Here is a 57671-nt window from a genome sequence, read left to right as displayed (position 1 = left end):
GGTGGGGGTGCCGGGCTGCGGCTGCGGGTGGAAGTCCATCGCCGGGACGTACTGCGCGGGGGTGGTGTCGCTCACGCCGCCGCCTCCTCGTTCTCGGAGCTGTCGTCGTCGTTGCTGTCGTCGGGGGTCGGCTCGTACACCAGCACGGCCCGGTTGTCGGGGCGCAGCCGCGCGGCGGCCACCTCCCGGACCTCCTCCGCGGTGACGTCGAGGACCTTCGCCAGCGCCTCGTTGACCAACTTCGGGTCGCCGAACAGGACGGCGTAGCGGCAGAGTTCGTCCGCCCGGCCGGCCACCGTGGTGAGCCGGTCCAGCCACTCGCGCTCGATCTGGGCCTGGGCGCGCTCGAGTTCCTCGGCGGTCGGGCCCTCGGCGGCGAACCGGGCGAGCTCCTCGTCCACGGCGGCCTCGATCTGCTCGATGGTGGCGCCGGCCCCGGCCTTGACGTCCAGCCAGCCCAGCGAGGGCGCGCCGGACAGCCGCAGCAGGCCGAAGCCGGCGGCGACGGCGGTGCGGTCGCGGCGGACCAGCCGGTTGTACAGCCGGGAGGACTCGCCGCTGCCGAGGATGGTGAGCGCGAGGTCGGCGGCGTCGGCCTGCCGGGTGCCGTCGTGCGGCAGCCGGTAGGCGGCCATCAGCGCGCGGGACGGGACGTCCTCGCGGATCAGTTCGCGGGTCTCGCCGTCCATGGTGGCGGGCAGCGAGCCGTCCCGCGGCGGCTGCTTGCCGTCGTGGCCGGGGATCGAGCCGAAGTACTTCTCCACCCAGGCGATGGTCTGCTCGGGGTCGAGGTCGCCGACGATCGACAGCACCGCGTTGTTGGGCGCGTAGTAGGTGCGGAAGAACGCGCGGGCGTCCTCCAGGGTGGCGGCGTCCAGGTCGGCCATCGAGCCGATCGGGGTGTGGTGGTAGGGGTGGTCGGCGGGGAAGGACAGCGCGGTGAGCTTCTCGAACGCGGTGCCGTAGGGCACGTTGTCGTAGCGCTGGCGGCGCTCGTTCTTCACCACGTCGCGCTGGTTCTCCATGGACGTGTCGTCCAGGGCGGCCAGCAGCGAGCCCATCCGGTCGGCCTCCAGCCAGAGCGCGAGCTCCAGTTGGTGGGCGGGCATGGTCTCGAAGTAGTTGGTGCGCTCGAAGCTGGTGGTGCCGTTGAGCGAGCCGCCGGCGCCCTGGACCAGCTCGAAGTGGCCGTTGTTGGAGACGTTCGCCGAGCCCTGGAACATCAGGTGCTCGAAGAGGTGGGCGAGCCCGGTGCGCCCCTTGACCTCGTGCCGGGAGCCCACGTCGTACCACAGGCACACGGCCGTGACCGGAGTGAGGTGGTCCTCGGAGAGCACCACGCGCAGGCCGTTGGCCAGGCGGTGTTCGGTGATGGCGAGGCCGCTAGCGGGGCCGGGGTTGGCCATGCGGGGGTCCTTCCCGTCGTCGGTTCCGGAGTGTCCGGGCCGGGGGCTTGTGACGTCCCCCATTCTGGTGCAACGCCCGGTACCGCCGTCAGGTGTCCGGCCGCCCGGCGCGTTCGCCAGCGGCGGAAGCGGCCCGGGTGACAGGTGGTGTCCCACCGAGGGTCCACAATGGGGGGCGTTCACGCCCGCGTCCGACCCCAGTACCGCAAGGGAGCCCCGCAGCGATGGCCCGCCGCAGTTCGCCCACCCCGCCGCCCGGTGACTTCGAGGAGCGCATCCTCGACGTCGATGTCGTGGACGAGATGCAGGGCTCGTTCCTGGAGTACGCGTACTCCGTGATCTACTCGCGCGCCCTGCCGGACGCCCGCGACGGCCTGAAGCCGGTGCACCGCCGGATCCTGTACCAGGCCAACGAGATGGGCCTGCGCCCGGAGCGCGGCCACGTCAAGTGCGCCCGGCTGGTGGGCGAGGTGATGGGCCGTCTGCACCCGCACGGCGACGCCTCGATCTACGACGCGGTGGTGCGCATGGCGCAGCCGTTCTCGATGCGGCTGCCGCTGATCGACGGTCACGGCAACTTCGGCTCGCTCGGCAACGACGACCCGCCGGCCGCGATGCGCTACACCGAGTCCCGGCTGACGGCGGCCTCGATGTCGATGGTGGAGTCGATCCACGAGGACACCGTCGACTTCGGCCCGAACTACGACGGCTCCGAGCAGGAGCCCCAGGTGCTCCCCTCGGCGTACCCGAACCTGCTGGTCAACGGCGCCACCGGCATCGCGGTCGGCATGGCCACCAACATGCCGCCGCACAACCTGTCCGAAGTGGTGGCCGCCGCCCGGCACCTGATCAAGCATCCGAACGCGGACCTGGAAACCCTGATGCGGTTCGTGCCGGGTCCGGACCTGCCGACCGGCGGCCGGATCGTCGGCCTGTCCGGCATCCGCGACGCGTACGAGTCCGGCCGCGGCACCTTCAAGATCCGCGCCACCGCCACGATCGAGAACGTCACCGCCCGCCGCAAGGGCATCGTGGTCACCGAACTGCCGTACACGGTGGGCCCGGAGAAGGTGATCGGCAAGATCAAGGACCTGGTCAACGCGAAGAAGCTGCAGGGCATCGCCGACGTCAAGGACCTCACCGACCGCGAGCACGGCCTGCGGCTGGTCATCGAGGTGAAGAACGGCTTCGTCCCCGAGGCGCTGCTGGAGCAGCTGTACAAGCTGACGCCGATGGAGGAGACCTTCGGCATCAACAACGTGGCGCTGGTCGACGGCCAGCCGCTGACGCTGGGCCTGAAGGAACTGCTGGAGGTCTACGTCGACCACCGCTTCACGGTGGTCAAGCGGCGCAGCGACTTCCGCCGCCGCAAGCGCCAGGACCGGCTGCACCTGGTCGAGGGCCTGCTGGTCGCCCTGGTCGACATCGACGAGGTCATCGCGATCATCCGCAGCAGCGACGACGCCGCCCAGGCCAAGGACCGGCTGATGGAGCGCTTCGGCCTGTCCGAGACGCAGACCGCGTACATCCTGGACACCCCGCTGCGCCGGCTCACCCGCTTCGACCGGGTCGAGCTGGAGGCCGAGCAGGCCAAGCTGCTCAAGGAGATCGCCGAGCTGACCGAGATCCTGGAGTCCGACGCCCGGCTGCGGTCCGTGGTGTCCTCCGAACTCGGCGCGGTCGCCAAGCAGTTCGGCACCGAGCGGCGCACCGTGCTGCTGGAGGCCGGGTCGGTGCCGTCGGCGGCGCTGGCCGTCCCGCTGGAGGTCGCGGACGACCCGTGCCGGGTGCTGCTCTCCTCCACCGGCCTGCTCGCCCGCACCTTCGACCTGGAGCCGGTCACCGACGAGCCGTCCCGGGCCCGGCACGACGTGGTGGTCTCGGCCGTCCCCGCCACCGCGCGCGGCGACATCGGCGTGGTCACCACGGCCGGCCGGGTGCTGCGCCTGCCGGTGATCGACCTGCCCGCGCTGCCCCCGGGCACCACGGCGCTGTCCGGCGGCGCCGCGGTCTCCGAGTTCCTCCGCCTGGAGGCCGACGAGAAGGCGCTCGCGCTGACCACCCTGGACGAGTCCTCGCCGGGCCTGGCGCTCGGCACCGTGCAGGGCGTGGTCAAGCGGGTGGTGCCCGAATGGCCCGCCAACAAGGACGAGTTCGAGGTGATCGCGCTCAAGGACGGCGACACCGTGGTCGGCGCGGTCGAACTGCGCACCGGCGAGGAGGACCTGGTCTTCCTCACCTCCGACGCCCAACTGCTGCGCTACCCGGCCGGCCAGGTCCGGCCGCAGGGCCGCCCGGCGGGCGGCATGGCCGGCATCAAGCTGGCCGACGGCGCCCGGGTGCTGTCCTTCACCGCCGTCGACCCGGCGGACGACGCGGTGGTCCTCTCGGTGGCCGCCGCCTCCGGCACGCTGGCCGGCGAGGAGCAGACCAGCTGGAAGCTCACCCCGTTCGACCAGTACCCGCGCAAGGGCCGTGCCACCGGCGGCGTCCGCTGCCAGCGCTTCCTGCGCGGCGAGGACGGCCTCGCGTTCGCCTGGGCCGGCCCCGTGCCCGCGCTCGGCGCCACCGCGAACGGCCAGCCGGTCACCCTCCCGGAGCGCGACCCCCGCCGCGACGGCTCCGGCACCCCGGTGCCCGCGCAGATCGCGGCGGTCGGCCGCCGGATGTGACGCCGGCCTGACGGCGCCTCGGCAGGCCGAGCGGCGGGGACCTCCCGGGTCCCCGCCGCTCCGCGTGCGGCGCCGGGCGGCCCGCCCGCCGCGGCCGGGCAGCGGCGGCGCACTAGTGTGTGGCGGGTGAGCACCTGTACGACGCTGTCGCGCGAACTGACCGAGCCGCTGGCGGCCACCGCGGCCACCGCCACCACCTGGCTGCTCCTCGAACAGCCCGGACCCTGGGGCGCCCGGGCGCTCACCTCCAGCCACCTCGACCCCGAACTCGGGGCCGCGCTCGACCGGGCGGCCGAGGGCACCGGCGTCCGGATCGCACTGATCCGCCGGCCCGGGCGGCACGCCGACACCGACACCGCGGCCCGGCACGAGGTGCTGATCGCCCACACCTCGCCCGCCGACCCGTGGGTGCGCCGCGGCCGGGTCGACTCCCCCGCCGCGCTGCTCGACCTCGACTTCGCCGCCCTCGGCGCGGGCCGGCACGGCGGCTTCGGCGCCGACCACGTCGGCGGCCCGATCGCCCTGGTGTGCACCAACGGCCGGCGCGACCGCTGCTGCGCACTGCTCGGCCGCCCGCTGGCCGCCGACCTCGCGGCCGCCGGGCACAGCGAGGCCTGGGAGGTCACCCACCTCGGCGGGCACCGCTTCTCCCCCACCATGCTGGTGCTGCCGCACGGCTACGCGTACGGCCGGCTCACCGCGGAGTCCGCGAAGGAGGTGCTGGCCGCCACCGCCGCGGGCCGCACCGTCCCCGCCCACTCGCGCGGCCGCTCGTACTGGCCGCGCCCGTCCCAGGCGGCGGAGCAGGCCGTCCGCGAGCTGACCGGGGAGAGCACCGCGGCCGCGCTGACCATGCGTCAGGAGCGGGACGGCGACGGCTGGACGGTGGAGGTGCGGCACACCGACGGGCGCCGCTGGCGGGCGACGGTGGCGGAGTCCGCGAGCGAGCCGCCCCGACCGGAGAGCTGCGGCAAGGCCCCGGGCACCCCGTCCCGGATGGACGTCACCGCCCTCGAAGCGGTCTGACCGCCGGACGGGCACCACCGCCGTCGGAGCGGCCGGAACGCCGGACGGGCCCCGCACCGGTCGGTGCGGGGCCCGTCGTCGACGCTCCGTCAGGCGGCGCCGGCCCCGGTCAGGGCGCGGACCTCCAGCTCGGCGTAGCCGTCCGCGTCGGCGGGCTCCCGGTCCAGCAGGGTGCCCAGCCAGCCGGCCAGGAAGCCGAGCGGGATCGAGACCAGTCCGGGGTTCTCCAGCGGGAACCAGTGGAAGTCCATCCCGGGCAGCACCGAGGTCTTCGTCCCGGAGACGACCGGCGAGAAGAGCACCAGCACCACCGCGGGAACCAGGCCGCCGTACACCGACCAGACCGCGCCCCGGGTGGAGAAGCGCTTCCAGAACAGCGAGTACAGCAGCGTGGGCAGGTTCGCCGACGCGGCCACCGCGAACGCCAGGCCGACCAGGAACGCGACGTTCAGCCGCTGCGCGTACAGGCTGAGCACGATGGCGAGTCCGCCGATCACGACGGCGGAGACCCGGGCCGCGATCACCTCCTCGCGCTCGGACACCTGCCGGCCGTCCTCGCGCCGCAGCGCCCGGGCGTACAGGTCGTGGGCGAAGGCCGCGGAGGACGCCAGGGTGAGTCCGGCGACCACCGCCAGGATGGTGGCGAACGCGATCGCCGAGATCACCGCGAACAGCAGCAGGCCCCAGGTCGAGCCGTCACCGCCGCCCAGGTCCAGGGCGAGCAGCGGAACCGCCGTGTTGCCCGCCGAGTTGGCCGCCCGGAGGTCGTGCCCGCCGACGACCGCGCCCGCCCCGAGCCCGAGCACGATCGCCATCAGGTAGAACGAGCCGATCAGGCCGATCGCCCACATCGTGGAGCGCCGGGCCGCCCGCGCGGTCGGCACCGTGTAGAACCGGCTCAGGATGTGCGGCAGACCGCCGGTGCCGAGCACCAGGGCCAGGCCGAGGCTGACGAAGTCCAGCCGGCTGATCACCCCGGAGCCGTAGTTGAGGCCCGGCTGCAGGTACTTCTCGCCCTCGCCGCTGCGCCGCGCCGCGGTCTCCATCAGCGCGCCCAGGTCGCCGTGGAAGCGGGCCAGCACCAGCACCGTGAGCAGGACCGAACCGCCCACCAGCAGGAAGGCCTTGACGATCTGGATCCAGGTGGTGGCCCGCATCCCGCCGACCGTCACGTAGACGATCATCAGGGCGCCGACCGCGATGATGGTCCACGCCTTGGCGGCCCCGCTGTTGGTGTTCAGCAGCAGCGCGACCAGGCTGCCCGCGCCGACCATCTGCGCGATCAGGTACATCAGCGTGACGACCATCGACGACAGTCCGGCCGCGGCCCGGACCGGCCGCTGCCGCATCCGCAGCGCCAGCACGTCGGCCAGCGTGTACCGGCCCGCGTTGCGGACCAGTTCGGACACCAGCATCAGCACGACCAGCCAGGCGACCAGGAAGCCGATGCTGTAGAGCACGCCGTCGTAGCCGTACAGCGCGATCAGGCCGGTGACGCCGAGGAACGAGGCGGCCGACAGGTAGTCGCCGGAGAGGGCGAAGCCGTTCTGCAGCGGGGAGAAGTCCCGGCCGCCGGCGAAGAAGTCCTCGGCGGCGTGGCCGCGCCGGCCGACCCAGACGGTGATGGTCAGCGTCACGGCGACGACGACGGCGAACAGCGCGACCGCGAGTCCGTGGTTGGGGTGATGGGTCATCGCAGCTGGTCCTGGGTGTCCCAGCGCAGTTCGAGGGCCGCTCGATCGCGCTTGGTGCGGGCATTGCGGGCGTAGAGCCAGGTGAGCAGGAACGTCGACGCGAACTGGCCGAGCCCGAGCGCCCAGGCCACGTTCAGCGGCCCGGCGATCCGGCGGCCCAGCAGGTCCGGCATGAACGCCTGCGCCGTCACGAACAACAGGTACCAGGCCAGGAACCCGGCGCAGGCCGGGAACACGAACGAGCGGTAGCCGCGCCGGATCTCCCGGAACGCCTCGCTGTCCTGGACACTCCGGTAGACCGCGCCACCGACCCGCTCCTCGGACGCCTGCACATCGGCTTCCGCGCTCCGCCGCTGCGCCACCACCCTGGGCCGGGAGGCGGACGCGGCCCACCAGTCGACTCTCTCCTGCTGCGCCACTTGCCCACACCTCATCAATCGGGTCACTACGACCGAACCATGATGGAGCGTCACAAACCACACGGCGAAACCCGTGAAGATACGTTCACCCGAACCAGCGACAGGAAGGTGCGGTCACGAACCGTCCGAAATTCCATGCTTGAAGGCGTACGCCACGGCCTGCGCGCGGTCCCGGACCGCGGTCTTCGCAAAAAGGTTGTTGATATGGGTTTTCACCGTTGCGGGGCTGACGAACAACCTCTCGGCGATCTCCGCGTTGGACAGTCCGGACGCGATCAGCGCCAGCACCTCGGCCTCCCGCTGGGTCAACCCGTCCGGCAGCGCCGGCCGGACGCCGCGCGCGGGCGGCTCCGCGACCGGCGGTCCGACGGCGGGCGGCTCGGCCACGGGCGTACCGGCCGCGGGTGTTCCGGCGGCGGCCGCCGGCGTGCCCGACAGCCGCTCCAGCAGCCGCAGTTGGACCTGCGGGGAGAGCCCGGCCGCGCCCGAGCGGACGTCCGCCACCGCGCGGGCGATCTCCTCCGCGCCCGCGTCCTTGGTCAGGAAGCCCCGCGCACCGGCCTGCAGCGCGGAGAACAGCGAGTCGTCGTCGGCGTAGGTGGTGAGCACCACCACCTCGGTGCCCGGGTGCTCGGCGCGGACCCGGCGGGTCGCCTCCACGCCGTCGCAGCGCGGCATCCGCAGGTCCATCAGCACCACCTCGGGGGCGTGCTCGGCGACCAGCCGCAGCGCCTCCTCGCCGTCCGCCGCCGAGCCGACCACCGTGATGCCCGGCAGCAGGCCGAGCAGCATCACGATGCCCTCCCGCACCACGGTCTGGTCGTCGGCGACCACCACCCGGATCGGCGCTCCGGTCGTTCCCGGACCCGTCACGCCGGCACCCGCAGCTGCACGCGCCACCCTCCCTCCTCGGGGCCCGCCAGCAGTTCGCCGCCGAGCAGTTCCGCGCGTTCGCGCATCCCGAGCAGACCGTACCCGCTCCCGCTGCCGCCCAGCACCGGGTCCGCGCCGCGCGGCGCACCGGAGTTGCGCACCGTCAGCTCCACCGCGTCGTCCAGGTAGCCCAGCCGGACCTCGACCCGGCCGCCCGGGGCGTGCTTGCGGGCGTTGGTCAGCGCCTCCTGCGCGGTGCGGCGCACCGCCAGCCCGGCCTCCGCGGGCAGCGGCCTGGGCACCCCGTCCACCGTCAGTCCGGCACCGGCCTGCGCGGCCAGGCCGGCCACGAACTCGGCGACGGGGGCGAACTCGCCGCGCAGCGCGGACAGCGCCTGCCGGGTCTCGGCCAGCCCGTCCTGCGCCATCCGCCGGGCGGCGACCACCCGTTCGCGGATCTCGGCCCGCTCGGCGCCGCCGTCCAGCATCAGCCGGGCCGCCTCCAGGTGCACCAGCTGCGCGGACAGGCTGTGCGCCAGCACGTCGTGGATCTCCCGGGCGATCCTGGCCCGTTCGGCGAGCGCCGCGGACTCCGCCTGCGCCACCTGCGCGGCCCGCTCCTGGGCGAGCAGCGCGCGCTGCGCGGAACGGGCCTGGCTGTCCAGGCGCAGCAGGTAGCCGAGCAGCCCGAGGCCGCCCGCGACGGCCACCACCATCAGCAGCGAGTCGCCCGAGCCGAGGCTGTAACCGCCCAGCGCCGCACCGGCGGTGACCAGCCCGAAGGCCAGCGGCAGGCGGACCACCGCGAGCACCGCGAGTCCGCACCAGATCACCGAGGCCAGGGTCCTCGCCTCGCCCTCCTGGGCCAGCGCGGCGACCACCAGCAGTCCGCCGGCGCAGGCCAGCGCCTGCCACAGCCGCTGCGTCCGGCAGGCGAAGTACCAGCCGGTGAACAGCCCGGCGGCGGCCAGGATCCAGCCGATCGGGGGCAGCAACCGCCAGCCCTCGTAGTGGTGTTCGGCGAAGGTGCCGAACACCACGGTGGACAGCAGGGCGATCCGGCCGAACAGCGACAGCACCAGCCGGGCCCGCGAGTGCCGCTCCCGGATCGGGACGTCTCCGGCCGGCCAGCGGGTCCAGCGCTCCAGGGTGCTCACCGGACGATCCTCTCTCAATGCCGGTACCGCCGGCGCCCGGTGGCGTCGGCGGTCCGGGGCGGACGGGCCGTCGGTCAGGCGGCCAGGGTGTGCTTGGCGTCGTCCAGCTGCCGGGCCCGCCAGGCCACGGCCGCCGAGCGGACCAGCAGCAGCAGGCCGAGCGACAGCATCAGCACGCTGCTGGACTGGTGGACGTGCAGCGCGGTGCCCACGCCGTACCAGCCGATCCGGATCACGATCGCGCCGACCCAGGCGAACACGGTGGCCGTGGAGCCCCGGGTCCACAGCGCGCCGTCCCGGTCGCGCCAGATCCGCATGGTCCAGCCCCAGGCGCAGCCCATGCCGAGCGTGGTGACCAGCGAGCCGGCCAGGATCAGGGCGGCGGCGGCCTGGTGGTCCGGGTCGATCAGCACCGGGTCGCGCAGCGCCACCGCGGCGAGCACCAATGGCAGCAGCCAGAACCGGCGTTCGGTGTCCAGCCGACGGGCCCGCAGCTGCCGGCCCACCACCAGGACGATCACGGCGACGGCGATCAGGACGTTGGACAGGGCAGTCATTTCGGGTGCCTTCCGGGCGGTTTCCTCTGACAGGAAGAACGCTACGGAGAACGGGCCGCCGGATCCTCGGAGCACGGGTTGAACCACAGCAGGAAGGGCTCTCCACCCGTGGGTGGAGAGCCCTTCGTCAGGCCGTGCTCAGGCGTCGATCCGGGACCGGTCCATGGTGGCCGCCGAGTCCACGATGAACTCCCGCCGCGGCGCGACGTCGTTGCCCATCAGCAGGTCGAAGGTCTTCTCCGCGGCCTCCAGGTCGCCCAGGTTGATCCGGCGAAGGATCCGGTGCCGCGGGTCCACGGTGGTCTCCGCCAGCTGGTCGGCGTCCATCTCGCCGAGGCCCTTGTACCGCTGGATCGGGTCCTTCCAGCGCAGCCCCTTGCCCTGGAACTCCAGCAGGGTGCGGCGCAGTTCGGCGTCCGAGTAGGTGTAGTGGTACTTCTCCTGGCCGCGCTTGGGGTTGGTCAGCTCGATCCGGTGCAGCGGCGGCACCGCGGCGAACACCCGGCCCTGCTCGACCATCGGCCGCATGTACCGGTGGAACAGCGTCAGCAGCAGGGTGCGGATGTGCGAGCCGTCGACGTCGGCGTCGGCCATGAAGATGACCTTGCCGTAGCGGGCCTGGTCGATGTCGAAGGTCCGGCCGGAGCCCGCTCCTATGACCTGGATGATCGCCGCGCACTCGGCGTTCTTGAGCATGTCGCTCACGGACGCCTTCTGGACGTTCAGGATCTTGCCGCGGATCGGCAGCAGCGCCTGGAACTCGGAGTTGCGGGCCAGCTTGGCGGTGCCCAGCGCCGAGTCGCCCTCGACGATGAACAGTTCGCTGCGGTCCACGTCGTCGCTGCGGCAGTCGGCCAGCTTGGCGGGCAGCGAGGAGGTCTCCAGCGCGGTCTTCCGGCGCTGCGCCTCCTTGTGCTGCCGGGCGGCGACCCGGGTCCGGGCGGCGGCCACCACCTTCTCCAGCACGGCCCGGGCCTGGAGCTTCTCGTCCTTCTTGGCGGAGGTGAGGAAGCTCTTCAGCTCCTTGGCCACCACCGCGGCCACGATCCGGTTGGCCGCCGAGGTGCCCAGCACCTCCTTGGTCTGCCCCTCGAACTGCGGCTCGGCCAGCCGGACGGTGACCACCGCGGTCAGGCCCTCCAGCGCGTCGTCCTTGGTGATGTCGTCCTCGGCGACCCGCAGCAGCTTGCTGGAGCGCAGCACCTCGTTGACGGTCTTGGCGAGTTGCCGCTCGAAGCCGTTGACGTGGGTGCCGCCCTTGGGGGTGGCGATGATGTTGACGAAGGAGCGCAGCGTGCTGTCGTAGCCGGCGCCCCAGCGCAGCGCGATGTCCACCCCGAGCTCGCGGGTGACCTCGGTGGGCGTCATGTGCCCGAGCTCGTCGAGCACCGGGACGGTCTCCTTGAAGGTGCCCTCGCCGCGCAGCCGCAGCACGTCGGAGACCGGGCGGTCGGGGGCCAGGAACTCGCAGAACTCGCTGATGCCGCCGTCGAAGCGGAAGGTCTCCTGCTCGACCTTGTCGCTCTCCGTCAGCCGCTCGTCACGCACCACGATGGTCAGGCCGGGCACCAGGAACGCGGTCTGCCGGGCCCGGGCGTGCAGCGATTCCAGGGAGAGCCTGGCGTCCTTGAGGAAGATCTGCCGGTCCGCCCAGTAGCGGATCCTGGTGCCGGTGCGGGTCTTGGCGAACTTGCCCCGCTTGGTCAGCCCGCTGCCGGCCGTGAACTTCCCGTCCGGGCCGTCCTCGGCGAACGTGCCGGGGGTGCCCCGCCGGAAGCTGATCGCATGGGTGGTGCCGGACCGGTCCACCTCCACGTCCAGCCGGGCGGACAGCGCGTTCACCACCGAGGCGCCGACGCCGTGCAGACCGCCGGAGGCCGCGTACGAGCCGCCGCCGAACTTGCCGCCCGCGTGCAGCTTGGTCATCACCACCTCGACGCCGGACAGCCCGGTCTTGGGCTCGACGTCCACCGGGATGCCGCGGCCGTTGTCCCGCACCTCGACCGAGCCGTCCTGGTGCAGCAGTACCTCGATGCGGTCGCAGAAGCCGCCGAGGGCCTCGTCGACCGAGTTGTCGATGATCTCCCACAGGCAGTGCATCAGGCCGCGGCTGTCCGTCGACCCGATGTACATGCCCGGCCGCTTGCGGACCGCCTCCAGCCCCTCGAGGACGAGCAGATGCCGCGCGGTGTAGTCGGACCCGCCCTCACCGGTCACCAGAGAGGACGGGACGGTCTTTTCTCCACTCACGCTCTGCACTCCTCCACGATGTTGACGGTCACCCCGCATGCTCTCAGCAACTGAGACTCCGGCCGCCGAGGCCCGCGCGCCTTGTACGCGCTGCGCGAACACGACTCCCGCCGCGAACGCGGCCCCCACCCTGCCATCTCCTGCCGACACCACGGGTCCTGGCGGACCGGGGCGGCCGGAGAGGGCTGCGGAGCTGCTGTGATGCGGTCAAACGGGGTCCGGGACGGGGCTTATGCTCCAACCCAGCGGAGGATTATGCTACGCGGACCCCGGACCCCGACCCGATCGGGCGTTCGAGGCGATTGGCGCACCACGGGAATCGGTACGCATGAACCACCGGTGCCCGGGGCACGCCCTCATCAACGAGACAGCAGAATCCTCAAAGAGAAAAGCCACGAGCGGGAACGAATTCGACCTGGTTGGATGTTGATCCTGGTACACAGCTCGTCGAGCTAGAGAAGAGGCGACGTGACTACTGTTCTGACCCCTGCGAGCCCGCTCACCGCGGCTGACCGCTGCGACCGTTGCGGCGCTCAGGCTTACCTGCGCGTCGTCCTTTCCAGCGGCGGAGAGCTGCTGTTCTGCGCCCACCACGGGCGCAAGTTCGAGCCCGAGCTCAAGAAGATCGCCGTTGAGATACACGACGAGAGCGACCGCCTCTCGGGTACCTCGGCGACGGCCGTCGAGGGCGAGCGCTGACGCTCCCGCTCGAATCCCGAGCTGCCTGAACGGCCGGGCGGCCCTCCCCTCGGGGCGGGCCGCCCGGCCGTGGCGTTTCCGCGCGGCCGCCGCCGGCTGTCGCGCACCTCACAGCGCGGTGCGCACCGACTCCGCCACCGCCGACACCCGGGTGTACACGCCGGGGTGCTCGGCCTCCGCGCAGCCGGCGCCCCAGGACACCAGCCCGGCCAGCCGCCCGGCCACCAGCAGCGGGCCGCCGCTGTCGCCCTGGCAGGCGTCCTTGCCGCCCTGGTCCGTGCCGGCGCACACCATGGTGCGCGCGTCGAACGCGCTGTCCTGCCCGCCCGGGTAGGCCCGCCCGCAGGCGGCGTCCGAGATGATCGGCACCGTCACCTGCCGCAACGTGTTCGAGTAGCTGCCGTTGCCCCGGGTGTCCCCCCAGCCGAACACCGTGGCCGGCGTCCCCGCCGCGTACGGCGTGCTCTCCCCCGGGCCCACCATCTCCAGCACCGGCCGGTCGTTCTGCGGCTCTGCCAGCGTGAGCACCGCCACGTCCCGGGTGTTGGCGGCGAAGCTGTAGCCCGGCTCGATCCACACCCCGCGCACCGCCACCTCACGCCCCGCGCTGCCCCGCAGGTCGTCCCGGCCGACGATCACCCGCAGCGACGGCCGGTCGGTCGGCCGGCCGCTGGACTCGTCGTAGAAGCAGTGCGCGGCCGTCACCACCTTGGTCGGACTGACCAGTGCCCCGCCGCAGAACTGCCCCGAACGGGACGAGCCGAACTGCGGCCGGCTGGACAGCGCCACCATCCACGGGTGGTCGGCGGTGCTCGCCGCCGTCCCCCCGACGATCCGCCGCTGCGCCGCCGCCGGGGCGGCCGAGCCCAGCGCGATCAGCGGGGCGGGCAGGGCCGCCAGGGCGACGAGCGCGACCGCCCGGCGACGGAGCCGAGGCGCGGACGGATCCAGGAAGGGCACCGGTTCTCCAGAGGTTCGGCGTGCAGACGAGGTGCACTGGTCGAGAGCCGCACCGGTCGGAGTGCGACAACCTGCCCAGCGTAGTCACGCCGTCACCCGCCGTGCCCGGAGTCCGCGCCCCCGCCACCCCATCGGGCGACCCCCGCACATGCGAACGGGCCCCTCCGCCGACGGCGGAGGGGCCCGTCCAAGTGACTCGGACCGACCGGGGATCAGTCCAGGTAGTCGCGCAGCACCTGGGAACGCGACGGGTGGCGCAGCTTCGACATGGTCTTCGACTCGATCTGGCGGATGCGCTCACGCGTCACGCCGTAGACCTTGCCGATCTCGTCCAGCGTCTTCGGCTGACCGTCCGTCAGGCCGAAGCGCATCGAGACCACGCCCGCCTCGCGCTCGGACAGGGTGTCCAGCACCGAGTGCAGCTGCTCCTGGAGCAGGGTGAAGGAGACCGCGTCGGCCGGGACGACCGCCTCGGAGTCCTCGATCAGGTCACCGAACTCGCTGTCGCCGTCCTCACCGAGCGGGGTGTGCAGCGAGATCGGCTCGCGGCCGTACTTCTGGACCTCGATGACCTTCTCCGGGGTCATGTCGAGTTCCTTGGCCAGCTCCTCCGGGGTGGGCTCGCGGCCCAGGTCCTGGAGCATCTGGCGCTGCACGCGGGCGAGCTTGTTGATGACCTCGACCATGTGCACCGGGATGCGGATGGTGCGGGCCTGGTCGGCCATGGCGCGGGTGATCGCCTGCCGGATCCACCAGGTCGCGTAGGTGGAGAACTTGTAGCCCTTGGTGTAGTCGAACTTCTCGACCGCACGGATCAGACCGAGGTTGCCCTCCTGGATCAGGTCCAGGAACAGCATGCCGCGGCCGGTGTAGCGCTTGGCCAGCGAGACCACCAGGCGGAGGTTGGCCTCCAGCAGGTGGTTCTTGGCGCGGCGGCCGTCCTCGGCGATGATCTCCAGCTCGCGCTTGAGCTTCGGGGCGAGCTTGTCGGCCTGGCTCAGCTTGTCCTCGGCGAACAGGCCGGCCTCGATCCGCTTGGCGAGCTCGACCTCCTGCTCGGCGTTGAGCAGCGGGACCTTGCCGATCTGCTTCAGGTAGTCCTTGACCGGGTCGGCGGTGGCGCCGGCCACCGCGACCTGCTGCGCCGGGGCGTCGTCCTCGTCGTCGTCGGAGAGCACGAAGCCCTGGTCCGACTCCTCCTCGGCCTCGCCCTCCTTGCCGTCGCCGGGCAGGGCCACGTCCTCGAGGAGCTCCTCCTCGCCGATCATGTCCTCGTCGCCCTTGCCGGGCTTGCCGGCCGCGGCGGTCTTCTTGGCGGCGGTCTTCTTCGCGGGAGCGGCGGCCTTCTTGGCCACCGCCTTCTTCGCCGGGGCGGCCTTCTTGGCCGCCGGACGGGCCTCGGCGAGACCGATGGTCTCGACGACGGTCACCTCACTGGTCGTCACCGCGGCGGCGACCGCCACCGACGGGGCCGGGGTCGCCGCGGGGGCGATCCGGACCGGGGGCTTGGTCTGGGCGACCGGCGTGCGGGTGGTGACCGCCTTGGTCGCGGTGCGCTTGGTGGTGCTCTTGGCCGCGACGCTCTTGCGCTTGGCGCCGGCCGGCTCGGCCGCGCTGACCATCAGCTCCACCCCCTCCTCAATCAGCACCTGGTTGAGGCTGCGCATGACGTTCTTCCACTTGGTGACCGGGATCTGGTCCGCCTCGAACGCGTGGCGCACGTCGTCACCGGCGATCTGCCCCTGGGCCTTGCCCCGCTCGATGAGCGCCAGCAGTGCCGCGGACTCGGCGATCTCGGGGGGAAGCGAACGGGATGTGCTGGCCGACACGAACAACCTCTCGGACGATGAGTGGACGATCCCGCACCGACCGCCCGAGGAACTCGGGTGGGTGGACGGCGACCGGGGTCTGCAGGACGGCAGCAGCGCCGCGCACCAACACAGCCATCAGGCCTGTGCTGGTATTCCGGAGCTGCTTCCGCTCCGTACACATCGCTGCCGCCCCTCAAGTGTTACGCATGCCCGTCGTGGCGCCCGTCACACCACCCGACGGCCGGTACCGGCTGCCCCGGGCGGCCTATCGACGGCGTCCCGACGAGGGTACGGACCGGACCGGCGCTGCCTTCTCCCGCCTTCTGCCAGCGGGCCGACGGGGCCCGTTCGGGGGTCGTCCGGGCCCCCGCCGGTGTGGGGCGGGCCACCCTGTGGGACGCGACACGCCGATGGCCCCCCGGCTGCGGGTGGAGCAGCTGAAGGGCCATCCGTTCGGGACGGGCGGGGCTGGGCCGCTCAGTGCTCCCGCGGCGCCGGAACGGCGTGCTCGACGTCCGGGTGGACGGTGAGCAGCGCCCGGACGGCCGCCTCGGCGGCGGTGCCGTCACCGGTGCCGAGCGCGTCGACCAGCCGGGTGTGCAGGCTGACCGCCGAGTCGGACGGGCGCTCACAGGTGGTGCCGGAGCCGCCGGACACCTGGAGCGCGCCGGCCACGATCCCGGACAGGTGCTCCAGCATCCGGTTCCCGGCCATCTGCAGCACCAGGCCGTGCAGCTCGGCGTCGGCGCGGGCGTAGCTGACCAGGTCGCCCTGGCCGCCGGCCTGACTCATGATCTCGGTCAGCTCGACCAGCCGGTGCTGGACGTCCTCCCGGCCGTGCCCGGCCGCGAGGCGGGCGGCCAGCGGCTCGATCGCCCAGCGCAGTTCGAACAGCTCGCGGCGCTGCTCGTCGCGCTGCGGCCCGAAGGCGCGCCACTCGATGATGTCCGGGTCCAGCAGGTTCCAGTCGCTGACCGGGCGGACCCGGGTGCCGACGTTCGGCCGGGCCGAGACCAGGCCCTTGGCCTCCAGCACCCGGAGCGACTCGCGCACCACGGTGCGGGAGACCTCGAAGCGCTGGCCGATCTCCTCCGGCACCAGCGGGCGGTCGGCGCCCAGGTCGCCGGAGACGATCATCTGGCCGAGCTGCTGGACCAGCTGGCCGTGCAGGCCGCGGCCGCGGCTGCTGGTGGTCTTCCGTCCGGCCCGGGCGAGTTCGCTCTCCGCGCCCTCCCAGCGGGGAGCGGGCGGCATCGGGCGGTCGGCGTACGGGAAACGGTCCAGCTCGGAGGCGGAGATCGACTCGGCCTGGCGAGCGGCGGTCACGGTGGGGTGCGCAAGGGTACTCACGCCATCCTTTGTCGGCGATCGGCGGAGCCGTCTTGAGCATTCTCCTGAAAAGCACACGAAAGGGTGATCGGCCGCGACTGGATAATTGACTTCTTATCAGCAAGAAATGCGCATATCGGTCATCCGGGCTCGAATTCGGCGACCGTTGCGCGGCAGTGCGCGGCTTCTGCGGACGGGGCGTGGGGGCGGTGCCTCCCTTCACCCTTCTCCGGAGCAACGGTGGTGGTCTGTCACGGCGTCAGGGTCGGGGGCCGCTGGCGGCAATGGGCGCGATCGCCGTGCGGGGCGGGCGGGGCCGCAGGTTCGGGACCGGAGGCCGGGACCGCAGGGACCGGAGGTTCGGGACCGCAGGGACCGGAGGTTCGGGACCGCAGGTTCGGGGCGGTCGGTGCGGGCGCGGCCGGTGCGGGCGGAGGGCGGGGGGCGGAGGGCGGGGGCAGGCGCGGCTTCTGCGGACGGGGATGGTCGCAGGGACCGGCGGTTCGGGTGCGGGAGCCGTCGGGGCCGGTCACTGCCGCCGGTCCCGGTTCCTGCCGGTCCCGGTTCCTACAGTGCGCGGCGGCGGAACTGGGCGACCACGACAGCCAGCACCAGCAGGGCGGCCGGGGCCAGCAGGGCGACGACCACCACCGTGTCCAGCGCGGCCGCCGTCCGGTCGGCCGCCCCGCGCATCCAGCTCAGGCCGTACTGGAAGGGCAGCAACTCCCGGACCCAGACAGGCCAGTTACGGCCGGTGCGGTGCAACAGCAGGCCGGCGGTCAGCTCCAGCAGAGCAGGCAGCGCACAGACCAGCAGGACTCCCGCGACGGCGCTGCGCACCAGCGCCGCCAGCAGCAGTCCGGCCCAGCCGCCCGCCAACGCCAGCGCCAGGTACGCCGGCAGCAGGCGGCCGATCCCGCCCACCGCGAACAGGCCGTCCGCCGGGGCGGGCGCGAGGCCCGGAAGGTGCATCAGATCCACCGGGCGCGGAAGGGCAAGCACCGTCGAGGCGTCCACCGCGCCCGGCATCACGAAGCGGACCACCAGGGCGTTCACCGCGAGCGCCGCCACCGCGAGCAGCAGCGCCGCCGCACCGACCACCACCGACTTCGCGGCGAGCGCGCCGAGCCGACGCCCGAGCCGCACCCGGGACGCGGCCAGGTCCGGCCAGCGCATCTCGTTGCCGTACGCCAGTGCGCCGAGGATCGCCGCGGCCAGCGCCGTCGGCGGGAGCGGCAGCCACGCGACCACTCCCGCCAGCGCGCGCACCGCATCCGTCGCCCCCAACTCCCCTGCCGGGAACCGCCGGGCGGACACCGCCGCCACCGCACCGTTCAGCAGCAGCGCCACCGCGACCACCCACCACGTGGAACGCACCCCGCCCAACCGACGGACCTCACAAGCCACCAAGCGCACTGTCACTCACTCCCGTTCTCGTCACCGGTGCCGCGCCTGCGCAGCGCGCTCGCCCCGCCCTCGCCCGCCGCGACCGGTGCCCGGTCCGCCGCCCGTCCGGGCTGCGCGGCCGTTCCGCCCGGTTGACCGGCGGGGCGCAACTCGGCGGCGTGGACCGGGCGGAGACGCACGTCGGCCCGCACCGAGGTCTGTTCCGGCGCCGGGACCGGGGCGTGCACCGGTGCCCCTGCCGGTACCGGTGCCGGCACGGGTGCCTGGTGCGGCGTCCGGGGCGGCGCGGGGGTGCGGCCGACTCCGCCGACTCCCCTGATCCGGGCAGGAGTCAGTAGTTCCGCGTCGGTCGGATTGGCCGCCAGCTGTTCGGCGTCGAGCAGGATCGGATCGGGGCCGGTGTCGGGGGCGGGGGCGGGGGCGGGGGCGGAGGGTGCCGGAGCGGACGCTGCCGTCGGCGCGGTCGGACTCACCGTGCTTTCGGGGACCGGCCGTTGGGACTTCGCTCGACGGAGAGCGGAAGCACCGCGGGGGGCCCGCCGGATCAGGTCGATGGGCACCTCTGCCGGGGCCGGGGCGGGAACGGCCGCAGGCACTGCCGCTGACGCGGGCTCGGCAGTGGCAGCGGTGCCAGGGGTGGTGGCCGGGACCGCCGCGATTACCGGAGGTGCCGGAGCCGCCAAGGCCGGCAGGACGGGCTCGGCGGCCACCTCGGCGGCGTTCGGCGTCGACGGGTCGGGGGCGAGTGCGGCAGCGGCCCAGCGGCCGGCCTGGAGGCCACGGTGGTCGAGGGGGCGCTCGGTGCGCCGCTCGGTGCGCTCGATCTCGGCGCGCTCGATCTCGGTGTGCTCGATCTCGGTGCGCTCGATCTCGGTGCGCTCGGTGTCGGTGTGCTCGGTGTCGGTGTGCTCGGTGTCGGGGCGGGTGGCGTCGGCGCGGGCGGACGGGCGGCCGACGGTGGTCGGCCTCGCTGTGCGAGTGGCGGCGGTGGCGGTGGGGGTCCGCTCGGCCGCGTGCTGACGGTGCGTCCGGATCACCACCTCGCCGGAGCCGCCCGAACTGTCGGACCGCTCCGGGCCGCTGGGCAGGGCGGCCGGGTAGGAGAACGGGCGCTGCACCACGCGGTCGGCCAACTCGTGCAGCAGGACGCCGTTGCGGTAGGCGAGTTCACCGATCTCGGTGCGGCCGACGCCGCTCACCGCGAGGCCGGCGCCGCCCTCGCGGCGGACGTGGGCGCCCTGGGCCACCAGCAGGTCTGCCAGGCGGGCCATCTGCGGTCCGCGGACCAGGACTTCGGGGTGCAGCCGGGTGCGGCGGAACTCCACCACCGGCTGGTCGGCGGCCAGCCGGCCCGCGTCCAGGGTGACCACCCGGTCGGCGAGCGCCGCGGCCTCCTCCGGGCGGCGGGTGGAGATCAGTACGGTGCCGCCGGTCAGCGCGAAGGACCGCAGGAAGCCGTGGAGCCACTCTTCGCTGCGCGGGGACAGGCCCTCGGTCGGGGCGTCCAGCAGCAGCGTGCGGGGATCGCCGAGCAGGGCGGCGGCGACGGCGAGTCGGCGGTGCATGCCCGGCGAGAAGGTGCCGATCCGGTGGTTGGCGACGGGGGTCAGGCGGATCTGCTCCAACAGGTCGTCGGCCCGCCGCACCGGGACGCCGACCGCTCCGGCCAGCATCCGCAGGTGCGCCCGGGCCCGCCGCCCCGGGTGCCCGGCCTCCGGCCGGGTGGACGGCAGGACCACGCCCACCTCCCGCTCGGGACGCCGGAGCCGCCGGTAGGTGCGACCGTCGAACAGGGTGATGCCGTGGCCGCGTTCGAGCTCCACCATCAACCGCAACGCGGTGGACTTGCCCGCCCCCTCGTCCCCCAGCAGCGCGGTGATCATTCCCGGACGGGCGTCGAAGGTCAGGTCCAGTACCGCCGGGGGTCGGCCCCTCCGGTACGTCTTCGTCAGTCCGGTGATCTGGATCATCGCCGCCCGCTCCCTCGCCCGCCGACAGACCGGGCTTCGTCCGCCGGGCCTGAGCCTGCACAGTAGGACGCGGAAGCGATGAAACCAGGCATTCCGGATGGGTCGTGGACGGTATTGGCACCTAGCTCACCCGAACAGGCGACAACTCACTCACGCCACTGACGCCGAATCCCTGATGGTCCGTCACGACTCCTCACCCGCAAGGGAATCGACGTCGCTCTGCAACGCTGCACGGCACGACACGGCACCGGGCCTCGAACTCCAGAGCCCTCTCAAAACTCAGGACTCGGCGGCGGGGGCCAACTCAGGCCTCAGGACTCAGGACTCAGGACTCAGGACTCAGGCCGGAGCATGGGCGGGTTCAGGACGGTCGCCCCACCCGCCTTGAACAGCTGGGCGGGCCGACCGCCCTGACGGGTCGTGGTGCCACCGGAGGGCAGCAGGAAGCCCGGGGTGCCGGTGACCTTGCGGTGGAAGTTCCGCGGGTCCAGCACCACGCCCCACACTGCCTCGTACACCCGGCGCAGCTCACCGACGGTGAACTCGGGCGGGCAGAAGGCCGTTGCCAGCGAGGAGTACTCGATCTTCGACCTGGCCCGCTCCACACCGTCCGCCAGGATCTGGCCGTGGTCGAAGGCCAGCAACTCGCCGTCGTTCCGGTCCGCACCGAACAGCTCGCTGACCGGCGCCCACCGGGCGCTGCTGGCGTCGCCGCCCGCGCGCGGGGACGGCAGGTCCGGAGCGAGCACCAGGTACGCGACGCTCACCACCCGCATCCGGGGGTCGCGCTGCGGATGACCGTAGGTGGCCAACTGCTCCAGGTGTGCACCGAACGGGTTCTGCCCTGCCAGCACCTGACCCGGCGCGGTCTGCGCCCGCAGCCCGGTCTCCTCCGCCAACTCCCGGGACGCCGCCTCGGCCAGGCCCTCGTCGGGTCGCACGAACCCACCCGGCAGCGCCCAGTAGCCCTTGAACGGCGCCTCACCGCGCTTCACCAGCAAGGCGCACAGCTCATGGTCGCGCACCGTCAGCACCACCAGGTCAACCGTGACTGCGAACGGGGGGAAGGCCGACGGGTCATAACGCGACATGTCGCCGATCTTAGTCGTCTCTCTGACGATAATCACAGACCACAGCCCTTTTCCCGTCTCCCGGACCGCCTGCGGGGCAGTCAGCTGGCGGCCAGTTGCAGGAACGACGGCGCCTCCTCGACCACCGCGACACCGATCCGGCTGACCCGGACCGAGAACGGCTCGCCGGCCACCCGCAGGCCGGTGAGTTCCAGTGCACCCAGCGGTGCGGTGCTCGCCGGACGCGTGGCCACCCGCCCTGACGGGACGTCGGGCCTGACACCGGCCAGCGACAGCACCAGGTGGACCGCGGCGGCCGCCGACATGGCGGCCGGCCGGCAGGCCGCCGGGTGCGGCACCGGTGGGCAGTCCGCGACCTTCTGCTCGCCCGCGTACATCTCGGGCAGCCGGTGGTCGAAGTGCGAGGACGCCTCCAGCAGGCCCTCCAGCAGTATCTCGGCCTCGCGCTCGAACCCGGCGTCCACCAGCCCGCTGACCGCGAGCGCGGTCTCCTGCACCCGCACCGCACCGCTGCGGTGGCCGAGCGGATTGAACCGCGGGGACTTCGCGCTCAACGTCCGCAGACCCCACCCGCAGTCGAGTTCGGGCGTCACCAGCCGCTGGGCGAGCAGCCTGGTCTGCTCCCGGTCGAGCAGGCCCTCGTGCAGTTCGCCCTCGGCGCCCAGGCCGACGTCGAAGAGGTGGACCACGGTGGAGGCGAGGGCCGGCACCGGACGGTCCGGGGCGAGCAGCGCGGCCGCCGGACGGCCGCCCGAGAGGTCGTCGATCCAGAACTGCTCGCGGAACCGTTCCCGCAGCTCGGCCGCCCAGGCCCGCCACTCCCCCGCCCCGGGGCGGTCGAACGCCTCCAGCAGGTCCGCTCCCTGGAGCGCCGCGCGGTGGGCCTGCGCCTGGACCTCGCACCTGGCCGGGCCCGGCCGGGCGGCCCGCTCCTCCGGCGGGCGACCGAAGTCGGTGACGAACCCGACCGGCCCGTCCGGCCCCTCCGCCACCGCGGCCCGCAGTGCCCCGAGGGCGCGCTCGGCGGCCGGCAGCAGCTCCGCGACCTCGGCCCGCGGCATGCCCCAACGCCAGGCCTCCGCCAGCACGGTGACGAACAGCAGGGTCGCCTCCGTGGCCGTGCAACTGGCCGGCAGCTCGGGGCCGCCGTGCCGCAGCGGCCCGGGGATCACACCGTCCAGCGCCTGCGCGGCCGCACCGCTGTCCGCACCGGCGGCCGACGAACTCCCCGCCCCCTGGGGCGCGCCGCCATGGGCCGGTACCGCGGTGCCGGTGCCCGTGCCGGTACCGCCTGCCACCGGGTTCGCGACCGTCGCCGGGGCGGCCGCTGCCGGACCTGACGCACCGTCACCTCCGGGACCTTCGGACCGACGGGCGGCGCCCGCCGGTTGCTGGGGCGCGAGGTGCTGGCGGCGGGCCGTCGCACGGAGCGTTCCGGCGGCGAGCCGGGTGCCGAGCGGCAGCGTCATCCGGGCCGCCCAGAGCGCATCCGCGGCGGTGAGGCCGAATCGCCAGGGAGCGCCCGAGGCCGTGTAGAGGTCGGTCGGACGGTCCGCGTCGGCGAGCAGCAGCCCGCCCAGCGAGTCCAGCGCCCGGCCGACCAGGCGGGCGGCGCGGCGGTCGTCGGCCCGGACCTCCGGCTCGGACCACGGCAGCGGCACGCCCTGGCCGCGCCCGGTCGGTGGGCGTCCGGCCGACGGGCTCTCCAACTCGACCCGCAGGTCCACGGACCAGCGGGCACCGGGCTGGACCTCCAAGTCCCACCGGAGCACGCCCGCACCGGCCAGCACCGCGTGCGGCGACGGACGGGCGCTGACGGTGGCCGCGCGGCCCTGCCCGGCCCACCGCAGGCCCGCGGACTGGACCTGGCCCGGCAGGTCGGCCGAACGTCGGCCCGCAGCGATGTCGGTGAGCTGGCCCAGGTCGGTGCCGAGCGCGATCTCCAGCGGGAGGCGGGCCGGTCGGGCGCCGGTGTTCCGGACCGTCACGGTCTCCGCGCCGTCGGCGTGCCGCAGCCGTTCGACCGTCAGCGCCGGGTCCGGGTCGAGGTCGCCCGGCACCCGGACCGAGCCGACGAAGCGTGCCGTCGCCGCGGACGTCAGGGTGCCCTGGAGCGGCAGCGGCTCCATGCCGCCGAGCCGCAGCTCCATCCTGGCCAGGGTGCGTACCCCGTGCCGGAAGAAGCCGTGCAGGCTCTGGCCCCGGAGTTGCCCGTCCGGACCGGAGGCGGCCATGCCCGGGGCGTTGACGCACAGGATGTCGTGCGCGGCCGAGGGCTGCGGCCGGGGTGCCGTCGGCGGGCTCGGCTGCCGGGCCGGGCCCGGGGCGACCGCACCGACCACCTGCTCCGACCGGCCGGCCGGCCCACTGGGCATCGCCCCGGCCGGAGCTGACGGGTGGTCGGCACGCGGTGCCGCCCCGCCGCGGCCCGGAGCGGGCACGCCCGGCACCGCGGCCCCCGGCACCGGCCGCGTCGGCGTGCCGTAGGCCGGGGTGGCCCCCGGCGCGTAGGGCGTGGGCGTGGTGACCGTGCCGAACGGCGGCGTGGCCCCCGGCGGGTGCGGTGTTCCGGGAGTGGGCGTGCCGTAGGCCGGGGTGGCCCCCGGCGCGTAGGGCGTGGGCGTGGTGACCGTACCGAACGGCGGGGTCGCCCCCGGCGCGTACGGCGTGCTGCTGGTGAGTGCGGTGTACGGCGGCGTGCCGGCGGGAGCCCCGGGCTGGTGGGCACCGGCACGGGGCGCGCCGAACACGGGGGTGCCGGGCGTCTGCGGGCCGGGAACCGTCGGGCCCGCTCCGGGCGTCCCCGAGGCGTGGCCGGCGGGCGCCGGGCCGGTGGGGGTGCCGTACGGGGGTGTGGGCTGACGGAGAGTCAACGGGTCGGCCGGGCGCGGGGGAACGGGGGGAACCGCTGCTCCGGCGGGTGCCGGAGCGCCGCCCGGTACGGGCGGGCTGACGGGTTGCAGCGGCTGCGGCGCTGCGTGGGGTGGCCTTGAATCGGTCACCGGGCTCTCCTCCCCTCGACCGGCCGACGGCGGCGGGCCCGGTCGGCCGCGAGCGTGCTCGATCGCGGACTGTACTGCTCTGCCGCCGGAACACGCGGCTCCGACCGGGGCGGAACCGGACCTGCGATGCTCCGCCCCTACCGGGTTGGCGTCCCGGCCCGGACACCCTCGTCGCCCGTGGCCCGGTCGCACCGGGTCGAGCGACGCGTGACCGGTGCCCGACACGGTCGCCCTGGCCGCCAACGGCCCGGCGGTGCCGGTTCGAGTGGCGGCGCTCCCCTGGTTGAACGCAGCACACCTGCCCCAGGTCACGCCTGTCCGGCGGACCTCCGGTCGGATGCGGCCGCGTGCTGCCGTTCCTCCGGCGGCCTGCGACCGGCACTCGGGGTGCCCGCTGTGTCGTGGCGCCGTTCGGGGTTCTCCGCAGGTGGCGGACGCCCCCCGGCGGCTCCTGTCCGCCGTCAGGATACGGTGCGAGCACGACGGCGGACGCACCGGTGACCTCGGGGTCCGGCGCCGCGACCAGCCTGTGACCAGCTCGCACCTAGGAGTTGCATGTCCCCCCTCAGCCGCATCCCCGGGATCGTCACCACCGACCACGTCTTCCGGGTGCCGCTGGACCACGGTGATCCGAGCGGCGAGGCGATCAAGGTCTTCGCCCGCGAGGTGGTGGCCGCCGGACGCGAGAACGACGAGCTGCCGTGGCTGCTGTACCTGCAGGGCGGGCCGGGCGGCAAGGCCAACCGGCCGCTGGGCCGGGACGGCTGGCTGGACCGGGCGCTCGACGACCACCGGGTGCTGCTGCTCGACCAGCGCGGCACCGGCCGCTCCACCCCGGCCAACCGGCAGACGCTGGCCCGGCGCGGAGACGCCCGCCGGCAGGCCGACTACCTGGCGCACTTCCGTGCCGACTCGATCGTCCGGGACGCCGAGCTGATCCGCCGTCAGCTGCTGGGCGAGGACGGAAAGTGGAGCCTGCTCGGGCAGAGCTTCGGCGGCTTCTGCACCCTCACCTACCTGTCGCTGGCGCCGGAGGGGCTGCGCGAGGCGTTCGTCACCGGCGGCCTGGCGGGCCTGCGCCGCTCGGCCGACGAGGTCTACCGCGCGGCCTACCCGCGGGTCGCCCGGAAGAATGCCGGGCACTACGCGCGCTTCCCCCAGGACGTGGCGGCGGTACGGCGAATCGCGGCACACCTGATCGACCGGCCCGCCGCCCTCCCGGACGGCGGAGAGCTCACCGTCGAGGCTTTCCAGGCGCTCGGCATGATGCTGGGCAGCGGCACCGGCTCCTACGTCCTGCACTACCTGCTGGAAGAGGCCTGGGTGGAGGGGCCGGACGGACCGGAGCTCTCCGACGCCTTCCTGGCCGGGGCGCACGCGCACCTGTCCTTCGCCGTGGGACCGCTGTACGCCGTGCTGCACGAGTCGATCTACGGGCAGCGCTCGGTCGACGCCGGGGGCACCGAGTGGTCCGCGGAGCGGGTGCGCAAGGAGTTTCCCGAGTTCGACGCGGCGGCGGCGCTGGCCACGGACGAACCGGTGCTGTTCACCGGCGAGATGATCTACCCCTGGATGTTCGAAACCGACCCGTCGCTGCGGCCGCTGCGCGAGACGGCGCAGCTGCTCGCCGAGCGCACCGACTGGCCCGACCTGTACGACCCGCAGCGCCTGGCTTCGAACCAGGTACCGGTGTACGCGGCGGTGTACCACGACGACATGTACGTGGACACGGCGCATTCGCTGGAGACGGCCGACTCGGTGGCCGGCCTGCGGACGTGGATCACCAACGAGTGGGAGCACGACGGGGTGCGGGTGAGCGGCCGCCGGGTGCTGGACCGGCTGATGCGGATGGCGCGCGGCGAGATCTAGTCGCTCACCGCGCGGGCGGGGGTTGAGCGTTCGCATGTCAGCCTCCGATGGACTGCTGGTGTCGGGGTGCCGTGGCACGGGATCCGGGGCTCCCCGGCCCGGCGGCCCGGCACGGACGCGGTCGGCGCTCACCGCCGGCTCGACGGAGGTCGCTTGACGGGACGTCGGGCGGCATCGCCCGACGAACACCGCCTGGGCTGCCGTCCTCGGCGGCCTCGACGGCCTCGCCGGCACCCGCCCCGGGTTCGGAGCAGCTCCGGTCGGGCCCGGTTTCGCGCCGACCCGCCCCGGTGGTTCGCGCGAAGCCGGTGCGGCGTCCCGGCGGAGGCTCCGGCGGGGCGGCCGTGGGCGTCTGGAGGGCTCCTCCGGCCCGGTCGGTTTCGGTCGGCCGAGCCGCTCGCATCGGCCGCTCCCCTCCCGTCGGCCGGTCGGGCGGCGGGAGTTCGGGACACTCCGGGCTCCCGGCCCCGCCCAGCCTGGTGGTGCGTTCGCGCCGGACCACCCGGAGCAGCGCCTCCGGAGCGATGCCGGAGTTCAGGGATTCGTAGAGCAGTTGGGCCAGGGTGTAGTCAGGCTCCAGTTCCAGGGCTCTGGCCAGCACGATCCGGGCCGTGGCAGAGTCGCCGGCCAGCCAGGACGTCCAGGCCAGCAGCGTCATCGGCGGGGCGGCGAGGTGTTCGAACGGATCGACACACCGCTGGATCAGGTAGCGCCACAATCGCTGGGCGGTGGCGAGTTCGTGCGACTCGGCGTACTCGGCTGCGCGGTCCCGGCCGAGCTTGTCCTGGAGGCCGATCAGCAGGCGGGCGGTGCGCCCGGTGTCGAGTTCGCGGGCGCCGCTGCGGAACTCGGTCATCGCGTCGGCCAGGAGTTCTTCGGTGCGCCGGACCGCCGCGTGGCGGCCGCCGGGGCCCGCCAATTCGCGGATGAACGGCGGCCCGGCGTCCTCCAGGGCGCGGCGCTGCAGCTCGCACAGGGGCGGGCCCACGGGGGCCAGGCCGGCCACGATCGCCTTGCGGCTGCCACGCGGTGCGAGGCCGGCGAAGGTGGCCGCGGCGGCGAGCGGGCTGGGCTGGTGGGCGGCGCGGACCGGAGTGCCGTCCGGCGGACAGCAGTCGACTCCGGTGCACAGGAAGGACCACCAGCGGCCCACTGAAACGCACAGCGCCTCCTTGACGATCACCTGCTCGCCCTGGAAGGCCCGGGTGAGCGCGGCAGCCAGTGGGCGCAGCTCCTCCAGCACGGCCTGTGCCCCTTCGGGCCCGGACGCGCCGTCGGCGGGATCGCGGCAGAGGTACAGCAGGACTTGGACGGGGCGGCGGTCGCGCTGCTCGGACAGCTCGACCAGCAGCCTCGCGGACTCTTCGGCGGTGCGCTCCCAAGAGGCCGGATCTGCCGGAATGTCGATCCGGATCACCCCGCCCTGGTCGAGTTCGGGGCCCTGCAGGCCCACCGCGACGATGCTGTCGTCGGGGAAGAAGCCCAGCAGGTACGGAAGCATCTCCGCCATGTCGGCGGGACCGCGCAGCCGGACCGGGAGGTGGCCGGGGCGCGGGGAGGGCTTGGTGGTGCGGTCGTCTGCGGTCATGGCGCACAGCCTGGACCCGTTGCCGCCGCGGCTGCGGATATTTCGGCCACCCTGTGGATAAACCGGGGGGTTCAGCATCAGCTACCCCCATTGGGGGACAATTCCGGCCCGAACGAGGGAATCTGACCGCATCTCAGCTGATGAACGCCAGGCTGTCCACAGCCCGGCATTCGCGGTCCGTCCGTGGAGCACGGTATCCATGACCTCATGCAGACGCGCGAACTCCACCCGACCACCCCAGCCGACCGCGCCGCCGTCCGGGCCGCCGCGGATTCCGTGCTGCGCAACCTTGCCGGGCCCTCCGCGACGCTGCGCGAAGACCAGTGGAGGGCCATCGAGGCCCTGGTCGTCGACAGCCGCCGCGCCCTGGTGGTGCAGCGCACCGGCTGGGGCAAGTCCGCCGTCTACTTCATCGCCACGGCGCTGCTCCGCGAGCGCGGCGCCGGCCCCACGGTGATCGTCTCGCCGCTGCTCGCCCTGATGCGCAACCAGGTCGACTCGGCAGCCCGGGCGGGCATCCACGCCCGGACGATCAACTCGGCCAACCCGGAGGAGTGGGCAGACATCCAGCAGGAGGTCGCCGACGGCAAGGTCGACGTCCTGCTGGTCAGCCCCGAGCGTCTCAACAACCCCGACTTCCGCGACCACGTGCTGCCCAAGCTCGCCGCCTCCACCGGCCTGCTGGTGGTGGACGAGGCACACTGCATCTCCGACTGGGGCCACGACTTCCGCCCCGACTACCGCCGGCTGCGCACCATGCTCGCCGAGCTCTCCCCCGGAGTCCCGGTGCTGGCGACCACGGCGACCGCGAACGCCCGGGTCACCGCCGACGTCGCGGAGCAGCTCGGCACCGGTGCCGGAGACGCGCAGGCCCTGGTGCTGCGCGGACCGCTGGACCGGGAGAGCCTCAGCCTGGCGGTGCTGTCGCTGCCCGATCCGGCGCAGCGGCTGGCCTGGCTCGCCGACCACCTGGCCGACCTGCCGGGCTCCGGCATCATCTACACGCTCACGGTCGCCGCCGCCGAGGAGGTCACCGACTTCCTGCGCGAGCGCGGCTACCCGGTCGCCTCCTACTCCGGCCGCACGGAGGACGCCGAGCGCCGCGAGGCCGAGGCAGCCCTGCTGGCCAATCAGGTCAAGGCCCTGGTCGCCACCTCCGCGCTCGGCATGGGCTTCGACAAGCCGGACCTCGGCTTCGTGGTCCACCTCGGCTCGCCGAGCTCTCCGATCGCCTACTACCAGCAGGTCGGCCGCGCCGGCCGTGGTGTCGACCGCGCGGAGGTCCTGCTGCTCCCCGGCAAGGAGGACGAGGCGATCTGGCGGTACTTCGCCTCGGTCGGCTTCCCCGCCGAGGAGCAGGTCCGCCGCACGCTGGACGCATTGGCCCAGGCGGGCCGCCCGCTCTCCACCGCGGCGTTGGAGACCTCGGTCGACCTCCGCCGCATCCGGCTGGAGACCATGCTCAAGGTGCTCGACGTGGACGGCGCGGTCCGCCGGGTGCGCGGCGGCTGGGAGTCCACCGGCGAGCCGTGGCGGTACGACAGCGAGCGGTACGCCAAGGTCGCCCGGGCCCGGCAGGCCGAGCAGCAGGCGATGCGCGAGTACGTGGCCACCGAGGGCTGCCGGATGGAGTTCCTGCGCCGCCAGCTCGACGACCCGGAGGCGGCGCCGTGCGGGCGCTGCGACCGGTGCACCGACGTCCGGCTGTCCGCCGAGGTGTCGGCCGAGGCCGCGAGTGCGGCCCGGGCCGCACTCGGCCGCCCCGGAGTCTCCTTCGAGACCAGGAGGATGTGGCCGACGGGCATGGAGTCGCTCGGCATTCCGCTGCGAGGCCGCATCCCCGCCGACCAGCAGTCCGAACCGGGGCGCGCCCTGGGCCGGCTCTCGGACATCGGCTGGGGCACCCGGCTGCGCGCGCTGCTCGACGAGCGCACCCCGGACGGCCCGCTGCCGCGCGAGGTGCTGGACGCCGTGGTCGGCGTGGTCGCGGACTGGGCGCGCGGCCCCGGCGGCTGGGCCGGGCCGGCCGGCCCCGACGGCACCCGGCTGGAGCGCCCGGTCGGCGTGGTCTCGCTGGACTCCTCCACCCGACCACAGCTGCTGTCGGACTTCGCCGGGGGCCTCGCCTCGATCGGCCGGATGCCCCTGCTCGGCCGCGTCGAGTACGCCACCGGCGAGCCCCCGCACGGGCCGCGCAGCAACAGCGCCCAGCGGCTGCGTTCGGTCGCCGGGGCGTTGACGCTCTCCCCGGGCCTGGCCGATGCGTTGGCCGCGACTCCCGGCCCGGTCCTGCTGCTCGACGACCTGGTGGACTCGGGCTGGACGCTGACGGTCGCGGCTCGACTGCTCCGCCAGGCCGGTGCCACCGCGGTACTGCCCCTCGTGCTGGCCGTTCGGGGGTGAAGTGGATTCGGCCGACGCCGGACACGTCGGCCTGCTGGAGTCGGCGGCCCGGCTGGGCGACGGGTGATGCAGATCCGGCCGGGTCGATCGGGAGGCCCGGTGCTTCGGCGCAGCCGAACGCCGGGCCCCGTACACCGGAGAGTCGCTGCCCGTTCACGTCCCGCTCACCCGAAGTCAGCCGAATGGCCCTGCGGCAGAGCTGGTACATACCGGGCAATTGGGCGGCTCTCAAGCGGCGCTTGTCATTTCATCATTGCCGCTTGGCCGGGTGTCGCCCGAGAATTGGAAGGTATCCAGCGCCCGGTCCCCAGGACCCGGCCTTCGGCGTACGCTCGCGCACCCTCGGGAGCGCGGGCACGGGAAGGAGGATCGTGATCAATGGCATCGACCGAGGTCCTTCCCACTACGACAAGCGTCGGACGCTCACGCTGCCGGAGTGGCAGCAGCTCGGCGTACCGCTCCTCCGCGCGCCCCGAGAGTTCGTCACCGAACTCCACCGGCGGCACCTGCCGCAGCCCGGCACGACCGTGGTCGCGGTGCTCGACGCCGAACACCGGATGACGGCATCGGCCTCGTTCGGCGTCCGCCCGCAGTTCAGCGACGGCTGGGACCACCGCAACGCCCTGCTCGGTCACCTCCGTCGAGTGACCCCGCACGACCTGAAGCGGATATCCCCGAACCGGACCGCCGTCCTGCTGCGCTGCCGTGACGGCGGACCGGACTGGACCGAGCAGGACGGGGCGTGGATGTGGGCCCTGCGCGCCGCCGCCGAGCTGCACGGACTGCGCTGCGGCTCGTACCTGACGCTCACCCCGGCAGGCTGGCAGTCGCTCGGCGACGGCCGGCGCGGCCGCAACCCGCACTCCGGATCCTGGACTCTCGGTCCGGTCCACACCGTCACCGAACTGCCGCCGCGCACCCCGTCCGACACCAGGGCCAGCCGCTCCGCAGCACGGACGCCGATGCAGACGCCGACGCCACCAGTACCGGCACCGGCCGAACCGCAGATCGCGCCCGTCACCTCGCTGGACGCGATCCGCGCCCTGGAGCCCGCTCGTGACAACCGGACGGTCCGCCGAACCGGCACCCGCTGAGCAGTCGCCCAACCACGGCGCCCACTCAACGGACCGTCCTGCGCACCGAGCCGGCGCCCGGCACCCGACCGCAAGCAGGACACGGCGACGCCCGGCACCTCAACGGCCCCGGAACCGGTCCCAGGACACGACGGCACGACGGCACGACAACGCCCCGGCCCCGCCCGCAGGCGGAGCCGGACCGGTACGTCCGGTTGACGGTCGGTCAGGCGAACAGCGGAGCGACGGTGGCCGTCTCGCCGCATACCACCAGCAGCTTCGCGGCCCGCTCCAGCGCCTTGCGCGCCGCAGCAGCCACCCGCTCCGAGTGGTTGTCGTTGACCACCAGCACCACCACGTCGCGGCGCAGCGTCCGGGTCGTGGCAGCGTCGGCGTAGAAGACGTCGCCGCCGTCGGCGAGTTGAGCCCAGTAGCCCTCCTCGCCGAAGCTCAGCTCGTGCTCCTGCCAGGGGTGCGCAGCGCCGACCGTCAGGACCAGCACGTCGCCGGGGCGGCGGCCGGACTCCAGCAGTGCGTCGACAGCGTCATCGGCGCGGTCGAGCGCCTCGGCCGCAGCCACGGGCAGGAGTTGAACGGTCGGCCGGCCGGGGCCCGGCGTGGGGCCGGCCTTGGGTCGGGGTGCGGGCCGCGGGCCGGGAACCGGGCGGTCCGCACGGGGCGGCGTGGGGCGCGGCGGGCCGGGGCGAGGGCCCGGAACCGGAGCGGCGACGGCGGTGGAGGAAGGCATACGGGGGGCAGGTGCGTCCGACTTGTGGGAAGGGGGAACACCGGGGCCCGGGATCGTCTCGTGAATCTCCGGCTCCTCGGGGAAGACAGGCATACCCGGATTCCTATCAAATGCCGGTCGGATGCGCACGGGCACCCCACCACTTGGAAGTCTCGCGCTCCGCGTGCGGGCACACGACAACGCCCGGGTGACGGGTGGATGAATGCTGACGAACCGTCAGGAACCTCGGAAATGGCGGGCCCGGAAGCCCCTGGGGACGAGCCGCAGGCGCCGCAGGAACGAGCGTGTTCCAGCAGGGCGGAGCGCCGGCCAGAGGGCGTACCGCAGGGACGGGGCGCTCAGAAGCCGAGCGAGAGCTGTTCGCCGGTGTCGACCGGGACGCGCTGCCGCTTGAGGTGGCTCCAGCGCGGCAGGGCGTCCATGAAGGCCCAGGACAGCCGGTGGTGTTCGGTGGGCCCGAGCTCCTCGAGCGCCGCCCGGTGGGTCGGCGAGGGGTAGCCGGCGTTCTCCTCGAAGGCGAAGGCCGGGTGGTCCAGGCCGAGTTCGGCCATCAGAGCGTCCCGCCGGACCTTCGCCAGCACGGAGGCTGCGGAGACGCAGACGCAGGACTGGTCGCCCTTGATCACCGTGCGGACCCGCCACGGGCCGCCCAGGTAGTCGTGCTTGCCGTCCAGGATCACCGCGTCGGGCTCGACCGGCAGCGCCTCCAGCGCGCGGACGGCGGCCAGCCGCAGCGCGGCCGTCATGCCGAGTTCGTCGCACTCCTGGGGCGAGGCGGCGCCGAGCGCGTAGGCGGTCACCCACTCCTCCAGGATCGGGACGAGCGCCTCCCGGCGCCGCTCGGTGAGCAGCTTCGAGTCGGTGAGCCCCTCCGGCGGGCGGCGCAGCCCGGTGACCGCGGCACCGACCATGACCGGCCCGGCCCAAGCCCCACGCCCCACCTCGTCCAGCCCGACCACCAGGCGGGCTCCGGCCCGGCGCAGGGAACGCTCGACCGAGTGGGTCGGGGGGTCGTACGGCATCGACGGTTCCTTCGCTGGCAGGACGGCAGCCGGGCCCGCGACGAGGACGCTCCCGGCACCTTTCAGCCTACGCCGCCGCCCGGACAGCCCCGGCCGGACGACCCCGGCCGGACGACCCCCGGACAGCCCCGGCCCCGGCCGGCCGGCGCACCGGAGCCGCCCGCACCGCGCCCACGACCCGCCCGGGACTCTCCGCCGTCCCGCAGCACGACCCACGGCCCGATCGTCCTCCCGCGCTACGGCCTGATCATCGGCAGCAGGACCCGGCCGAGCAGCTCCTCGCAGAAGTCGTCCTCGATCATCCCGACGCAGACCCGGGCCCGGTACAGCAGCATCGCGGGCAGCACGTCGGCCACCATGGGCACCGCGGCACCACGACGGACGTCGCCCCGGGCCTCGCCGCGGCGCAGGATGCCGAGGATGCCCTCGGTGGTCGGCTCGATCACCCGTTCGTGGAGGAATCCCTTGAAGAGCTCGGCGCGCTCGTGGTCGAGTTCGCCCATCAGGGTCCGGACGGCCGCGCCGATCCGGGAGTTGAGCACCTCGATGTAGCCGTGCACGACCTGCCGCAGCTCGGCCTCCGCCGAGCCGAGGTCGGGGAAGTCGGCGGGCGGCGGCATCGCGGCGACCAGGGCGTCCATCACGAGGTCCGCCTTGGACGCCCAGCGCCGGTAGAGCGCGGCCTTCCCGGTCTGCGCGGCGCCGGCCACGCCCTCCATGGTCATTCGGGCGAACCCGCCGGACGTGAGCTGGTCGAGCGCGGCCTCGAAGATCGCGGCTTCAAGTGCCTTGCCGCGCCTGCGCAGCGGGGCTCCCTCGGCGGGGCCGTCGGCCGGCTGCGGCCGGTCCGGCTGATCCATCGTCATCCACCCTAAAAGACGGTTGCGTTCACTATCTGCGCCGACTAATGTCCCCCGCAGTGAACGGAACCGTTCACTATCCACATCGCCGAGCACCTTACCGAACAGCAACCGATAGCAGTAGCCAGCAGGGGGCACAACAGTGGCTATCTCCGACATGCTCAGCAAGTCGGCTCCGCCGGGGGCCGGTCGCGACCAGCACAAGGGCATCACGCTCACGGTCATCGCGGCCACGCAACTCATGGTCGTCCTCGACGCGACCATCGTGAACATCGCGCTGCCACACATCCAGGACGCGCTGAAGTTCTCCACCACCAACCTGTCCTGGGTGATCAACGCCTACACGCTGACGTTCGGCGGTCTGCTGCTGCTCGGCGGCCGGGCCGGCGACATCCTCGGCCGCCGCCGGGTGTTCGTCGTGGGCGTGCTGTTGTTCGGTCTGGCCTCGCTGCTCGGCGGCTTCGCGCAGAACGGCGGGATGCTGCTCGCGGCCCGCGCGCTGCAGGGCATTGGCGGTGCGATCTGTTCACCGACGGCGTTCGCACTGATCGCCACCAACTTCAAGGAAGGGCCGGAGCGGAACCGGGCCTTCGGCGTCTTCTCGGCGGTGGCCGGCTCCGGCGCGGCGATAGGCCTGCTGGCCGGCGGCGTGCTCACGGAGTACCTGAACTGGCGCTGGGTGTTCTTCGTGAACGTCCCGATCGCAGCGCTGATCGCCATCGCCGCTCCGCGCTACATCAACGAGTCCGAGCGACACCCGGGCACCTTCGACCTTCCCGGCGCGCTCACCTCCACCCTCGGCCTGGTGAGCCTGGTGTACGGGTTCATCCACGCCGCGGATCCGGCGGCCGGCTGGGGCAACGGCGTGACGATCGCCTCGTTCGCCGTCGGCGCGGCCCTGCTGGTGGCGTTCGTGGTGATCGAGCAGCGCACCGCCCAACCGATCACCCCGCTGCGCCTGTTGCGGAGCCGCAACCGCACCGGCGGTCTGATCATGATGCTCTGCCTGGCCGCCGCCATGTTCGGCATCTTCTTCTACGTCACGCTCTTCGTTCAGCGCGTGCTCGGCTACAGCGCGCTCAAGGCGGGTGTCGCCTTCCTGCCGATCAGTGTCGCGATCATCGTCGCCGCACAGCTCGCCTCGGCCTTCCAAGCGAAGCTCGGCCCCAAGCCGTTCCTGGTCACCGGCAGCATCCTGGTGACGGTCGGGCTGAGCTGGCTGACGCGGACGGACGTGGACAGCAGCTACCCCCTGGGCGTGCTCGGCCCGACGGTCACCTTCGGCTTCGGCATGGGCCTGATATTCGTCCCGGTGATGCTGATGGCGGTCTCCGGGGTAGCGGCCCACGAGACGGGCGCCGCCTCGGGCCTGCTCAACTCCGTGCAGCAGATCGGTGGTTCGGTCGGCCTGTCGATTCTCACCACGGTCTTCGCCAAGGCCGCCACCTCCGAGGGCAACCGCCAGCAGCCGGACTTCCTCGCCCACGCCTCACCGGCAGATCTGCAGTACGCCCAGCAGCACCAGGCCTTCCCGCCCGGCACCACGTGGGCGAACGAGGTACTGGCGTACGCCGTCTCCCACGCCTTCGTGGTGGGCGTGGCGTTCGCAGCGGTCGCTCTGCTGTCCGCACTGTTCGTGGTCAGGGCGAAGGCCTCCGACCTCCCCACCGAAGCTCCGGCCGGAATGGCCATATGACGGCACCTCAACTCGGCTGACACGCCGGCGGCCCGGGCGGGGCAGGAGACCCATACCCTTCCCCTCCCCCGCCGGACCGCACCAACCGCCACCCCGAACCGCCCCGAACCTCCGACCTCCGACCGACAACCAGCAACCAGCAACCAGCAACCAGCAACCAGCAACCACGAACGTCAGTAGTCCTCACTGCGTTTCTCGGACAGGCCGACGCGTTGGCAGGCCACGCCCCGGTCCCAGGTCACCGGGCGCGCCGCGAGGATCTCCCGGGCACGGGCCTCCGCCCTGCTCATGGCGTACCAGGGCGGCGCGGGCCGGTCCGCGAGCTCGGCGGCGATGGGCTGGAGCGCGCAGGTGCGCAGGTCCTCCGGCAGCTGGTCCAGGGCGGGCACCGCGTCGACGGACAGGCTCCGCAGGTAGGCGACGTCGAGGTGGGCACCGGCGCTGCGGTTGCGGTCGACGTTCTGCTCGGCGATCAGTCCGTCGGTCCGCAGCAGGCCGAACAGCGCCACCGCGACGGCGGCACTGAGCACCACCGCACGGGGCAGCCAGCGCCGGGACGAGAGCACCGCACCGAACAGCACCATCAGGAAGACCAGGCCGAGCCAGATCTCCATCGCGGCGACGTTGACCCGCAGCCGGGTGAGTCCGAAGGCGTCCATGTACAGGCTCATCCGGACGAGGGCGGTGCCGACCACGACCAGGGTGAGCGTGCAGAGCAGTCCGAGCAGCACCTTCACCAGTCGCCGGTCGCCCGCGTTGCTGCGCGGTGCCCAGTACTTGGCGAGCGCGACCACCACCAGCGTGAGCACGGCGATCCACAGCAGCTGCCAGAAGCCCTGGCGGGCGTACTCGGCGGGAGTCATTCCGGTGCGGCGCATGATCGAGCCGTAGCCGCCGATCAGCACCACCAGTTGCACCACCACGAAGGTGCCGAACAACAGGTTCATCACCACGAGCGGCATCGCCCACTCCAGCCGGCCGCGCTCCTTGCCGACCGGGGTCCGGGTACGGTCCCAGCGACGCGGGGCGGCAGCGGCGTGCGCGGCGCCGAGCGCCAGCGACACTCCGGCGCCGAAGAACACCACGCGCAGCGGGGCGTCCCCGACGTCCATCGACGGGACCAGGCCCTCCAACAGGTCGGCGACGGTGGAGTCGGCTCCGGCGAACAGCGAGCCGAAGACCAGCAGCAGCACCAGCGACACGCCGACCGCCTTCAGCACCTGCCCGGCCCGGGCCTTGGCCGGAAAGCGACGCTCCCTCAGTGCCCGGATCCCCCAGGCGACTCCGGGCAGGAAGTGCGTCCACAGGCCGATCGAGCCCATCGCCACGCCGACCCAGCGGGCACCGCCGTGCAGGGTGAGCGAGCCGACGCATATCGCGGCGATCAGGGCGAGGGCCACCGCCCCGCCCGCACCGCTGACGGCCGGCACCAGGCAGAGCAGCAGGGCGGTCACGGCGAACGCCACGTGCCAGGGCTTGACCTTCCGTCCGGTGCCCAGCGCGGCCATTCCGGCGCCGACCGCACCTGCGACGGCGCAGAACAGCAGGTTGGCCCCGATCCCGTCACCGAGCACGACCGCACTGACCAGACCCGACACACCGGCGGCGACCAGGACCCGCAGACTGGCCGGCGCGGCGACCCGGGCCTTGCTCGGCCGCAGCCACTCGGGTTCGGGCAGCGGTTCCAACGGCCGGTGCTGGTACGGCGCATAAGGATTGCCCGGCGCCGGCCCCGCAGCAGCTCCGACCGGCACCCCCTTCCCGAACGCCCCAGGCCGCGGCCCCGCGGGTGCCGCGAACGGGTTCGCCGCCTGCGGCTGCCCTCCGGCCCCGGCAGCACCGGCGACACCGCCGGCCGCGGCACCGACACCACCACCAGCAGCAGCGCCGCGAGCACTGCCGGCGCCGCGAGCACTGCCAGCACTGCCAGCACCATCAGACCTGCCGGACCCACCGGAGCCGCTGGAGTCGGACGGCTGAGACATGAAACCCCCTCAGGAAGCGGGCATGCGAAGGTTTTCGGCCAGCCGCACGCCTGGTCGTGCCGGCGACTCTATGGCCCGGGCACCTCTTCTGAACAGGTTCAAAAAGCCGCCGGGACGGCTTGGTCACAGAGTTGTGACACAAACCGCCCCGGCAACCGGAAGCAGACGACCCGATCAGAGGCCCGATCAGAGGCCCGATCAGAGGCACCATCAGAGGCACCATCAGCGGTCCCGGTCAGCGGTCCCGATCAGCAGCCCCCGATGAGCAGCCCCCGATGAGCAGCCCCCGATGAGCAGGACCGCTCAGTAGGCCCCGTACAGCGAGTACACGAGGTTGTCCTTCACCGCGGTGCCGAAGCTCGCCGGGAAGGTGCCGAACGGCACGCTGGCGTTGCTGTAGACGCCGGACCCGGCAGGCCCGGAGCTGTAGTGCATGTTGTTGACCGTGGAGCTGGTGCCGTTGGAGTTGTAGACCAGCCAGTAGGTGGTGTTGGCGGCCAGCGTGTAGGTGATGGGCGCGCTGTTCCAGGCGTTGGCGCTCAGGGTGCCGACGGAGCTGGTGGCCAGCAGCGCGTCCGGCGAGCCGCCGTTGTCGCTGTAGACGGCGATCTGGAACTGGTTGTTGGGCGAGGCGCTGGTCTGGCCGATGTGCACGTTCAGCGAGGTGAGCGCGATCGCCGAGGCCCCGGTGGTGATCCTGGAGCCGTTGAGGTGGTTGGAGTTGGTGTCGTCGAGCTGGTTGCCGACGGTGTTGTTGCCGATGGTCTGCGGCGGGGCGCCGGCGGTGGTGAAGGCCGCGGTGTAGGCAGCGGTCTGGGTGTTGCCCGCCAGGTCCTTCACGTTGGCGACGCTCAGCGTGTAGCCGGTGTTGAGCGCGAGGGCCGCGTTCGGGGTGAAGGTGACGGTGTTGGTGGCGGCGTCCAGCGCGACCGTGCCGGCCACGGCGACGGCACCGGTGGTGGTCTTCAGGGTGACGTTGGCGGCGTTGACGGTGGCGGCCTGGACCGGCTCGCTGAAGGAGGCCTTCACTGGGGCGGTGGCGGCGACGCCGGTCGCGCCGTTGGCGGGCACGGAGCCGGTGACGGTCGGCGCGACGGTGTCGGTGCCGTACGTCGCCGTGTAGGCGCCCACGTTGCCGTCGAAGAAGGCGTACGTGATGCCGTGGATGGTCTCGATCCGGTAGGTGACGGGGGTGGTGCCCTGCTTGATGCCGGTGAGCGTGCCGCCCGCCGAGTTGACCGGGACCATCGCGCGCAGGCCGTTCGCGCCGCCGGTGATGCTGAAGCTCAGCGTGTTCGCGTTCCAGGTCATCCCGGAGAACGCCGAGCCGTTGCGGAAGTCCAGCCAGGTCAGCAGCTGGCGGCCGGAGACCACCGGGGTGCCGTGCGCCTTCGCGGCGGCGACGACCTGGTCGGAGGCGGTGGAGGCGGCGTAGTCGGTGTGGATGTTGGCGGTCAGCGCCGCGTAGTAGCCCTTGGAGTTGTAGGCGTTGTCCAGCAGCGTGTTGACGGTCGCGGGCATGGACTGGCCGGACTCGTCGGTCAGTTGGGTGGTGGCCTGGTACTCGTTGATGGTGGCGCCGTTGGTGTCCGCGTACTTCATCGGCAGGCCCGCGCCGTTGAAGTAGCCGGGCCGGTCCTGCACGAAGCTGGCCGGGTAGTAGTAGTAATCGGTGTCCAGTCGGATGCCGTTGGCGAGCTTGGTCTTGGCCTGGGTCGCCCAGTCGTCCCATTCGACGCAGTGGGTGCGGGTGCTGTCCGGGTTGGGCAGCGAGGGGTACTTGGCCTTCCAGGCGGCGATCTGCGTGGTGTAGACGTTCTGCAGGTCCGCGGGGGTGCCCCAGGGGGTGCAGTTGGTGGTGACGTGGGTGCCGATCTCGAAGCCCTGGTCGGAGTAGGCCTTGGCCTGGGCGTCGGTCATCGGACCGCTGGCGTAGACGTACGACGAGGCGCGCACGCACTCCCAGTTGGCGACGTTGCAGCCGACCGGGCTCTGCGCGATGTAGCCGTCGAAGCGTCCGGTGGTGCCGCCGATGCCGTGGTCGTCACCGGTCATCACCACGACGGCCTTGGCGTCGCGGGGGAAGTACCAGAACTTCGGCAGCGGCTTCTTGGCGGCGTCCATGGTGGTGATCAGGTTGCCGAGCAGGCGCTGCTGCTCGTCGGCGATCGGGATCTGCGCCTTGTCGAGGTTGTTCCAGTTGAGCTGTCCGCCGGTGCCGAAGAACATCTCGCTGGCTTCGATGCCGTCCACGTTGTCGCGCTGCTGGCCGCCCCAGGCGGCGTTGCCCTGGCGGGTCTGCACGACGGACTTGGCGAGGTCGAAGGTGAACGCGGCGGCCTGGCCGGTGCCGACGGTGCGCAGCGTGACGGCCGGGTTGGTGGTGGCCACGGCGGCGTCGCTGTACAGGGTGGCGACGGCGGTGGCCCCGTTCAGGGCGTACTTGTCGGCGGTGCCGTGGAAGCCCATGGTGTCGGAGGTCAGTCCGGTGCCGGGCGCGGCGGTGGTGTCGATCTTCAGGTAGGCGTCGGCCAGCGTGTCGGGCGTGGTGGTGAGGCCCAGCAGGCCGGCGAGCTGCTTGTCGGGCCGCATCGCGACGAGCCGTCCGCCGCCGTTCACCCAGGTGGTGAACATGGTGGTCTGAGCGGCCGTCAGCTGGTTCTCCGCCAGCAGGACCATGTCGTAGGAGGCGAGGGTGGCGGCGGTGACGGTGCCGAGGTCGGCGAGCTTGTAGTAGTTGAGGCCCTCGGCCTTGAGGATCTCGCCGTAGTACGAGGTGTACGGGTTGGCGGGGTCGGTGACCACCAGGATCGGGCCCTCGTTGCCGGGGCCGCTGCCGGGTGTGGTGGCGCCGCCGCCGGTCGGGGTGTAGGTGGCGTAGATGGAGTAGTTGAGGGTGCCGGTGGAGACGGCGCCGAAGCTGCTGGGCCAGGTGCCGAAGGCCGTGCCGCCGGTGGAGTAGCCGCTCTGGCCGCCGGTGGAGTAGGTGAGGTTGTTGACCGCGGCGGTGACGCCGTTGGAGTTGTACGCCAGCCAGTAGGGCGTGTTGGGCGCGAGGGTCGCGGTGACCGGCAGGGTGTTCCAGGAGTGCGCGGTGAGGGTGCCGGACGCGGAGGAGCCGAGCAGCGCGCCGGGCTTGCCGGCGACGTCGCCGTAGACCGCGACCTGGTACTGGTCGTTGGGCGTGGCGCCGACGGCGCCGACGTACACGCTGACGCTGTTGACCGTTCCGCCGCCGGCGCCGGTCACGAAGCGCGAGGCGTTGATGTAGTTGGAGTCGCCGGAGTCGGTGGCGGTGCCGACGGTGTTGTTGCCGAGGACGGCGGTGGTGTCCGCGTGTGCCGCGGGCGCCGCCATCAGTCCGGTGGATGCGAGCAGGGCCACGAGCAGCCCGGCGAGTCGTTTTCTGAACCTCACGCCAACCCCCCAAGGTCGGATGACCGGATGAACGGCAGAAGTGCCGTCCTCCGTCCTACCGGCTCCGACCCCGGCACGTCCGCAGAACCCTCACATCACAGCCACGACTTCCGGCCAACTAGCACGCGAACGCTCCGCATCCGACCGGTTTGTCTGCACATAATCAACACGAGTCGCTGCGTTCAAGAATCGAACGGACTCAGCCCTTCACCGAACCGGCCAGCAGGCCGCGGACGAAGAAGCGCTGGAGCGCGAAGAACACCGCCAGCGGCACGACCATCGACAGGAACGCGCCCGCCGAGAGCAGTTCCCAGCGGCTGCCGTTGGAGCCGGACAGCTGGGCGAGCCGGGAGGTCATCGGCGCGACCGTCGGGTTGCCGCCGGCGAAGGTGAGGGCGACCAGCAGGTCGTTCCACACCCACAGGAACTGGAAGATGGCGAACGAGGCCAGCGCGGGGGCGCTCAGCGGCAGCACGATCGAACGGAAGATCTTGAAGTGCGAGGCCCCGTCCACCACCGCGGCCTCCATCAGGTCGCGGGGCAGCTGGGCGATGAAGTTGTGCAGCAGGAAGATCGCCAGCGGCAGCGCGAACATCGTGTGGGTCAGCCACACCGGCAGGTAGGTGTCCTTCAGGTTGAGCGCCGGGACGACGGTGACCGAGCCGAGGTGGGCGCCGCCCGAGAACAGCCGCAGCAGCGGGATCAGCGACATCTGCAGCGGCACGATCTGCAGCGCGAAGATCACGAAGAACAGCGCGTCGCTGCCGCGGAACCGCACCCAGGCCAGCGCGTACGCGGCCATCGCGGCCAGCACCAGCGGGAAGACGGTGGCCGGGATGCTGATCGCCACCGAGTTGACCAGGTACGGCATCAGGCCGCCGGAGGTGCCGAAGGAGTTGTCGAACAGCACCGAGCGGTAGTTCTCCAGCCCGAGGTCGGGGTGGACGAACGCCTCCCACCAGCCGGTGGAGGCGACGTCTGCCTTCGGGCGCAGCGAGGTGACCAGCAGGCCCACGGTCGGCAGGGTCCACAGGGCGGTGACGGCGACCACCAGGATGCTGGCCAGCGGGCTGCTGAAGGACCGCCGGACGGCCTTCACCGGCGGCAGTTCGGGCTTGGCGGCCTTGGCGGGGGCGATGGTGGGCTGGGCGCTCATCGGGTCGCACGCTCCTTGCGCAGCAGGGCGATGTTGTAGACCACCAGGGGCGCCACCGCGAGGAAGAGGATCACCGCGAGGGCGCTGCCGCGGCCGTAGTTGTACTGCTCGAAGCTCTGGGAGTACATCTCGTTGGCGAGCACCTGGGTGCCGAAGTTGCCGCCGGTCATGGTGCGGACGATGTCGAACGCCTTCAGCGTGATGATCATGATGGTGGTGAGCACCACCACCAGCGTGGTGCGGATCATCGGCACGGTGACGTGCCGGAACAGTCGCACGCCGGTGGCGCCGTCGAGGCGGGCGGCCTCGGTGATCTCGTCCGGGATGGCCTTGATCGCGGCGGACAGCACCACCATGGCGAAGCCGGTCTGCACCCAGACCAGGACGGCCATCAGCAGGAAGTTGTTCAGCGGCTGGGACAGGATCCAGTTCGGCGGGTCGTCCCAGCCGAGCGTGACGGCGATCTGGCTGAGCAGGCCGACCTGGCTCTGCCCGCTGCCGCGCGACTCGTAGACCAGCTTGAAGACGATCGAGGCGGCGACCAGCGAGACCGCCATCGGCATGAAGATCAGCGACTTCCAGATCGCCTGGCCGCGCATCCGGTCCACCATCAGGGCCAGCACGAGGCCGAGCCCGGTGGCCGCGAGGGGGGCGATCACCAGCCACAGCAGGGTGTTCAGCAGCACCCCGTGGATGGGTGAACTGGTCAGCGCCCAGCCGTAGTTCTTCCCGCCGACGAACTTCGCTCCGTCGGCGTCCAGGAAGCTCAGGACGATGGTGCGCAGCAGCGGCACGACCAGGCCGGTGAGCAGCAGCACGATCGCGGGGCCGAGCATCAGCACGATCGCCAGCGGCCGGGAGAAGCGTCCGGTCGCCCGGCCGGCCGCGAAGAACACGGCCAGCAGGACGCCCAGGAAGCCCAGTACGGCTCCGCCGGTGTTGCCGAACTTGACCGCCGCGTCCTGCCACAGCGAGTCCGCGAGCTGGAGTGCCGGCCCGGCGAGCCGGGTGTCGGTGGGCATGCGGAGGGTCCTTCCTCAAGGGCTCGGGACGGACGGGGGCAGCGCGGGCGGGTGGTGCGCCCGCCCGCGCTGTCCGGTGGCCTCGGCCTACTGGGGCCAGGCGGCGTCGATGTCGCCGGCCGTCTTCTGGATCGACTGGCCCTCGGCGAACCAGGCGGTCAGCGCCTTCCATTCGGCGCCGGCGCCGATGGCGGCGGGCATCAGGTCGGATCCGTCGAACCGGAAGGTGGCCGCCGGGTCGGTGAGCGACTCGGCGGACAGCTTGTCGATCGGGTCGGTGTACAGGCTCTTGTCGACGCCCTGGTTGGCGGAGACCCAGCCCGGGGAGACCTTGACCCGGCTGCTGGCCCACTCGGAGCTGGACAGGTAGTTCTGCACGGCCTGCACCTCGGGCCGGTCCGAGAACGCGGCGACGAACTCGCCGCCGCCCTCGACCGGGCTGTTGACCTTCGGGTTGACCGCGGGCAGGTGGAAGGCGAAGACGTCGCCGTCCGGCCCGATGCTGGTGCCCTTGGGCCACTGCGCACGGTAGAACGACGCCTGCTGGAGCATCGCGCACTTGTTGCTGAGGATCGGTGTGCCGGCGTCCTGGAACGTGGTGGTGGCGATCGACTTGACGTCGCCGAAGCCGCCGTTGACCCAGGCCGGGTTCTGCATCCAGTCGGCGACGGTCTTCATCGCGGTGGTGATCTTCTCGTCGGAGAACTTCACCTGGTGGCCGACCCACTGGTCGTAGACCTCGCCGCCGTAGGAGCCGAGGACGATCTCCTCCAGCCAGTCGGTGGCCGGCCAGCCGGTCGCGGTGCCGGAGCCGATGCCGCCGCACCAGGGCTTGGTCGTGCCGGACTTGGCGATCTTGTCGCTGAGCGCCATCAGGTCGGCCCAGGTCTTGGGCACCTCGTACCCCGCGGCCTTGAACGCCTTCGGCGAGTACCAGACCAGGGACTTCATGTTGGCGCTCATCGGCGCGGCGTAGAAGGTGCCGTTGACCGACCCGTAGGTCTTCCAGATCGGCGACCACTTGTTCTCGTTGTCGACGGTCTGCTGCGGGGGCTTGACCACCTTGCCGGTCTTGACCATCTGGGCCAGCAGACCGGGCTGCGGGACGATCGCCAGGTCGGGGGCGTTGCCGCCGGCCACCCGGACCGGCAGCTGCGACTCGAAGTCGTTGGAGCCCTCGTACACGATCTTGATGCCGGTGCAGTTGCTGAAGTCCGCCCAGGACTTCTCCAGCGAGTCCGACTCGGGCGACAGGATCGACGCGTACATCGACACCTTGGTGCCCGAATGGCCCGCGTACGCCTGGTACTTGGCGCAGTCACCGGTCAGTGCGGCGCCGCCGGAGCCGCCCCCGCCGCCGGACGAGGAGCTGTTCGAGCAGGCGGCTGTCAGTGCCAGTGCCAGAACGGCCGGTACGGCGAGCAGCCGTCGGCGTCCAGTGGTCACGGGGGTGGTCAATGCGGTCCTCCTTGCCAGGGCATGGGCATGCCAGCCGTAAGACGAACGACACTGCGCTGTACCGGAGATGAGGGTGTACCCAGCTGATCGCTGGCTCAAAGACGTTAACGCACCGGTTACCCCACGCCAAGGAGCGCGTTCGACCTTCATCCGGCAGCGCCCCAGTTGTGACCGGCCCGTGCTACGAGGCCGCCGACAGGCCGCCCGCCAGCAACGCCTCCGTCTCCCGCTCCAGGTCCGCCAGGTCCACGCCCCGCTCGCGCAGCACCCGGACCGCCGCGCCGCCCCCCTCGCGCAGCAGCCCGAGCAGCAGGTGGCCGGTCTCGATCCGGCGCGTCCGCGAATCGGCCGCGGCGCGCAGCGACAGCACCAGCACCTGCCTGGCCCGCTCGGTGATCCGCGGCCCGCGCCACCGCGAGCGCCGCCCCGGCGGCGGGGCGTCCAGCGCCCCCGCGCCGAAGGTCGACTCGACGGCCTCGCGCACCGCCGCCAGGTCGATGCCGATCGCGGCCAGCGCCGCCTCGTCCCGCTCCGGGTCCGGGCCGCCGACCAGGGCGGCGACGGCGCCGCGCCCGGCGGCCAGGTCGAGGCCGGACCGGGCGAGCAGCCGGGTGGCCGGGTCCTCGGGCTGCGCGAGCAGGCCGAGCAGCAGGTGCTCGGTGCCCAGGTGCCGGTGGTGCAGGCGCTGCGCCTCGTCCCCGGCCAGCGTGACCGTGCGGCGGGCCTCCGCCGCGAACCGTTCGAACATCTCAGGCCCCTCCCCGTTCCGTCGTCCGCCGGGCGTACTTCTTGTGCACCGCCTGCCTGGTGACGCCCAGGCAGACCGCGATCTCGTGCCAGGACCAGCCCCGGCCGCGGGCGTTGCCGACCTGGAGCTCCTCCAGCCGGTCCGCCAGGTCGCGCAGTGCCCGGACGGCGCGCAGGCCGGTCGCCGGGTCGTCGCTGCTCGCGTCGGCCGCGAGCTGTCTCGTCTCGCTCATGCTGTCAACATAGGTTGACGGCACCGCCGCCGTCAACCCTGGTTGACGCGGAGTGGACGGTCAGTACCGCTCCGCCAGGTACTCGGCGAAGGTGATCCGCCCGTCCGCGTGCTCCGGCACCAGGTTCCCGCCCGCCCGCAGCGCCTTCACCGCGCCGCCCGGCACCGGCACCCGCAGCACCGGCCGCCGCCGGCCCCGGGCGTGCAGGAACTCCGCCGCCAGCGCCTCCACCGGTCGCACCTGCGGCCCGCCGAAGTCCGCCGCCCGCCCGGCCGGTTCGGCCTCCGCGAGATCCGCCAGCCGCTCGGCGACGTCCCGCACGTCCACCGGTTGGAACGCCACCCCGCGCGGCAGCAGCAGCACCGGCGCCTTCGACAGGCCGTCCAGCATCCGCAGCAGCAGGTCGTGGAACTGGGTGGCCCGCAGCACCGTCCACCCGAGCCCGGAGTCGGCGACCAGCCGCTCGCACTCCGCCTTCGCCCGGTAGTAGCCGAGCGGCACCGCGTCCACCCCGACGATCGACACGTACACCAGGTGCGCGACGCCGGCCTCGCGGGCCGCCGCGACCAGCCGCCGGGTGGCGTCCACGTCCCGCTTCCCGTTGGTGGTCGCGCAGTGCACCACCGTGCCGGCCCCGGTCAGCGCCGCCGCCAGGCCGCGGCCCGTCACCAGGTCCGCGACCGCCCAGCCGTGCTCCCCCGGCGTGTGCGCCTGCCGGCTCACCACCCGCACCGGGCACCCGCGCGCCAGCAGCCGGCGCACCACGACCCGGCCCAGCGTCCCCGTCCCGCCCGTCACCACCGTCTGCCGCATCGCACTCACCCCTCTCCTCCCCCAGCCTGCCCGCGCCGCCCGCCACCGGCAGCCCGGCCCACGCACAAGGGGGAACGGGGTCACCCTCGGTCGCCGCCGCGGGGTCAGAGGTCCTGCGGCCAGGGGTGGCCGAGGACCTCCGCGTACTCGGGACTGCCGCCGCAGAGCCGCGCCCAGGTGCGCGGGTCCGCCGAGGTGAGGCGGTCGACCAGCTCGGCGGCCGCGGCGGCGGGGTCGCCCGCGGGGACGGTCAGCTCGGCGAGGAACTGCAGGTGCGGCGTCCGGTCGAAGCGGGCCGGCACGGCCGGGTGGTAGAAGGTCAGGTCGATCCGGTCGGGACCCCCGGGCCAGGTCCACAGTTCGTCGAACTCGCACTCCCAGGCGGCCAACAGCTCCGGCCGGCGGTCGAGTTGCTCCTTCAACAGGCGGCCGACGCCACGCGCCGGCCAGTCCTCGACGCCGGTGCCCGCGCGGTCGAGCTCCGCCAGGTACTGCCGGGCGTCGAACCGGTGCGCCGGGAGGTCGAGGTCCTCGATGTCGCGGTTGCGCCAGCCGTCCCAGACCACGACGGGGCCCTCCTGACGCACCGTCACGTACAGGGCTCCGCAGCAGTCCTCGGTGCAGCCGGCCACGTGCAGCCGCACGTCCCGGGGCTCGGGACCGGGGACCAGCGGGCTGTACGGCCCGAGCAGGGAGCGCGGATCCGGACCGACCGGGTGCGCGAACCCTGCCTCCAGCAGGTCCCGCCCGTCGGCCAGCAGTCTCAGCTGGCGCCGGCCCCCCGGGGCGTCTTCGATCCGCAGCTCCAGCCGGCTGTTCGAGCTCTCGTCCATTCCGGGATTGTGCCCCGGCACGGCGCGGGGCGCCGACCGTTCGATCGGTCGACGCCCCGGGCGTTACTCGGTGGTGACAGCGGGTCAGCTGCAGCCGCTGGTGGAGCCGCAGCCCTCGCAGAGGTAGCAGCTGCCGGCGCGGCGCATCTTGGTGCCGCAGGAGAAGCAGAGCGGCGCGTCGGCGTTCAGGCCGAGGCGGATCTCCGCGAGCTCCGTGGAGTTGTGCGCGGCGGGAGCCGGCTTGGGCTGCTCGACGACCGGGATCGCCACGTGCGGCTTCTCGGCGGAGAGCGGCGCGGACTGGGCGAGGGACTCGGTGTCGAGCTCCTCCTCGATCGGCTCGTAGGAGCCGGTCTCCAGGTGCCGGGTGCGCTCCTCGACGGAGTGGATGCCGAGCGCGGAGCGGGTCTCGAAGGGCAGGAAGTCGAGCGCCAGGCGGCGGAAGATGTAGTCCACGATGGACTGCGCCATCCGCACGTCCGGGTCGTCGGTCAGGCCGGCCGGCTCGAAGCGCATGTTGGTGAACTTGGCGACGTACGTCTCCAGCGGGACGCCGTACTGGAGGCCGACCGAGACGGCGATGGAGAAGGCGTCCATCATGCCCGCGAGGGTCGAGCCCTGCTTGGACATCTTCAGGAAGACCTCGCCCAGGCCGTCGTCCGGGTAGGAGTTGGCGGTCATGTAGCCCTCGGCGCCGCCGACCGTGAAGGAGGTGGTGATGCCGGGCCGGCCCTTGGGCAGGCGCTTGCGGGTCGGGCGGTACTCGACGACCTTCTCCACCGCGGGGGCAGGGGCGGCGGCGGGCGCCGAGGCGGCCGCCGGGGCCTTGGTCTTGGCGGAGAGCGGCTGGCCGACCTTGCAGTTGTCGCGGTAGATCGCGAGCGCCTTGACGCCCAGCTTCCAGGCCTGGAAGTAGATCTCCTCGACGTCCTCGACGGTGGCGTTCTCCGGCATGTTGACGGTCTTGGAGATCGCGCCGGAGATCCACGGCTGGATCGCGGCCATCATCCGCACGTGGCCCATCGGGGAGATCGACCGCTCGCCCATGGCGCAGTCGAACACCTCGTAGTGGGCGGCCTTCAGGCCGGGCGCGTCGATGACGTTCCCGTGCTCGGCGATGTGCGCGACGATCGCCTCGATCTGCTCGTCCTGGTAGCCGAGCCGCTTCAGGGCGCGCGGGACGGTGCCGTTGACGATCTGCATCGAGCCGCCGCCGACCAGCTTCTTGAACTTGACCAGGGCGAGGTCGGGTTCGACGCCGGTGGTGTCGCAGTCCATCATCAGGCCGATGGTGCCGGTCGGGGCGAGCACCGACGCCTGCGCGTTGCGGAAACCGTTCTGCGCGCCGAGCCGGACCACGTCGGACCAGGTCGAGTTGGCGACGGCCCACACCGGGGAGTCCAGGTCGTCCAGCGGGGCGACCGCGGCGGAGGCGTCCGCGTGCTGCTTCATCACCCGCTGGTGCGGGGCGGCGTTGCGGGCGTAGCCGTCGTACGGGCCGACCACGCCGGCCAGTTCGGCGGAGCGGCGGTAGGCGGTGCCGGTCATCAGCGAGGTGATGGCGCCGGCCAGCGCGCGGCCGCCCTCGGAGTCGTAGGCGTGGCCGGTCGCCATCAGCAGGGCGCCGAGGTTGGCGTAGCCGATGCCGAGCTGGCGGTAGGCGCGGGTGGTCTCGGCGATCTTCTCGGTCGGGAAGTCGGCGAAGCAGATGGAGATGTCCATCGCGGTGATGACCAGCTCGACGACCTTGGCGAAGGTCTGCGCGTCGAAGCTGTCGTCGTCGCGGAGGAACTTCATCAGGTTCAGCGAGGCGAGGTTGCAGCTGGAGTTGTCCAGGTGCATGTACTCGGAGCACGGGTTGGAGGCGTTGATCCGGCCCGACTCGGGGCAGGTGTGCCAGTGGTTGATCACCGAGTCGTACTGGATGCCCGGGTCGGCGCAGGCCCACGCGGCCTCGGCCATCTTGCGGAACAGGCCCTTGGCGTCGACGCTCTCCAGCACCTCGCCGGTCATCCGGCCGCGCAGGCCGAAGGTGGTGCCGTTCTCGACCGCGGTCATGAACTCGTCGTTCACGCGCACCGAGTTGTTGGCGTTCTGGTACTGGACGGAGGCGATGTCGTCGCCGCCGAGGTCCATGTCGAACCCGGCGTCGCGCAGGGCGCGGATCTTCTCCTCCTCCTTCACCTTGGTCTCGATGAAGGCCTCGATGTCGGGGTGGTCGACGTCCAGCACGACCATCTTGGCGGCCCGGCGGGTCGCGCCGCCGGACTTGATGGTGCCGGCCGAGGCGTCGGCGCCGCGCATGAAGGAGACCGGGCCGGAGGCGTTGCCGCCGGAGGAGAGCAGTTCCTTGGAGGAGCGGATCCGGGACAGGTTCAGGCCCGCGCCCGAACCGCCCTTGAAGATCATGCCCTCTTCCTTGTACCAGTCGAGGATCGACTCCATGGAGTCGTCGACGGACAGGATGAAGCAGGCGGAGACCTGCTGCGGCTGCTGGGTGCCGACGTTGAACCAGACCGGCGAGTTGAAGCTGAACACCTGGTGGAGGAGGGCGTGCGTCAGCTCGTGCTCGAAGATCTCGGCGTCGTCCGGGGAGGCGAAGTAGCCGTGCTTCTCACCGGCGGCGCGGTAGGTGAGCACCACCCGGTCGATGATCTGCTTCAGGCTCCACTCGCGCTGCGGCGTGCCGACCGCACCGCGGAAGTACTTGCTGGTGACGATGTTCACCGCGTTCACCGACCAGAAGTCGGGGAACTCGACGCCGCGCTGCTCGAAGTTGATCGAACCGTCGCGCCAGTTGGTCATCACGACGTCGCGGCGCTCCCAGGTGACCGCGTCGTACGGGTGGACCCCAGGGGTGGTGTAGATCCGCTCCAGCCGCAGGCCGGTCTTGGGGGCCTTGGCGCCCTTCGCGGCCTTCTCCGACTTCGACCCGCGTGCGGAACCGCTCGTGGTGTCTGTCATGCCTTGCTCCTCCTCCTGGGCAAACGCCCGAAGTGCCCTGAAAAGTCCGGGCACGACTGGTTCGTTCTCCTGGTGTGCGGGCAGGCCGAAGCCCGGCCACGGCACACGGGTACTGCGGTGACTGAATGAAAAAAGCGGAAAGGGACCCGGCCGCTACGGCACGGGCACCGGGACCGGGACCGCGGGCCGTTCGGAGCGCAGCTCCGCGATCGCGGCCTCGAAGTCCTCCAGGTTGTCGAACGCGCGGTAGACGGAGGCGAACCGCAGGTACGCCACCACGTCGAGCTCCTTCAGCGGGCCGAGTATCGCCAGGCCCACGTCGTGCGTCGAGAGCTCGGCGCTGCCGCTGGCCCGCACGCACTCCTCGACCCGCTGCCCGAGCTGGGCGAGCGCGTCCTCGGTGACCGGGCGGCCCTGGCACGCCTTGCGCACGCCGGAGATGACCTTCTCGCGGGAGAAGGGCTCGGTGACACCACTGCGCTTGATCACCATCAGCGTGGCGGTCTCGACGGTGGTGAACCGGCGGCTGCAGTCGGGGCACTGGCGGCGGCGCCGGATGGAGCTCCCGTCGTCACTGGCCCGACTGTCCACGACTCGGCTGTCCGGATGCCGGCAGAAGGGGCAGTGCACCTGGAACTCCCTCCCTGCGACCGACGGCGAACGACTCGGACCACTCTACCCGAAGCCAAACACAAGACCTGTGCCCGATCGAGGACACTAGCCACTAGATCTAGTGGCGGACGCCGCGCCACGCCGAGTGAACGGGTGAGAGTCGGGAACACCTCCCGCCGGGACGCCATAGACTGTTCGAGTCGAACATGCAATCGACTTACACCCGGAGGCTTGATCAAGTCAGGTGACCTCGAATAAATTCACTCGAACGTGTGTTTGGCGCAACCTTTCGATAGAGACGCCAGTTGAGCTGGGCAGATGGAGCACCAGTCGAGAGGGTCGCCGCGATGTCCACCCCCAGCGCCGCCAGCGTCATGCACACCGTCGAAGCCAAGACCGCCATCCCGGTGCAGGAGCGTTCCGCACGCACCACTGACCAGGAGAGCATGGATCAGACCATGAGCCGTAGTCAGCCGATCGAGGAGTCCCCGCTCGGTGTGCCCACCCCCGTCGTCCGCGCCCTCCCCGGCCGGCCCCCCGGCATCCGCACCGACGAGGCGGGCCTGACGGAGCGCCAGCGCCGCGTCATCGAGGTCATCCGCGATTCCGTCCAGCGTCGCGGGTACCCGCCGTCCATGCGCGAGATCGGCCAGGCCGTCGGCCTGTCCTCCACCTCCTCGGTCGCCCACCAGCTGATGGCCCTCGAACGCAAGGGCTTCCTGCGCCGCGACCCGCACCGCCCGCGCGCCTACGAGGTCCGCGGCGTCGAGGTCGCCCGCCCCGCCGCGGCCGAGACCTCCGGCCGCCCCTCCACCTCCTACGTCCCGCTGGTCGGCCGGATCGCCGCCGGCGGCCCGATCCTCGCCGAGCAGACCGTCGAGGACGTGTTTCCGCTGCCCCGTCAGCTGGTGGGCGAGGGCGAGCTGTTCGCCCTCACGGTCAAGGGCGACTCCATGATCGACGCCGCCATCTGCGACGGCGACTGGGTGACGGTCCGCCGCCAGCCGGTCGCCGAGAACGGGGACATCGTCGCGGCGATGATCGACGGCGAGGCCACGGTGAAGCGCCTCAAGCGCGAGGACGGCAAGATCTGGCTGATGCCGCACAACGCGGCGTACGAGCCGATCCCGGGTGACAACGCGACCATCCTCGGCAAGGTGGTGGCGGTGCTGCGCCGGCTGTAACGACGAAGCAGGCAGGCGCGAACCCGGGGGCGCGGAGAACTGCGCGGGCAACCAGGAACGCACAGCAAGGTCCGGTCGAAGACGGGAGTACCGTCTTCGACCGGACCTTGCTGTTGGGTGCCTTCCGCTTCGCGCGGTTCCCCGCGCCCCTGTCGGGGCGCGTAGTCAGCGGGGCTTGACCGGCGGCGCCGACGCGTCGATGGCCGCCAGCGACCGGCGGACCTGGTTGCGGTCCGTGGTGTACCAGAAGTCCGGCATCGAGGCGCGGAAGAAGCTCCCGTACCGGGCCGTGGCGAGGCGCGGGTCGAGGACGGCGACGACGCCGCGGTCGTCCGCCGCGCGGACCAGTCGGCCGGCGCCCTGCGCCATGAGCAGCGCGGCGTGCGTCGCCGCGACCGCCATGAAGCCGTTCCCGCCGCGGGACTCGACGTCCTTCTGACGGGCGCTCATCAGCGGGTCGTCGGGCCGCGGGAACGGGATCCTGTCCATGACGACCAGTTGGCACGCGGAGCCGGGGACGTCGACGCCCTGCCAGAGCGACAGCGTGCCGAACAGGCAGGTCTGCGCGTCGGAGGCGAAGGCACGGATGAGTTCGCCGAGGGTGTCCTCGCCCTGCAGCAGGATCGGCACGTCCAGCCGTTCGCGCAGCGCCTCCGCCGCCGCCTGGGCGGCCCGCATCGAGGAGAACAGGCCGAGCGTGCGGCCGCCGGAGGCGCCGATCAGTTCGGTGAGTTCGTCGAGCATCTCCGGCCGGTCGGGTTCCCGGCCGGGCGGCGGCAGGTGCTTGGCGACGTAGAGGATGCCCTGCTTCGGGTAGGTGAACGGGGAGCCGACGTCCAGTCCGCGCCAGTACGGCGGGGCGTCCTCGCCGGTCTCGGCCGTGGGTCCGTCGGGGGTGCGGTGGTCGGGCAGCCTGGTCTCGGAGGGCAGGCCGAGGGACGCGGCGACGCCGTTGAAGTCCCCGCCGAGCTTGAGGGTGGCGGAGGTGAGGACCACCGAGCGGTCCTTGTACAGGTTCTCCCGCAGCAGCCCGGACACGGACAGCGGGGCGACCCGCAGCGACGCGGTGCCGGGGCCGAAGCGGTCGCTGCGCTCGATCCAGACGACGTCGTACTCGGAACCGGTGAGCAGCCGGTCCGCGGTCTCGTGCAGGGTCTCCGCGGAGGCCATCGCCTGCTTGCGGACGGCGTCCTCGTCGCTGAGGCCCTTGTCGCGGGTCTCGCCGAGCGAGGTGATGACCTGGCGGCAGGCGTCGCGGATGCCGGCGACGGCGTAGCCGAGGTACTCGGGGAGCTCCTCGACCTGGCCGGGCTGCGCGGTCTCCATCAGACCGTGGAAGTTCTCGGCGGCGGCCTGGAGCGCGTCCACCGACTTCTCGTTGGCGAGCTTCGCGGCCCGCTTCACGGCCCGGTTGACCGCGCCGACGGTGAGTTCGGCGGTGGCGGCACCGGTGACCCGGTTCACCAGCTCGTGGGCCTCGTCGATGATCAGCAGCCCGTGCTCGGGGAGCACCGGCGCGCCCTCGATCGCGTCGATCGCCAGCATCGCGTGGTTGGTCACCACCACGTCCGCCAACTTGGCGCGCTCCCGGGCCTGTTCGGCGAAGCACTCCTGGCCGTAGGCGCACCGGGCGGCGCCCAGGCACTCCTTGGAGGTGACGGAGAGCTGGGCCCACGCCTTGTCGGAGACGCCCGGGGTGAGGTCGTCGCGGTCGCCGGTCTCCGTCTCGTCGGCCCACTCCCGCAGCCGCAGGACGTCCTGCCCGAGCTTGCCGGTGGGGCCGCCGAGCGCGTCGACCGGGTCGAACAGGCCCTCGCCCTCGTCGCTCGGGGTGCCCTCGTTGGCGCGGTGCAGGCACAGGTAGTTGGAGCGGCCCTTGAGCATCGCGTACAGCGGGCGGCGGCGCAGCGTCGGGTGCAGGGCGTCGACGGTGCGCGGCAGGTCGCGTTCGACCAGCTGGCGCTGGAGGGCGAGCGTCGCGGTGGCGATCACCACGTTGTCGCCGTGGGCGAGGGCGGGCACCAGGTAGGCGAGGGACTTTCCGGTGCCGGTGCCGGCCTGGACGAGGAGGTGTTCGCCCTCGTCGACGGCGGCGGCGACGGCCTCGGCCATCCGGACCTGCCCGGGCCGCTCCACGCCGCCGACGGCGGTGACGGCGGCGTGCAGCAGCTCCGGGATGCGGGAGGCGGGGACGGGAGGCGCCGACGCGTCCGGGCCGCCGGGCAGGGGTGCGGTGTCGTTCGTCATGACGTTCCCAGCCTACGGGGCCGGGGTGACAATCCGGTGCCCCTGGGCCGGGAGGTGCGCGGCGCTGTGCAGCGGGTTGTCGACCTGGCCGTGGACCGCGGCGTGCGGCCGGTCCGGGCGGTCGCGGTAGCCGTCGAGCAGCAGCCGGTTGCGGTTCAGGCAGAGCCGGTCGATCCGCGGCGCGAACAGGTCGAACAGCTTGTGCCGGTCGGCGAGTTCCGGGAAGCGGCGCTGGCAGGCCAGGATCCGCTCCCGCAGCAGTGACCAGAACTCGGCCTCGGGGAAGCCGAGTTGCTCCTCCAGCAGCGGCGCGAGGTAGCGGTAGACGCCGATGAACAGCCCGGAGTGCAGGAACTGGCACAGGTAGTCGGGGTTCTCGCGCAGCAGCACGTCGCCGATCCCGTCCGGCAGGTCGGCGAGTTCCGGCAGCGGCCGGTCGCTGATGTTGACGTCGTCGACGAAGTCCTTGACGGCCAGCCGGACCGGGACGTCCCGCTGGTCGAAGACGATGATCGCGTTCTCGCCGTGCGGGGAGAACACCAGGCCGTAGCGGTACAGGAAGTGCAGCAGCGGCGGCAGCATCACGGCGAACAGCCGGTCCACCCAGTCCCGGACGTCCAGGCCGGAGCGGGCGACGAGTTCGGCGGTCAGCGCGCGGCCGTCCGAACCGGTCTGCAGCAGCGCGGCCAGGGTGCGGCCGCGTTCGCCGTCGTCGAGGTGGCGGCCGAGGGGTTCGCGCCAGATCGCGCCGAGCAGTTCCTTGTACTGGTAGGGCGCGTCGGGCAGGTCCCGGTACAGCGGGTGCTCGACGGTGACGGAGGCGATCTCGCCGAGCAGGATCACCCGGCACTCGTCGCGCAGGTACGGGTCCCGGTCGCGGAGCCCCTGGATCCAGGCGGTGACGGCGGGCGCGGCGAGGGCGCGCTCGGTCGGGAGGCCGCGCCAGACCAGGGTGTTGAGGATCGCCAGCGGCAGTTTGACGGTGCATCTGTCGGGGCGGCTGAGGTTGAAGAACGACCGGATGGACTGCTGGGGCAGCCGCAGGTCGCCGTCGGAGGGCAGCGGGACGATCTCGCCGCTGGCGATCCATGGCGCGAACAGGCCGACCACGGTCTCGTCCCACTGCCAGGGGTGCACCGGCAGCAGCCAGAACTCGTCGGCGCGGTCGCCGAGCTGGTTGCGGAACGCGGGGTCGAGTTCGGTGTCGTAGATCGTCTCGTCGCCGCGGAAGGCGGCGAGGTTCTTGTGCACGGCGAGCCAGGGCAGGGTGCGGGGCAGCCGGGCCTCGGGGGCCCAGCCGGCCGCGTCGGCGGCGGAGAAGCCGAGCCGTCCCTTGTTGGCGACGATCCACGGGTGGCCGGTCTGCCTGCCTTCCAGGGCGACGTGGTCGAGGTCGGCGAGTTCGGCGGCGGTCAGTGCGGTGGCCCGCAGGTGGGCGTCGGCGATCAGCGTGGCGGTGAGCTCGCGGACCAGGTGGCCGGTGGTGTCGCCGGGCAGTTCCAGGGTGTGCCGGGCCTGCTGCAGGAAGCGCAGCGGGTCCTCGCCGCCCACTATCGAGTCCGGGTCGATCCGCCAGCTTCCGTAGGCGCCCCGGCGGGCGGTGAACCGGTAGTCGGCGTCGGGGAGTTCGAGCAGGTAGTGGTCGCCCTCGGGCCGCGGGTGCAGCAGTTCCTCGTAGGCGAACTCGCCGAGCAGCTTGGCCAGCATGGCGCGTGCGGCGGCCTGCCAGTGCCCGGCGGTGAGCTGGGGCGGCAGGTGGAGTGCGGGGTCAGCGGCTGGCTGCGGCACGCTCGTTCCCTTCCTGGGGTCGCGGGAGCACCGGGGCTTCGGCGGGCCCGGGTGCGAAGGTGGTCCAGGCGGTGCGGTGGGGCAGCGGGTGGAGGGTCTTGCCCGCGACGGCGTTCAGGATCACGGCGGCGCGGTGCGCGCCGAGCCCGAGGTCCGGGGTGCCGACCCCGTGAGTGTGCAACTCGGCGTTCTGGACGTACAGCCCCCCGGTGAGTAGCTGCCGGGTGGCGACCCGGTGGTCGAGGTCGACGCGGTAGCGGCCCCGGGCGTCCCAGTCGATCAGGTCGGCGATCGGGTCGAGCAGCGCGGGGCGCCGCGCCCGGTAGCCGGTGGCGAGCACCACGGCGTCGGTGCGGACCAGGTGGCGGCGGCCGGAGTCGGTGTGCCGGCAGTGCAGTTCGAGTCCGCCGCAGGGGCCGGGGCCGGCCTCCGTGACGGCGGTGCCGGGGAGGATCTCGACCGGTTCGGCGTCGATCGGGCGGCCGACGGTCCGCTCGTACAGGTGGTCGTGGATGTCGGCGAGGGTCTCGGCGCTGGCGGCCTTGTGCAGCTGCCACTGGGCGGGCACCAGGGCGTCCCGGACCGGTTCGGGCAGGCCGTGGAAGTAGCGGGTGTAGTCGGGGGTGAACTGTTCCAGGCCGAGCTTGGAGTACTCCATCGGCGCGAGCGCCCGGGTGCGGGTCAGCCAGCGCACCCGGGTGCCGTCGCCGGCGTGCCGGCGCAGCAGGTCGAGGAACACCTCGGCGCCGGACTGGCCGGAGCCGACCACGGTGACGTCGCGTGCGCCGTCCAGTGCCTGACGTCCGGTCAGGTAGTCGGCGGAGTGCAGCACGGCGGGGTGGTGGCGCAGCGCGGCGAACGCCTCGGGGCGGACGGGTTCGGTGCCGACGCCGAGCACCAGGTTCCGGGCGCGGTGCACCCGGCCGGCCGCGTGCACCAGGTAGTGCTGCCGTTCGGCGTCCCAGTGGACGGCGTCGACGGGGCTGTCGAAGCGGCAGTTGGGGAGCCGGTCGGCGGCCCAGCGGCAGTAGTCCTCGTACTCGCGGCGCGGCAGGTGGAAGCGTTCGCTGAAGTAGAACGGGAACAGCCGCTGCCGCTCGCGCAGGTAGTTGAGGAACGACCAGGGGTTGGTGGGGTCGACCAGGGAGACCAGGTCGGCGAGGAACGGGACCTGCATCCGGGCGCCGTCCACGAGCATGCCGGGGTGCCAGCGGAACTCGGGTCGGGCGTCGAGGAACAGCGCGCGGACGGACTCGGCCCGGTCGGCGAGCGCGGCCAGCGAGAGGTTGAACGGGCCGATGCCGACGCCGATCAGGTCGTACGGCTCGGGCGGGTGGGTGGTCATGTGGTCCTAGCTCTCGGGCCGCGGACGGATCATCAGGGCGGCGCGTTTGTCGGGGAGTTCGAGGTCGGCGACCCGGGTGAACCCGGCGGCGGCGAACGCCCGGACGGAGGGCGTGTTGCGGACGTCGGGTTCGGCGAGCACCCGGGTGCAGCGGGGTTCGTCCCGCAGCAGCCGGGCGGCGATCGCGTCGAGCAGCGGCGCGGCCAGCCGCCGGCCGCGGGCGGCGGGGGCGAGCAGCAGGTGCACGCCCAGGTCGTGCGGGCGGGCGGGGTAGTGCGCGGCCAG

43 protein-coding genes (2 of these 43 cut by a window edge) are annotated in these 57671 nt (G+C 72.6%); 9 read left to right on the top strand and 34 right to left on the bottom strand.

Annotated features, from left to right (window positions below; all coding sequences use genetic code 11):
- Both ACFV1L_RS16265 and ACFV1L_RS16260 read right to left on the bottom strand, forming a co-directional pair.
- A protein-coding gene (locus ACFV1L_RS16265; RefSeq protein WP_380366402.1) for a M16 family metallopeptidase crosses the window boundary here: on the bottom strand, nucleotides 1-39 show its 5' end (the start). It extends 1329 nt beyond the left edge of the window; the window shows 39 of its 1368 coding nt (coding positions 1-39); it begins with the start codon at nucleotides 37-39; its stop codon lies beyond the left edge, outside the window.
- 32 nt (nucleotides 40-71) lie between these two features.
- Nucleotides 72-1406 carry a M16 family metallopeptidase gene (locus ACFV1L_RS16260; protein ID WP_380366353.1) on the bottom strand — a complete coding sequence of 445 codons (1335 nt, stop codon included), beginning with the start codon at nucleotides 1404-1406 and terminating at the stop codon, nucleotides 72-74.
- A 224-nt stretch (nucleotides 1407-1630) separates the two neighbouring features.
- Between ACFV1L_RS16260 and ACFV1L_RS16255 the strand changes: the two genes are divergently transcribed.
- Both ACFV1L_RS16255 and ACFV1L_RS16250 read left to right on the top strand, forming a co-directional pair.
- Complete coding sequence (locus tag ACFV1L_RS16255) at nucleotides 1631-4078, top strand: DNA topoisomerase (ATP-hydrolyzing) subunit A (protein ID WP_380366351.1); 2448 nt, start codon at nucleotides 1631-1633, stop codon at nucleotides 4076-4078.
- A 126-nt stretch (nucleotides 4079-4204) separates the two neighbouring features.
- A complete protein-coding gene (locus tag ACFV1L_RS16250) occupies nucleotides 4205-5104 on the top strand; it encodes a sucrase ferredoxin (RefSeq protein ID WP_380366349.1) in 900 nt (299 codons plus the stop codon).
- A gap of 89 nt (nucleotides 5105-5193) precedes the next feature.
- On the opposite strand, the gene ACFV1L_RS16245 is transcribed toward ACFV1L_RS16250, so the two are convergent.
- The 6 genes from ACFV1L_RS16245 to ACFV1L_RS16220 form a co-directional block, all read right to left on the bottom strand.
- Nucleotides 5194-6798 carry a cation acetate symporter gene (locus ACFV1L_RS16245; protein ID WP_380366347.1) on the bottom strand — a complete coding sequence of 535 codons (1605 nt, stop codon included), beginning with the start codon at nucleotides 6796-6798 and terminating at the stop codon, nucleotides 5194-5196.
- Nucleotides 6795-7217, bottom strand: coding sequence for a DUF485 domain-containing protein (locus ACFV1L_RS16240; RefSeq protein WP_380366345.1), 423 nt, complete (start codon nucleotides 7215-7217; stop codon nucleotides 6795-6797). The genes ACFV1L_RS16245 and ACFV1L_RS16240 overlap by 4 nt, the downstream gene beginning before the upstream one ends.
- A gap of 114 nt (nucleotides 7218-7331) precedes the next feature.
- Nucleotides 7332-8009, bottom strand: coding sequence for a response regulator (locus ACFV1L_RS16235; protein WP_380366400.1), 678 nt, complete (start codon nucleotides 8007-8009; stop codon nucleotides 7332-7334).
- A gap of 77 nt (nucleotides 8010-8086) precedes the next feature.
- Nucleotides 8087-9247 (bottom strand): sensor histidine kinase, encoded by a 1161-nt coding sequence (locus tag ACFV1L_RS16230; RefSeq protein ID WP_380366343.1) that lies wholly within the window; start codon nucleotides 9245-9247, stop codon nucleotides 8087-8089.
- A 74-nt stretch (nucleotides 9248-9321) separates the two neighbouring features.
- Nucleotides 9322-9804 (bottom strand): DUF1453 domain-containing protein, encoded by a 483-nt coding sequence (locus tag ACFV1L_RS16225; RefSeq protein ID WP_380366341.1) that lies wholly within the window; start codon nucleotides 9802-9804, stop codon nucleotides 9322-9324.
- A 138-nt stretch (nucleotides 9805-9942) separates the two neighbouring features.
- On the bottom strand, nucleotides 9943-12093 hold the full coding sequence (locus ACFV1L_RS16220) for a type IIA DNA topoisomerase subunit B (RefSeq protein WP_380366398.1): 2151 nt from the start codon (nucleotides 12091-12093) through the stop codon (nucleotides 9943-9945).
- Nucleotides 12094-12522: 429 nt separating this feature from the next.
- On the opposite strand from ACFV1L_RS16220, the gene ACFV1L_RS16215 reads away from it, so the two are divergent.
- Nucleotides 12523-12753, top strand: coding sequence for a hypothetical protein (locus ACFV1L_RS16215; protein ID WP_380366339.1), 231 nt, complete (start codon nucleotides 12523-12525; stop codon nucleotides 12751-12753).
- Between the two features lie 108 nt (nucleotides 12754-12861).
- On the opposite strand, the gene ACFV1L_RS16210 is transcribed toward ACFV1L_RS16215, so the two are convergent.
- From ACFV1L_RS16210 to ACFV1L_RS16180, 7 genes are all read right to left on the bottom strand, one after another.
- Nucleotides 12862-13713: a S1 family peptidase gene (locus tag ACFV1L_RS16210; RefSeq protein ID WP_380366337.1), complete on the bottom strand. Its 852-nt coding sequence runs from the start codon at nucleotides 13711-13713 to the stop codon at nucleotides 12862-12864.
- 212 nt (nucleotides 13714-13925) lie between these two features.
- Entirely contained in the window at nucleotides 13926-15542 is a 1617-nt protein-coding gene (locus ACFV1L_RS16205) for an RNA polymerase sigma factor (RefSeq protein WP_380366336.1), read from the bottom strand.
- Between the two features lie 459 nt (nucleotides 15543-16001).
- Nucleotides 16002-16874, bottom strand: coding sequence for a FadR/GntR family transcriptional regulator (locus ACFV1L_RS16200; RefSeq protein WP_380366334.1), 873 nt, complete (start codon nucleotides 16872-16874; stop codon nucleotides 16002-16004).
- Nucleotides 16875-17420: 546 nt separating this feature from the next.
- Nucleotides 17421-18230, bottom strand: coding sequence for a hypothetical protein (locus ACFV1L_RS16195; protein ID WP_380366333.1), 810 nt, complete (start codon nucleotides 18228-18230; stop codon nucleotides 17421-17423).
- 41 nt (nucleotides 18231-18271) lie between these two features.
- Nucleotides 18272-20230, bottom strand: coding sequence for an ATP-binding cassette domain-containing protein (locus ACFV1L_RS16190; protein ID WP_380366331.1), 1959 nt, complete (start codon nucleotides 20228-20230; stop codon nucleotides 18272-18274).
- 332 nt (nucleotides 20231-20562) lie between these two features.
- On the bottom strand, nucleotides 20563-21321 hold the full coding sequence (locus ACFV1L_RS16185) for an NUDIX domain-containing protein (RefSeq protein WP_380366329.1): 759 nt from the start codon (nucleotides 21319-21321) through the stop codon (nucleotides 20563-20565).
- Between the two features lie 80 nt (nucleotides 21322-21401).
- On the bottom strand, nucleotides 21402-23696 hold the full coding sequence (locus ACFV1L_RS16180) for a glycogen debranching N-terminal domain-containing protein (protein WP_380366328.1): 2295 nt from the start codon (nucleotides 23694-23696) through the stop codon (nucleotides 21402-21404).
- A gap of 247 nt (nucleotides 23697-23943) precedes the next feature.
- On the opposite strand from ACFV1L_RS16180, the gene ACFV1L_RS16175 reads away from it, so the two are divergent.
- Together ACFV1L_RS16175 and ACFV1L_RS16170 are read left to right on the top strand one after the other, a co-directional pair.
- Entirely contained in the window at nucleotides 23944-24183 is a 240-nt protein-coding gene (locus ACFV1L_RS16175) for a hypothetical protein (protein WP_380366326.1), read from the top strand.
- Between the two features lie 695 nt (nucleotides 24184-24878).
- Nucleotides 24879-26192, top strand: coding sequence for an alpha/beta fold hydrolase (locus tag ACFV1L_RS16170; RefSeq protein WP_380366325.1), 1314 nt, complete (start codon nucleotides 24879-24881; stop codon nucleotides 26190-26192).
- A gap of 37 nt (nucleotides 26193-26229) precedes the next feature.
- Here ACFV1L_RS16170 and ACFV1L_RS16165 read toward each other — a convergent pair whose 3' ends face one another.
- Entirely contained in the window at nucleotides 26230-27780 is a 1551-nt protein-coding gene (locus ACFV1L_RS16165; protein WP_380366323.1) for a DUF4192 domain-containing protein, read from the bottom strand.
- 207 nt (nucleotides 27781-27987) lie between these two features.
- Between ACFV1L_RS16165 and ACFV1L_RS16160 the strand changes: the two genes are divergently transcribed.
- Nucleotides 27988-30183: a RecQ family ATP-dependent DNA helicase gene (locus tag ACFV1L_RS16160; protein ID WP_380366321.1), complete on the top strand. Its 2196-nt coding sequence runs from the start codon at nucleotides 27988-27990 to the stop codon at nucleotides 30181-30183.
- Nucleotides 30184-30554: 371 nt separating this feature from the next.
- Complete coding sequence (locus ACFV1L_RS16155; protein WP_380366319.1) at nucleotides 30555-31277, top strand: hypothetical protein; 723 nt, start codon at nucleotides 30555-30557, stop codon at nucleotides 31275-31277.
- A gap of 205 nt (nucleotides 31278-31482) precedes the next feature.
- Here the strand turns inward: ACFV1L_RS16155 and ACFV1L_RS16150 are convergent, their stop codons facing one another.
- The 3 genes from ACFV1L_RS16150 to ACFV1L_RS16140 all read right to left on the bottom strand — a co-directional run bounded on the left by ACFV1L_RS16150 (nucleotide 31483) and on the right by ACFV1L_RS16140 (nucleotide 33892).
- Complete coding sequence (locus ACFV1L_RS16150) at nucleotides 31483-31836, bottom strand: hypothetical protein (protein WP_380366318.1); 354 nt, start codon at nucleotides 31834-31836, stop codon at nucleotides 31483-31485.
- A gap of 506 nt (nucleotides 31837-32342) precedes the next feature.
- Nucleotides 32343-33026: a ribonuclease HII gene (locus tag ACFV1L_RS16145; RefSeq protein WP_380366317.1), complete on the bottom strand. Its 684-nt coding sequence runs from the start codon at nucleotides 33024-33026 to the stop codon at nucleotides 32343-32345.
- A gap of 236 nt (nucleotides 33027-33262) precedes the next feature.
- Nucleotides 33263-33892 carry a TetR/AcrR family transcriptional regulator gene (locus tag ACFV1L_RS16140; protein ID WP_380366315.1) on the bottom strand — a complete coding sequence of 210 codons (630 nt, stop codon included), beginning with the start codon at nucleotides 33890-33892 and terminating at the stop codon, nucleotides 33263-33265.
- A gap of 136 nt (nucleotides 33893-34028) precedes the next feature.
- Here ACFV1L_RS16140 and ACFV1L_RS16135 point away from each other — a divergent pair, with 136 nt between their 5' ends.
- On the top strand, nucleotides 34029-35582 hold the full coding sequence (locus tag ACFV1L_RS16135; RefSeq protein ID WP_380366313.1) for an MFS transporter: 1554 nt from the start codon (nucleotides 34029-34031) through the stop codon (nucleotides 35580-35582).
- Nucleotides 35583-35755: 173 nt separating this feature from the next.
- Here the strand turns inward: ACFV1L_RS16135 and ACFV1L_RS16130 are convergent, their stop codons facing one another.
- The 11 genes from ACFV1L_RS16130 to nrdR all read right to left on the bottom strand — a co-directional run bounded on the left by ACFV1L_RS16130 (nucleotide 35756) and on the right by nrdR (nucleotide 50840).
- Complete coding sequence (locus ACFV1L_RS16130; protein WP_380366312.1) at nucleotides 35756-37270, bottom strand: DUF4153 domain-containing protein; 1515 nt, start codon at nucleotides 37268-37270, stop codon at nucleotides 35756-35758.
- Between the two features lie 600 nt (nucleotides 37271-37870).
- A complete protein-coding gene (locus tag ACFV1L_RS16125; protein WP_380366310.1) occupies nucleotides 37871-40984 on the bottom strand; it encodes an Ig-like domain-containing protein in 3114 nt (1037 codons plus the stop codon).
- A gap of 199 nt (nucleotides 40985-41183) precedes the next feature.
- Nucleotides 41184-42140: a carbohydrate ABC transporter permease gene (locus ACFV1L_RS16120; RefSeq protein ID WP_380366308.1), complete on the bottom strand. Its 957-nt coding sequence runs from the start codon at nucleotides 42138-42140 to the stop codon at nucleotides 41184-41186.
- Nucleotides 42137-43162, bottom strand: coding sequence for a carbohydrate ABC transporter permease (locus ACFV1L_RS16115; RefSeq protein WP_380366306.1), 1026 nt, complete (start codon nucleotides 43160-43162; stop codon nucleotides 42137-42139). Before ACFV1L_RS16115 ends, ACFV1L_RS16120 begins: the two co-directional genes overlap by 4 nt.
- 87 nt (nucleotides 43163-43249) lie before the next feature.
- A complete protein-coding gene (locus ACFV1L_RS16110; RefSeq protein ID WP_380366304.1) occupies nucleotides 43250-44620 on the bottom strand; it encodes an ABC transporter substrate-binding protein in 1371 nt (456 codons plus the stop codon).
- Between the two features lie 181 nt (nucleotides 44621-44801).
- Nucleotides 44802-45368 (bottom strand): Clp protease N-terminal domain-containing protein, encoded by a 567-nt coding sequence (locus ACFV1L_RS16105; protein ID WP_380366302.1) that lies wholly within the window; start codon nucleotides 45366-45368, stop codon nucleotides 44802-44804.
- Between the two features lies 1 nt (nucleotide 45369).
- Nucleotides 45370-45600, bottom strand: a complete 231-nt coding sequence (locus ACFV1L_RS16100; protein ID WP_380366300.1) for an RNA polymerase subunit sigma-70 — start codon at nucleotides 45598-45600, stop codon at nucleotides 45370-45372.
- Nucleotides 45601-45660: 60 nt separating this feature from the next.
- The gene (locus ACFV1L_RS16095) at nucleotides 45661-46413 is read right to left on the bottom strand and encodes an SDR family oxidoreductase (RefSeq protein WP_380366396.1); all 753 of its coding nucleotides are present in this window, start codon (nucleotides 46411-46413) and stop codon (nucleotides 45661-45663) included.
- Between the two features lie 104 nt (nucleotides 46414-46517).
- Complete coding sequence (locus ACFV1L_RS16090) at nucleotides 46518-47246, bottom strand: hypothetical protein (RefSeq protein ID WP_380366298.1); 729 nt, start codon at nucleotides 47244-47246, stop codon at nucleotides 46518-46520.
- 84 nt (nucleotides 47247-47330) lie between these two features.
- Complete coding sequence (locus ACFV1L_RS16085) at nucleotides 47331-50210, bottom strand: vitamin B12-dependent ribonucleotide reductase (RefSeq protein WP_380366296.1); 2880 nt, start codon at nucleotides 50208-50210, stop codon at nucleotides 47331-47333.
- 153 nt (nucleotides 50211-50363) lie between these two features.
- Nucleotides 50364-50840, bottom strand: a complete 477-nt coding sequence (nrdR, locus tag ACFV1L_RS16080) for a transcriptional regulator NrdR (protein ID WP_035866783.1) — start codon at nucleotides 50838-50840, stop codon at nucleotides 50364-50366.
- Between the two features lie 440 nt (nucleotides 50841-51280).
- Between nrdR and lexA the strand changes: the two genes are divergently transcribed.
- A complete protein-coding gene (gene lexA, locus ACFV1L_RS16075; RefSeq protein ID WP_380366395.1) occupies nucleotides 51281-52006 on the top strand; it encodes a transcriptional repressor LexA in 726 nt (241 codons plus the stop codon).
- A gap of 165 nt (nucleotides 52007-52171) precedes the next feature.
- Here lexA and ACFV1L_RS16070 read toward each other — a convergent pair whose 3' ends face one another.
- The 4 genes in view from ACFV1L_RS16070 to ACFV1L_RS16055 are tightly spaced (at most 12 nt apart) and all read right to left on the bottom strand, a layout consistent with a single transcriptional unit that may run on beyond the window.
- The gene (locus ACFV1L_RS16070) at nucleotides 52172-54253 is read right to left on the bottom strand and encodes an ATP-dependent DNA helicase (RefSeq protein ID WP_380366294.1); all 2082 of its coding nucleotides are present in this window, start codon (nucleotides 54251-54253) and stop codon (nucleotides 52172-52174) included.
- 12 nt (nucleotides 54254-54265) lie between these two features.
- Entirely contained in the window at nucleotides 54266-56041 is a 1776-nt protein-coding gene (locus ACFV1L_RS16065; RefSeq protein WP_380366292.1) for an IucA/IucC family protein, read from the bottom strand.
- Complete coding sequence (locus tag ACFV1L_RS16060) at nucleotides 56022-57386, bottom strand: lysine N(6)-hydroxylase/L-ornithine N(5)-oxygenase family protein (protein WP_380366290.1); 1365 nt, start codon at nucleotides 57384-57386, stop codon at nucleotides 56022-56024. Before ACFV1L_RS16060 ends, ACFV1L_RS16065 begins: the two co-directional genes overlap by 20 nt.
- A 6-nt stretch (nucleotides 57387-57392) precedes the next feature.
- A protein-coding gene (locus tag ACFV1L_RS16055; RefSeq protein WP_380366289.1) for a GNAT family N-acetyltransferase crosses the window boundary here: on the bottom strand, nucleotides 57393-57671 show its 3' portion. The gene runs 291 nt beyond the window's last position; 279 of the gene's 570 nt are visible here — the last part of the coding sequence; the start codon falls outside the window, past its right edge; the stop codon is at nucleotides 57393-57395.

This window comes from Kitasatospora sp. NPDC059646, assembly GCF_042734615.1.
Taxonomy (GTDB): Bacteria; Actinomycetota; Actinomycetes; order Streptomycetales; family Streptomycetaceae; genus Kitasatospora.
This window is presented reverse-complemented; position numbering and strand designations above follow the sequence as displayed.

What these genes read in the sequence shown, in the direction of transcription:
- ACFV1L_RS16085 (WP_380366296.1), bottom strand. Translation starts at nt 50,210, where the DNA reads ATGACAGACACCACGAGCGGTTCCGCACGCGGGTCGAAGTCGGAGAAG.
- ACFV1L_RS16105 (WP_380366302.1), bottom strand. Translation starts at nt 45,368, where the DNA reads ATGTTCGAACGGTTCGCGGCGGAGGCCCGCCGCACGGTCACGCTGGCC.
- ACFV1L_RS16160 (WP_380366321.1), top strand. Translation starts at nt 27,988, where the DNA reads ATGCAGACGCGCGAACTCCACCCGACCACCCCAGCCGACCGCGCCGCC.
- ACFV1L_RS16115 (WP_380366306.1), bottom strand. Translation starts at nt 43,162, where the DNA reads ATGCCCACCGACACCCGGCTCGCCGGGCCGGCACTCCAGCTCGCGGAC.
- ACFV1L_RS16245 (WP_380366347.1), bottom strand. Translation starts at nt 6,798, where the DNA reads ATGACCCATCACCCCAACCACGGACTCGCGGTCGCGCTGTTCGCCGTC.
- ACFV1L_RS16225 (WP_380366341.1), bottom strand. Translation starts at nt 9,804, where the DNA reads ATGACTGCCCTGTCCAACGTCCTGATCGCCGTCGCCGTGATCGTCCTG.
- ACFV1L_RS16140 (WP_380366315.1), bottom strand. Translation starts at nt 33,892, where the DNA reads ATGACGATGGATCAGCCGGACCGGCCGCAGCCGGCCGACGGCCCCGCC.
- ACFV1L_RS16190 (WP_380366331.1), bottom strand. Translation starts at nt 20,230, where the DNA reads ATGATCCAGATCACCGGACTGACGAAGACGTACCGGAGGGGCCGACCC.
- ACFV1L_RS16185 (WP_380366329.1), bottom strand. Translation starts at nt 21,321, where the DNA reads ATGTCGCGTTATGACCCGTCGGCCTTCCCCCCGTTCGCAGTCACGGTT.
- ACFV1L_RS16120 (WP_380366308.1), bottom strand. Translation starts at nt 42,140, where the DNA reads ATGAGCGCCCAGCCCACCATCGCCCCCGCCAAGGCCGCCAAGCCCGAA.
- ACFV1L_RS16180 (WP_380366328.1), bottom strand. Translation starts at nt 23,696, where the DNA reads ATGCCCAGTGGGCCGGCCGGCCGGTCGGAGCAGGTGGTCGGTGCGGTC.
- ACFV1L_RS16165 (WP_380366323.1), bottom strand. Translation starts at nt 27,780, where the DNA reads ATGACCGCAGACGACCGCACCACCAAGCCCTCCCCGCGCCCCGGCCAC.
- ACFV1L_RS16145 (WP_380366317.1), bottom strand. Translation starts at nt 33,026, where the DNA reads ATGCCGTACGACCCCCCGACCCACTCGGTCGAGCGTTCCCTGCGCCGG.
- ACFV1L_RS16220 (WP_380366398.1), bottom strand. Translation starts at nt 12,093, where the DNA reads ATGCGGGGTGACCGTCAACATCGTGGAGGAGTGCAGAGCGTGAGTGGA.
- lexA (WP_380366395.1), top strand. Translation starts at nt 51,281, where the DNA reads ATGAGCCGTAGTCAGCCGATCGAGGAGTCCCCGCTCGGTGTGCCCACC.
- ACFV1L_RS16090 (WP_380366298.1), bottom strand. Translation starts at nt 47,246, where the DNA reads ATGGACGAGAGCTCGAACAGCCGGCTGGAGCTGCGGATCGAAGACGCC.
- ACFV1L_RS16260 (WP_380366353.1), bottom strand. Translation starts at nt 1,406, where the DNA reads ATGGCCAACCCCGGCCCCGCTAGCGGCCTCGCCATCACCGAACACCGC.
- ACFV1L_RS16095 (WP_380366396.1), bottom strand. Translation starts at nt 46,413, where the DNA reads ATGCGGCAGACGGTGGTGACGGGCGGGACGGGGACGCTGGGCCGGGTC.
- ACFV1L_RS16170 (WP_380366325.1), top strand. Translation starts at nt 24,879, where the DNA reads ATGTCCCCCCTCAGCCGCATCCCCGGGATCGTCACCACCGACCACGTC.
- ACFV1L_RS16100 (WP_380366300.1), bottom strand. Translation starts at nt 45,600, where the DNA reads ATGAGCGAGACGAGACAGCTCGCGGCCGACGCGAGCAGCGACGACCCG.
- ACFV1L_RS16070 (WP_380366294.1), bottom strand. Translation starts at nt 54,253, where the DNA reads ATGACGAACGACACCGCACCCCTGCCCGGCGGCCCGGACGCGTCGGCG.
- ACFV1L_RS16060 (WP_380366290.1), bottom strand. Translation starts at nt 57,386, where the DNA reads ATGACCACCCACCCGCCCGAGCCGTACGACCTGATCGGCGTCGGCATC.
- ACFV1L_RS16255 (WP_380366351.1), top strand. Translation starts at nt 1,631, where the DNA reads ATGGCCCGCCGCAGTTCGCCCACCCCGCCGCCCGGTGACTTCGAGGAG.
- ACFV1L_RS16235 (WP_380366400.1), bottom strand. Translation starts at nt 8,009, where the DNA reads ATGCTGCTCGGCCTGCTGCCGGGCATCACGGTGGTCGGCTCGGCGGCG.